General features: G+C 61.4%; 41 protein-coding genes and 3 pseudogenes (1 of these 44 running past the window's edge). 29 read left to right on the forward strand and 15 right to left on the reverse strand.

Going from position 1 to position 57671, the window contains the following annotated elements; genetic code table 11:
• The 8 genes and pseudogenes from KW846_RS19310 to tpx all read right to left on the reverse strand — a co-directional run.
• Positions 1-294, reverse strand: a pseudogene (locus KW846_RS19310) (hypothetical protein); the annotation flags it as partial.
• Positions 295-424: 130 nt separating this feature from the next.
• Positions 425-1171, reverse strand: a complete 747-nt coding sequence (locus KW846_RS19315) for an SDR family oxidoreductase (protein WP_218484362.1) — start codon at positions 1169-1171, stop codon at positions 425-427.
• 204 nt (positions 1172-1375) lie between these two features.
• On the reverse strand, positions 1376-3457 hold the full coding sequence (locus KW846_RS19320; RefSeq protein WP_218484364.1) for a bifunctional diguanylate cyclase/phosphodiesterase: 2082 nt from the start codon (positions 3455-3457) through the stop codon (positions 1376-1378).
• Positions 3458-3807: 350 nt separating this feature from the next.
• Complete coding sequence (locus KW846_RS19325; RefSeq protein WP_218484367.1) at positions 3808-5289, reverse strand: efflux transporter outer membrane subunit; 1482 nt, start codon at positions 5287-5289, stop codon at positions 3808-3810.
• A complete protein-coding gene (locus KW846_RS19330; RefSeq protein ID WP_218484370.1) occupies positions 5286-8393 on the reverse strand; it encodes an efflux RND transporter permease subunit in 3108 nt (1035 codons plus the stop codon). The genes KW846_RS19325 and KW846_RS19330 overlap by 4 nt, the downstream gene beginning before the upstream one ends.
• 148 nt (positions 8394-8541) lie before the next feature.
• Positions 8542-11637 (reverse strand): MdtB/MuxB family multidrug efflux RND transporter permease subunit, encoded by a 3096-nt coding sequence (locus KW846_RS19340; protein ID WP_218484373.1) that lies wholly within the window; start codon positions 11635-11637, stop codon positions 8542-8544.
• Positions 11634-12950, reverse strand: coding sequence for an MdtA/MuxA family multidrug efflux RND transporter periplasmic adaptor subunit (locus KW846_RS19345; protein WP_218484376.1), 1317 nt, complete (start codon positions 12948-12950; stop codon positions 11634-11636). Before KW846_RS19345 ends, KW846_RS19340 begins: the two co-directional genes overlap by 4 nt.
• A 177-nt stretch (positions 12951-13127) precedes the next feature.
• Positions 13128-13628, reverse strand: coding sequence for a thiol peroxidase (gene tpx / locus KW846_RS19350; RefSeq protein WP_007974363.1), 501 nt, complete (start codon positions 13626-13628; stop codon positions 13128-13130).
• Positions 13629-14052: 424 nt separating this feature from the next.
• Between tpx and KW846_RS19355 the strand changes: the two genes are divergently transcribed.
• From KW846_RS19355 to KW846_RS19425, 15 genes are all read left to right on the forward strand, one after another.
• Positions 14053-14478: a YciI family protein gene (locus KW846_RS19355; protein WP_218484378.1), complete on the forward strand. Its 426-nt coding sequence runs from the start codon at positions 14053-14055 to the stop codon at positions 14476-14478.
• A gap of 293 nt (positions 14479-14771) precedes the next feature.
• Positions 14772-15563, forward strand: coding sequence for a hypothetical protein (locus KW846_RS19360; RefSeq protein WP_218484380.1), 792 nt, complete (start codon positions 14772-14774; stop codon positions 15561-15563).
• Positions 15564-15573: 10 nt separating this feature from the next.
• The gene (locus KW846_RS19365; protein WP_218484382.1) at positions 15574-16989 is read left to right on the forward strand and encodes a DUF1254 domain-containing protein; all 1416 of its coding nucleotides are present in this window, start codon (positions 15574-15576) and stop codon (positions 16987-16989) included.
• A 12-nt stretch (positions 16990-17001) separates the two neighbouring features.
• Positions 17002-17949: a transporter gene (locus tag KW846_RS19370; protein WP_218484384.1), complete on the forward strand. Its 948-nt coding sequence runs from the start codon at positions 17002-17004 to the stop codon at positions 17947-17949.
• Between the two features lie 13 nt (positions 17950-17962).
• The gene (locus KW846_RS19375; protein ID WP_218484386.1) at positions 17963-19006 is read left to right on the forward strand and encodes a hypothetical protein; all 1044 of its coding nucleotides are present in this window, start codon (positions 17963-17965) and stop codon (positions 19004-19006) included.
• 14 nt (positions 19007-19020) lie between these two features.
• Positions 19021-20001: a MoxR family ATPase gene (locus tag KW846_RS19380; RefSeq protein ID WP_102673574.1), complete on the forward strand. Its 981-nt coding sequence runs from the start codon at positions 19021-19023 to the stop codon at positions 19999-20001.
• On the forward strand, positions 20001-20945 hold the full coding sequence (locus KW846_RS19385) for a DUF58 domain-containing protein (protein WP_371321763.1): 945 nt from the start codon (positions 20001-20003) through the stop codon (positions 20943-20945). The genes KW846_RS19380 and KW846_RS19385 overlap by 1 nt, the downstream gene beginning before the upstream one ends.
• Positions 20942-21514 (forward strand): DUF4381 domain-containing protein, encoded by a 573-nt coding sequence (locus KW846_RS19390; protein WP_218484392.1) that lies wholly within the window; start codon positions 20942-20944, stop codon positions 21512-21514. Before KW846_RS19385 ends, KW846_RS19390 begins: the two co-directional genes overlap by 4 nt.
• Complete coding sequence (locus KW846_RS19395; RefSeq protein ID WP_218484395.1) at positions 21501-22493, forward strand: VWA domain-containing protein; 993 nt, start codon at positions 21501-21503, stop codon at positions 22491-22493. Before KW846_RS19390 ends, KW846_RS19395 begins: the two co-directional genes overlap by 14 nt.
• Position 22494: 1 nt before the next feature.
• Positions 22495-24075 (forward strand): VWA domain-containing protein, encoded by a 1581-nt coding sequence (locus KW846_RS19400; RefSeq protein WP_218484397.1) that lies wholly within the window; start codon positions 22495-22497, stop codon positions 24073-24075.
• Positions 24072-25499 (forward strand): BatD family protein, encoded by a 1428-nt coding sequence (locus KW846_RS19405; protein ID WP_218484399.1) that lies wholly within the window; start codon positions 24072-24074, stop codon positions 25497-25499. The genes KW846_RS19400 and KW846_RS19405 overlap by 4 nt, the downstream gene beginning before the upstream one ends.
• Positions 25496-26524: an HAD family phosphatase gene (locus tag KW846_RS19410; protein WP_218484401.1), complete on the forward strand. Its 1029-nt coding sequence runs from the start codon at positions 25496-25498 to the stop codon at positions 26522-26524. The genes KW846_RS19405 and KW846_RS19410 overlap by 4 nt, the downstream gene beginning before the upstream one ends.
• A gap of 70 nt (positions 26525-26594) precedes the next feature.
• A complete protein-coding gene (locus KW846_RS19415; RefSeq protein ID WP_218484404.1) occupies positions 26595-28175 on the forward strand; it encodes an arylsulfatase in 1581 nt (526 codons plus the stop codon).
• A gap of 258 nt (positions 28176-28433) precedes the next feature.
• The gene (locus KW846_RS19420; RefSeq protein WP_218484406.1) at positions 28434-30947 is read left to right on the forward strand and encodes a fused MFS/spermidine synthase; all 2514 of its coding nucleotides are present in this window, start codon (positions 28434-28436) and stop codon (positions 30945-30947) included.
• A gap of 130 nt (positions 30948-31077) precedes the next feature.
• Positions 31078-33438, forward strand: a complete 2361-nt coding sequence (locus KW846_RS19425) for a tetratricopeptide repeat protein (RefSeq protein WP_218484408.1) — start codon at positions 31078-31080, stop codon at positions 33436-33438.
• A 288-nt stretch (positions 33439-33726) separates the two neighbouring features.
• Here KW846_RS19425 and KW846_RS19430 read toward each other — a convergent pair.
• Together KW846_RS19430 and KW846_RS19435 are read right to left on the reverse strand one after the other, a co-directional pair.
• Positions 33727-34203: pseudogene (locus KW846_RS19430) on the reverse strand (DUF934 domain-containing protein); the annotation flags it as partial.
• The gene (locus KW846_RS19435) at positions 34200-35873 is read right to left on the reverse strand and encodes a nitrite/sulfite reductase (RefSeq protein ID WP_218484410.1); all 1674 of its coding nucleotides are present in this window, start codon (positions 35871-35873) and stop codon (positions 34200-34202) included. The pseudogene KW846_RS19430 and the gene KW846_RS19435, both read right to left, overlap by 4 nt.
• Before the next feature lie 317 nt (positions 35874-36190).
• Between KW846_RS19435 and ccoN the strand changes: the two genes are divergently transcribed.
• Positions 36191-37618, forward strand: a complete 1428-nt coding sequence (ccoN, locus tag KW846_RS19440; protein WP_218484412.1) for a cytochrome-c oxidase, cbb3-type subunit I — start codon at positions 36191-36193, stop codon at positions 37616-37618.
• On the forward strand, positions 37618-37839 hold the full coding sequence (locus KW846_RS19445; protein ID WP_116579287.1) for a cbb3-type cytochrome c oxidase subunit 3: 222 nt from the start codon (positions 37618-37620) through the stop codon (positions 37837-37839). The genes ccoN and KW846_RS19445 overlap by 1 nt, the downstream gene beginning before the upstream one ends.
• Before the next feature lie 96 nt (positions 37840-37935).
• On the opposite strand, the gene KW846_RS19450 is transcribed toward KW846_RS19445, so the two are convergent.
• The 4 genes from KW846_RS19450 to KW846_RS19465 form a co-directional block, all read right to left on the reverse strand.
• A complete protein-coding gene (locus KW846_RS19450; RefSeq protein WP_007979904.1) occupies positions 37936-38430 on the reverse strand; it encodes a hypothetical protein in 495 nt (164 codons plus the stop codon).
• A gap of 170 nt (positions 38431-38600) precedes the next feature.
• Positions 38601-39122, reverse strand: a complete 522-nt coding sequence (locus KW846_RS19455) for a GNAT family N-acetyltransferase (protein ID WP_218484414.1) — start codon at positions 39120-39122, stop codon at positions 38601-38603.
• Between the two features lie 173 nt (positions 39123-39295).
• Positions 39296-40276, reverse strand: a complete 981-nt coding sequence (locus tag KW846_RS19460; protein ID WP_218484417.1) for a LysR family transcriptional regulator — start codon at positions 40274-40276, stop codon at positions 39296-39298.
• 73 nt (positions 40277-40349) lie between these two features.
• On the reverse strand, positions 40350-40790 hold the full coding sequence (locus KW846_RS19465; RefSeq protein ID WP_218484419.1) for a carboxymuconolactone decarboxylase family protein: 441 nt from the start codon (positions 40788-40790) through the stop codon (positions 40350-40352).
• A 205-nt stretch (positions 40791-40995) separates the two neighbouring features.
• Between KW846_RS19465 and KW846_RS19470 the strand changes: the two genes are divergently transcribed.
• The 5 genes and pseudogenes from KW846_RS19470 (at position 40996) to KW846_RS19490 (ending at position 45119) form a co-directional block, all read left to right on the forward strand.
• The gene (locus tag KW846_RS19470; RefSeq protein WP_218484421.1) at positions 40996-42429 is read left to right on the forward strand and encodes a PLP-dependent aminotransferase family protein; all 1434 of its coding nucleotides are present in this window, start codon (positions 40996-40998) and stop codon (positions 42427-42429) included.
• Positions 42430-42552: 123 nt separating this feature from the next.
• Positions 42553-42846 (forward strand): antibiotic biosynthesis monooxygenase family protein, encoded by a 294-nt coding sequence (locus KW846_RS19475; protein ID WP_007979914.1) that lies wholly within the window; start codon positions 42553-42555, stop codon positions 42844-42846.
• Between the two features lie 153 nt (positions 42847-42999).
• A pseudogene (locus KW846_RS19480) lies at positions 43000-43410 on the forward strand (cupin domain-containing protein).
• Positions 43411-43638: 228 nt separating this feature from the next.
• Positions 43639-44346 carry an ATPase gene (locus KW846_RS19485; protein ID WP_218484423.1) on the forward strand — a complete coding sequence of 236 codons (708 nt, stop codon included), beginning with the start codon at positions 43639-43641 and terminating at the stop codon, positions 44344-44346.
• Positions 44347-44591: 245 nt separating this feature from the next.
• Positions 44592-45119, forward strand: a complete 528-nt coding sequence (locus KW846_RS19490; RefSeq protein ID WP_218484426.1) for a hypothetical protein — start codon at positions 44592-44594, stop codon at positions 45117-45119.
• Positions 45120-45202: 83 nt separating this feature from the next.
• Here the strand turns inward: KW846_RS19490 and KW846_RS19495 are convergent, their stop codons facing one another.
• Positions 45203-50098 carry an NAD-glutamate dehydrogenase gene (locus KW846_RS19495; RefSeq protein ID WP_218484428.1) on the reverse strand — a complete coding sequence of 1632 codons (4896 nt, stop codon included), beginning with the start codon at positions 50096-50098 and terminating at the stop codon, positions 45203-45205.
• Between the two features lie 514 nt (positions 50099-50612).
• Between KW846_RS19495 and KW846_RS19500 the strand changes: the two genes are divergently transcribed.
• The 7 genes from KW846_RS19500 to KW846_RS19530 form a co-directional block, all read left to right on the forward strand.
• Positions 50613-50966: a hypothetical protein gene (locus KW846_RS19500; protein WP_218484430.1), complete on the forward strand. Its 354-nt coding sequence runs from the start codon at positions 50613-50615 to the stop codon at positions 50964-50966.
• A 284-nt stretch (positions 50967-51250) separates the two neighbouring features.
• On the forward strand, positions 51251-52210 hold the full coding sequence (locus tag KW846_RS19505) for a MoxR family ATPase (RefSeq protein WP_007979923.1): 960 nt from the start codon (positions 51251-51253) through the stop codon (positions 52208-52210).
• Positions 52211-52215: 5 nt separating this feature from the next.
• A complete protein-coding gene (locus KW846_RS19510; protein ID WP_007979925.1) occupies positions 52216-53160 on the forward strand; it encodes a DUF58 domain-containing protein in 945 nt (314 codons plus the stop codon).
• On the forward strand, positions 53157-53651 hold the full coding sequence (locus KW846_RS19515) for a DUF4381 domain-containing protein (protein ID WP_007979927.1): 495 nt from the start codon (positions 53157-53159) through the stop codon (positions 53649-53651). The genes KW846_RS19510 and KW846_RS19515 overlap by 4 nt, the downstream gene beginning before the upstream one ends.
• On the forward strand, positions 53644-54726 hold the full coding sequence (locus tag KW846_RS19520; protein WP_218484432.1) for a VWA domain-containing protein: 1083 nt from the start codon (positions 53644-53646) through the stop codon (positions 54724-54726). The genes KW846_RS19515 and KW846_RS19520 overlap by 8 nt, the downstream gene beginning before the upstream one ends.
• On the forward strand, positions 54723-56462 hold the full coding sequence (locus KW846_RS19525; protein WP_218484434.1) for a VWA domain-containing protein: 1740 nt from the start codon (positions 54723-54725) through the stop codon (positions 56460-56462). The genes KW846_RS19520 and KW846_RS19525 overlap by 4 nt, the downstream gene beginning before the upstream one ends.
• Positions 56459-57671, forward strand: the 5' portion of a protein-coding gene (locus KW846_RS19530) for a BatD family protein (RefSeq protein ID WP_218484435.1). The gene runs 440 nt beyond the window's last position; the window shows 1213 of its 1653 coding nt (coding positions 1-1213); its start codon is at positions 56459-56461; its stop codon lies off the right edge, out of view. Before KW846_RS19525 ends, KW846_RS19530 begins: the two co-directional genes overlap by 4 nt.

The following is a 57671-nucleotide window of genomic DNA, read 5'->3' on the forward strand; positions in this document are numbered from 1 at the left end:
CTCGATTACCTGCCCGGCGAGGCCGGGTAAATTCACTTGCCAGCCGGCATCGACACTGTCGCTGCACAGCGGCTGATTCGAAAGGCTGTAAGTGGTGGACAGGTTTGAAGGCGCATCGAGCAACGCAAACAATCGTGGATCGCGTTGCCGAGCAAGACGGCCAGCCCCGTCATACAGCTGATGCGTGATCCGTGACTCGGGCGGATCCCCTGCCACGCGACGGTGATAGGCCACAGCACGTACGGCTAAACCCCGAGGGTCGACGGCGCTCAGCGTTGGTGTGTGAATGTGCATGCACAGGGCGCCCGACTTTGAGAGGTTTCAACACACGCAGTGTTCCGATGCGTGGCTCGTCGCCAATCTAGGCGCCCTTGTCAGCAGCGTCTACTGTCAGAAATAACAGGTGGATGCTTGCGGGCTCAACTCAGCGTCCCCCACCCAGATCAACAAATGTCCCCGTTGCATAAGAAGCCTTGTCCGACAACAACCAGACAATCGCCTCCGCCACTTCATCCGGCCGCCCACCGCGGGCCATGGGAATTGCCGATTCAAGCTTGCTGACCCGGTCCGGATCGCCGCTCAAGGCATGGAAATCGGTGTAGATGTAGCCCGGGCGCACCGCATTGACACGGATTCCCTCTCCCGCCACTTCCTTGGACAGGCCGATGGTGAAGGTGTCGAGCGCACCTTTTGACGCCGCGTAATCAACGTATTCGTTGGGCGCGCCCAAGCGTGCAGCCACCGAGGACACGTTGACGATGCTGCCACCCTGCCCGCCGTGCTTGGGTGACATGCGCAGGATCGCGTGCTTGGCGCAGAGGATCGGCGCCAGGACGTTGGTTTTCATGATCTTGAGGATGCGGAACTCGGACATTTCGTCGACCCGGGACTTTTGCCCCACGGTGCCGGCGTTGTTGACCAGCGCCGTGACCCGGCCCAGTTCATTGTCGACCCGATGGAATAGCGCGATGACTTCGTCTTCGATGCTGACGTCGGCCCGTACCGCAATGGCTTGCGCACCGAGGGCGCGGACTTGCTCCAGCACGACGAGTGCAGCCTTTTCGTCCGCCTGGTAGTTGATGCAGATCCGATAGCCCTGCGCGGCGGCCAACAGTGCGGTGGCGGCACCAATGCCGCGGCTGCCGCCGGTGATGACGATGACTTTGTCCATGCGAGCCTTCCCCCAATCAAAGCTTAAGCGGTCGGGGGCAAGAATAACCGCCATTGATGGTTTTTGCATGGCTTCGGCAGTGCTTTGTGGCGAGGGAGCTTGCTCCCGTTCGGCTGCGAAGCAGTCGGGATTTCAGGTGGCGCTGTAAGCTGAAAAGCTGGGGCCGCTTTGCGACCCAGCGGGAGCAAGCTCCCTCGCCACGGGTCAACTGGCAACCAGTGCCTCGCCGCGATGGATTTCCATCATGAAACCTGCGGCCGGCAGCGGATGCCCCAGCAGGTAACCCTGCAACGAGTCGCAGCCCAGTTGCGTCAGGAAGTCCTGCTGCGAGTCCGTCTCCACACCTTCGGCAACGATGCGCAACCCCAGCGCCTGGCCGAGCGCCACGATGGCCGAAACGATGGCGGCGTCATCGCTGTCGCGCTCCAGGTCGCGGACAAAACCGCGGTCGATCTTCAGCTCGTTGGCCGGCAGGCGCTTGAGGTACATCAAACTCGAATAACCCGTGCCGAAATCGTCGATGGACAGGTCGACACCCATTTCCGAGAGCTCCTGAAGCACCGTCATGCTCGCGTCGGCATCGCTCATGGCGGTGGTTTCAGTGATTTCCAGGGTCAGGCTATTGGCCGGAAGATGGTGAGTCGCCAGTGCCTTGGCGACGCTCTGGACCAGTCCGGCATGGCAAAACTGGATGGCCGACAGGTTCACGGCGATGCGCCAATCGGTGTAGCCCAGCACGTACCACTCGCGCATCTGGCGGCACGCTTCGTTGAGCACCCACTCGCCGATCGGAATGATCAGCCCGGTTTTTTCCGCCAGTTCAATGAATTTGTCCGGCAGCAGCAACCCTTGCGTCGGGTGTTCCCAGCGCAACAGGGCCTCGGCGCCCACCGGCCGGCCATTGGCGGCGTCGAACTTGGGCTGGTAATGCAGGCTGAATTCCTGATGTTCCACGGCATTGCGCAAATCCTGTAGCAATTGCAGTTGCTTGCGCGCGTTGGTGTTCATCGAGGCGTCGAAAAAGCTGTAGCCGTTTTTACCCGCGCCCTTGGCGTGGTACATCGCCGCGTCGGCGTTCATCAGCAATTCGTGGGCGGACTGCCCGTTACCCGGATAGAGCGCAATGCCGACACTGGCGGAAATGTGCAAATCATGCTCGGCAACCCGGAACGCCTGCGCGATCAACCCGACCTGGCGGGCCGCGAGGTTCAGGGCATCGTTCTGTTCGCTCAATTGCACCAGCAACACGAACTCATCGCCGCCGATCCGCGCCAGGGTGTCCTGGCTGCGCAAGTCTTCGCGCAGGCGCAGGGCCACTTCGCGCAACAGCAAGTCACCCATGTGGTGGCCGAAGGCATCGTTGACGGGCTTGAAGCCGTCCAGGTCGATGAACATCAGGGCAAAGCAACCACCCTCTTCACGAACCCGCGACATGGCCTGATCGATGCGGTCGGCGAGCAACGTCCGGTTCGGCAACCCGGTGAGGGTGTCATGCAGGGCCAGTTGGGTCAGTTCACGGTTGGCTTCAGTCAGCGACTGGGCCAGGCTCGCGGTGCGGGCCTCCAGGCGTGCATCGAGGATCGAGGTCAGCAAGGCGATGCTCAGCACCGCCAGCGTGGTGATCAGCACCAGGTTGTCCAGGCCCTTGCCGCTCAACCCATCGACCGCTGCTCCGCAAAAGCTGCCGTCGGCAAAGCGTGCAGCGGCCATCCCGGTGTAGTGCATGCCGACGATGGCGATGCCCATGATCACGGCGGCACCGCCACGGATCAGACGGACATAAGGCGTGTGTTGGCGCAAACGGAAAGCGATCCACAATGCCGCGCCCGAGGCACCGACAGCGATCATCAGCGACGCGCCGAACAGCGTCGGGTCATAGTCGATGCCCGGTTGCATGCGCATGGCGGCCATGCCCGTGTAGTGCATCGCGCTGATGCCGGCGCCCATGACCAGCGCGCCAAAGGCCAGTTGCCAGGCCGGCAGTTTTGGCTGACTGACCAGCCACAGCGCAAAACCGCTGGAGAGCACGCCGATCAACAGCGACAACAGGGTGATTGCGCCGTCATAGCCCAGATCGATCGGCAGCTTGAATGCGAGCATGCCGATAAAGTGCATCGACCAGATGCCGATGCCCATGGCAATGGCCCCGCCCGCGGTCCACAAATGCACGGCACGGCCTTTGGCAGTGGCAATGCGTCCGGTCAGGTCGAGTGCGGTATATGAGGCGAGAATCGCTACACAGAGCGAAATGATAACCAGGGTGGGGGAATAGCTACCGATGAGCATGGGGACTTCTCGCGAATGCCCCCGTTAATGGTATTGATTCTCGCCGGGGGAAAATGCGGCGATTGTACTGATTCCGAATGAGAACGCACTCACAAAATTAGCAAAGGGCCATCAGTCCGATGAAACGCTTGTTTTAAGGTTTTACATTAACGGGTTCAGCGCTCGAAAATACCGAGCCAAAGCCTTTGTGGCAGACATTGTGGCGAGGGGGCTTGCCCCCGTTGGGTCGCGAAGCGACCCTGAATTCAGCCGCCCACACTCCACCAGAACGGTCATGGTCTCGCTCTTTTGCGAGCGCTTCGCACTCGAACGGGGGCAAGCCCCCTCGCCACAGGTTGCTCTGATCCGGGTTATTGGCTTTCGCTCACCTCAAGCTGCCCGTCCCAGCCACCGCCCAGCGCGGCAATCAACTGCACGCTGGCGATCAGGCGGCTTTGCAACAGGTCCAGGTTGCTGCGCTCATTGTTCAGCGCCGCCGCCTGGGTCACCACCACATCGATGTACGCGATCAAGCCGGCCTTGTACTGATTCTGGGTCAGGCGCAACGATTCACGGGCGGCGTCCAGCGCCTGTTGGCGCACGACGGCTTCGTCCTGCAGCACCTTGAGCTGCACCAGGAAGTTTTCCACTTCGCGGAACCCGTCCAGCACGGTCTGGCGGTACTTGGCCACTGTTTCGTCATAGGCCGCTTCACTGCGGTCGACTTCCGCCGAGCGCTGGCCGCCGTCGAACAGGGTCATGGCCAATTGCGGCCCGACCGACCAGAAGCGGTTCGGCAGGCTGAACAAGTCTTTCGAGGTACTGCTGCTGTAACCACCGTTCAAGCTCAGGGTCAGGTCCGGGTAATAGGCCGCCTTGGCCACACCGATGTTGGCGTTGGCAGCCATCACCGAGCGTTCGGCGGATGCGATGTCCGGGCGACGCTCCAGCAACTGCGAAGGCAGGGCCGGCGGCACTTGCGGCAACTGCGGAATGTCCTGGCTTTCCGCCAGGCTGAACTCCGCCGGCGGCAGGCCGATCAGCACGGCGATGGCGTTCTCGAACTGCGCGCGTTGCCAGATCAGGTCGATCATGTCCGCTTCGGTGCTCTTGAGCTGGGTCTGGGCCTGGGCCACGGCGTCCTTGCCCGATACGCCGGCGCGGTACTGGTTCTCGGTCATCTTCAGGGAGCGCTGATAAGCCTCGACCGTGTCCTGGAGCAGGCGCTTCTGACCATCGATCACGCGCAATTGCAGGTAATTCTGTACCAGCTCCGACTGTTGACTCAGGCGCATGGCCGCCAGATCGGCAAAGCTTGCCTGGGCATTCGCGGTGTCGGCTTCCAGGCCTCGGCGCAGCTTGCCCCACACATCCGCTTCCCAACTGACGCCCGCCTGGGCCGAATAGGTGTCGCGAATACCGCTGGACGAACTGCTCAGGCTGGAGTTGCTGCTGCCGGTGCCCTGGCTTGAACGGTTCTTGCTGACGTTCAGGTCGACCGTGGGGAAAAACGCCCCGCGTGCGCTGCGCACCAAGGCCTGGGCCTGGCGGTACTGGGCTTCGGACTGGGCGACGGTCTGGTTGGCGCTGTTGAGCTTCTCGATCAGGCCATTGAGCTGTTGATCGCCATACAGCTCCCACCATGCGCCGCGCGCCAGGGCATCGCTCGGGTTGGCCTGGCGCCAGCCTTCTGCGGCCTTGTACTGCGCAGGTTCCGCGGTTTGCGGGCGCTGGTAATCCGGGCCGACGGCGCAGGCACTGAGCATCGCCACGCACAGTGACAGGCTCAGCAGACGCGAGCCTCGAGCCGTGATCAGCGGTGCAGCCAGGTTGAAAAGCGAACGTTCAGTCATAGCGGAGTTTCCAGAGCAGCATCGGTACGCACCCCACGCCATTTGTTGAAGCGATGGCGCAGTTTGTCGAGATAGAGGTAAACCACCGGGGTGGTGTAAAGCGTCAGCACCTGGCTGAAGATCAGCCCGCCGATGATGGTCAGGCCCAGCGGCTGGCGCATTTCCGCCCCTTCGGCGCGGCTCAGCAGCAACGGCAAGGCACCCAGGATCGCCGCCAGGGTGGTCATCAGGATCGGTCGCAAACGTTGCAGGCAGGCACTGCGAATCGATTCCAGCGGTGCCATGCCCTGATGCCGCTCCAGCTGCAACGCCAGGTCGATCATCAGAATGGCGTTTTTCTTCACCACGCCGATCAGCAGAAACAGCCCCAGCAACGAAATCAGGCTGAACTCGCCGCCCAGAGCATAGATCGACAGCAACGCGCCGACCCCGGCGGACGGCAGGGTGGACAGGATGGTCAGCGGATGAATGTAGCTTTCGTACAGCACACCCAAGACCAGATACACCGCCACCAGCGCCCCCAGAATCATCCACGGCTGACTTTTTTGGGTCGCCGCGAAAGCGTCGGCTGTGCCGGCCATTTTCGCGATCACCTCTTCCGGCAGCCCGACCTTGGCAATCGCCCGCTCGATGGCAGCACCGCCCTGCTCCACGGTCACGCCTTCAGCCATGTCGAAGGCAATGCTTTCCGAGGCGAACTGGCCTTCATGGCTGACCCGGTCGTTTTCCAGGCTGTTTTCGTAATGGGCGATGGTCGACAGCGGGATCCGCGCGCCATCGGCAGTGATCACCTGGACCTGCTTGAGGGTGACCGGGTCCTGGGCGTATTTCGGGTTGACCTCCATCACCACCTGATACTGGTTGAGGCTGTCGTAGATGGTCGAAATCTGCCGCTGGCTGTAGGCGTTGTTCAGCACCGCCGTGACCATGTCCATGTCGACACCCAGGCGCTTGGCCTGGTCGCGGTCGACGATCAGGGTCACTTGCCGGGCGCCCCGGCCTTCCCGCGCATCGATGGCCGTCAGTTCCGGCAAGGCCTTGAGCGCGCTGACAACTTTCGGATACCACTCGCGCAATGCCCCGAGATCCCCGCTTTGCAGGATGTACGAGTATTGCGAGGTGGTCTGCTCACGGCCGCCACCGAACTGCAGGTCCTGGTCCGCCATGAGCATCAGCTGTGCGCCGGGTACCTTGGGCATTTCCTTGCGCAGGCGTTCGATGACTTTCTGCGCGGAAATGTTGCGCTCCTTGATCGGCTTCAGGCGTACCAGCATGAAGGCGTTGTTGGTGCCGTTACTGCCGCCTATGAAGCCGGCGACGCTTTCTACCGCCTCATCCTTCAATACAGCCCGACGGAAAATCTCCATCTTCGGCTGCATCACGCTGAACGACAGGCCGTCGTCGCCGCGCACGAAACCGATCAGTTGGCCGGTATCCTGCTGAGGTAAAAATGTTTTAGGAACAACGATATACAGCGCAATATTAACGCCGATTGTCACGAACAGACTGAGCAACGTCAGGCGTTTGTGGCGCAGCACCCAGTCGAGGCTGATGGCGTATTTGCCAACCATCCAGTCGTTGGCCCGCCGGCTCCAGCGTTGCAGGCGGTTCTCCTGCCCCGGCGTGTGCGGCTTGAGCCAGCGGGCGCAGAGCATCGGGGTCAGGGTCAACGACACCAGCAGCGAAACCACGATGGCCGCCGCCAGGGTGATGGAGAATTCGCGGAACAGGCTTTCAATGATCCCGCCCATGAACAGGATCGACAGGAACACCGCCACCAGCGACACGTTCATCGACAGCAGGGTAAAGCCGACTTCCTGGGCGCCGAGGTAGGCCGCCTTCATCGGCCGCACGCCTGCGTCGATGTGCCGGGAAATGTTCTCCAGCACTACGATGGCATCGTCCACCACCAGCCCGGTGGCCAGGATCAGAGCCATCAGCGACAGGTTGTTCAGCGAAAAGCCGTAGAGGTACATCACGGCAAAGGTACCGACCAGCGACACCGGCACCGCCAGGGTCGGGATCAGCGAGGCGCGGAAGTTACCGAGGAACAGGAACACCACCAGGATCACCAACGCCACGGCAATCAGCAAGGTCATTTCCGCTTCATGCAGCGTGGCCTTGATCACCGGAGAACGGTCCATGGCCAGGTTCAGCTTGACGCTGGCCGGCAACACCGCCTGCAACGCCGGCAACTGCGCCTTGATCTCGTTGACCGTCTCGATGATGTTGGCCCCGGCCTGCCGGTTGATCACCAGCAGCACCGCCGCGTCGTCGTTGAAGAAACCGCTGTTGTAGCGGTCTTCGACGCCGTCGCTGACCTTGGCCACGTCCTTGAGGCGCAGGGCCGCGCCGCCGTTGTAGTGGATGATCAGCGACTCGTAGTCCTTGGCTTTTTCCAGCTGGTCGTTGGCCTGGACCTGCCACAGCCGCTGATCGTCTTCCACCGAACCCTTGGGCCGGCGCACGTTGGCATTGGCGATGGTATTGCGCACATCGTCCAGGGCCACGCCGTACTGGTTAAGCGCCTGCGGTTCGAGCTCGATACGCACCGCCGGCAGCGAACTGCCGCCGATCTGCACCTCGCCGACGCCCTGCACCTGGGACAGGCTCTGGGACAGGATCGTCGAAGCCAGGTCATAGAGCTGACCTTTTTCCAGCACATCCGAGGTCAGCGACAGCACCATGATCGGCGCCTGGGACGGGTTGACCTTCTTGTAGGTCGGCATGCTGCGCATCCCGCTGGGCAGCAGGTTGCGCGAGGCGTTGATGGCCGCCTGCACTTCCCGCGCCGCGCCGTTGATGTCGCGGTCGAGGTCGAATTGCAGGATCACACGGGTCGATCCCTGGCTGGACCTGCTGCTCATGGTGTTGACCCCGGCGATGGCGCCGAAGGAGCGCTCCAGCGGCGTGGCCACGGTCGACGCCATGACTTCGGGGCTGGCGCCGGGCAGGCTGGCCTGGACCACGATCACCGGAAAGTCCATTTGCGGCAGCGGCGACACGGGCAGCAAACCGAAGCTCACGCCACCCAGCAGCATGATCGCCAGGCTCAGCAACATGGTCGCGACCGGGCGCTTGATGAAAGGTCCCGAGAGATTCATCGATGACTGCTCCCGGCACCAACCCGCGAGCCCTGCAGCCCCTCGGTGGGAGCGGGCTTGCTCGCGAAGAGGACCTTGCATTCAACATCCCTGTCGACTGACCGGACGCCTTCGCGGGCAAGCCCGCTCCCACAGGTTATGCAGGCATTCATACCGCCGTCTCCTGAGCGCCGGTCTTGCCAAAGCGCCGACCGAGACGATCGAAATACAGGTAGATCACCGGCGTAGTGAACAGGGTCAACACCTGGCTCAGCAATAGGCCGCCGACCATCACCAACCCCAGCGGCTGGCGCAGTTCCGCGCCGGAACCGGTGGCCAGCATCAACGGCACGGCACCAAAGAGCGCGGCCAGGGTCGTCATCAGGATCGGCCGGAAACGCAGCAAGGCGGCCTGATAGATCGCCGTTTGCGGGTCCATGCCCTGGTTGCGCTCGGCGTCGAGGGCAAAGTCGATCATCATGATCGCGTTCTTCTTGACGATGCCGATCAGCAGGATGATGCCGATGATCGCGATCATGCCCAGGTCGTTGCCGCTGAGGATCAACGCCAGCAAGGCACCCACCGCCGCCGACGGCAAGGTCGAGAGAATGGTGATCGGGTGGATGTAGCTCTCATAGAGCACGCCCAGCACGATGTACATGGTCACCACCGCCGCCAGGATCAGCAGCAAAGTGCTCGACAACGAAGCCTGGAACGCCTCTGCCGCGCCCTGGAACTGTGTCTGCACGCCAATCGGCATGCCGATGTCCTTCTGCACCTGCTCGATGATCTCGACCGCATGCCCCAGCGCCACGCCGGGCGCCAGGTTGAAGGACATCATCACCGCCGGGAACTGGCCGATGTGGGTGATCGCCAGTTGCGCCTGACGTTCCTCGATATGCGCCAGGCTGGACAGGCGTACCTGACCGCCATCGGTGGTCTTGACGTGAATCTGGTTTAACGCATCCGGGCCGATCTTCTCGCCGGACTGCGATTGCAGGACCACGCGGTACTGGCTCGCCTGGGTGTAGATCGTGGAAATCTGCCGCTGGCCGAAGGCGTCGTACAGCGCGTCGGTAATGTTCGACACCGACACCCCGATCCGCGACGCCGCATCGCGGTCGATCACCAGATAGACCTGCAAGCCCTTGTCCTGCAGATCGCTGGCCACGTCGGTCAGCTCCGGGCGGGCGGCCAAGGCTTCCACCAGGCGCCCGCTCCACAGGCTCAGCAGCTCCGAGTCCGGTGACGACATGCTGAACTGGTACTGCGTGCGGCTGACCCGGTCCTCGATGGTCAGGTCCTGCACCGGCTGCATGAACAGACGGATGCCGACCAGCTTGTCCAGCTCCGGTTGCAGGCGGGCAATCACTTGCGTTGCACTCAGGTCACGGTCGTGGTGCGACTTGAGGTTGATCAGTAAACGGCCGCTGTTGAGGGTCGAGTTGTCGCCGTCCACGCCAATGTAGGAAGACAGGCTCTCGACAGCCGGGTCGGCCAGAATCACCTTGGCCAGCTCCTGCTGACGCTCGCTCATGGCGGCGAAGGAAATCGATTGCGGCGCTTCGGAGATACCCTGGATAACCCCGGTGTCCTGCACCGGAAAGAAGCCCTTGGGCACCACCATGTACAAGAATACCGTCAGCGCCAGAGTGCCAATGGCCACCATCAAGGTCAGGGGCTGGTGCTTGAGCACCCACTGCAATTTGCGTCCGTAAGCAGCGATCATCCAGTCGATGAACGCACCGCTGGCGCGATAGAAACGCCCCTGCTCGGCTTCCTTGGGTTCGCGCTTGAGCAACCGCGCGCACATCATCGGCGTCAGCGTCAGAGAAACCACCAGGGAAATCAGGATCGCCACCGCGAGTGTAATGGCGAACTCGCGGAACAAGCGCCCGACCACGTCCGCCATGAACAGCAGCGGGATCAGCACGGCGATCAGCGACAACGTCAGGGAAATCAGGGTGAAACCGATCTGTTTGGCGCCCTTGAGCGCCGCGTTCAGCGGGCTGTCGCCCTCCTCGATGAAGCGCGCAATGTTCTCCAGCATGACGATCGCATCGTCCACCACGAAACCGGTGGCGATGGTCAGGGCCATCAGGGTCAGGTTATTGACCGAGAACCCGGCCAGGTACATCACGCCGAACGTGCCGATCAACGACAGCGGCACGGCCACCGAAGGAATGATCGTGGCGCTGGCGCGACGCAGGAACAGGAAGGTGACCATGACCACCAGGGCGATGGCGATCAGCAATTCGTGCTGCACGTCCTTGACCGAGGCGCGGATGGTCTGGGTGCGGTCGGTCAGCACCACCACGTCGAGGCCGGCCGGCAGGTTGTCGGTGATGCTCGGCAGCAAGGCCTTTATTCGGTCCACCACCTCGATCACGTTGGCACCCGGCTGACGCTGGATGTTGAGCAGCACGGCCTGGTTCTCGTTGGCCCATGCGGCGAGCCGTTCGTTCTCGGCGCCGTCGACAATTTCAGCCACGTCCTTGAGCCGCAACGGCGCGCCGTTGGCATAGGCCAGGATCAGGTTGGCGTAGTCCTTGGGCGAGGTCAGTTGATCGTTGGCATCGAGCATCGAAACCCGGGTCGGGCCGTCGAAGTTACCCTTGGGCTGGTTGACGTTGGAGGCACCGATCAGGGTGCGCACGTCCGACAGGTTCAAGCCGTTGGCCGCCAGGGCCTCCGGGTTGACCTTGATCCGCACGGCCTGGCGTTGACCACCGGCGATGCTGACCATGCCGACGCCGCTGATCTGGGCGATTTTCTGCGCCATGCGCGTATCGACCAGATCGTTGAGCTTGGGCAGCAACATGGTTTTGGAGGTGATGGCCAGGGTCAGCACCGGCGTATCGGCCGGGTTGACCTTGTTGTACACCGGCGGTGCCGGCAGGTCCTTGGGCAGCAGGTTGGTGGCCGCGTTGATCGCCGCCTGCACCTGTTGCTCGGCCACGTCCATGTTGATGTCGAGGCTGAACCGCAACGTCAGTACCGACGCGCCGCCGGAACTGGTGGAAGCCATTTGCGTCAGGCCGGGCATCTGCCCGAACTGCCGTTCAAGCGGCGCGGTCACCGCGCTGGTCATGACATCCGGGCTGGCGCCGGGGTACAGGGTCATGACGCGAATGGTCGGGTAGTCGACCTGGGGCAGCGCCGACACCGGCAGCAGCCGATAGGCAATCACGCCTGCCAGGATAATCGCCAGCATGCTCAGCGTGGTGGCTACCGGGCGAAGGATGAACAGCCGCGAGATGTTCATGCGCCACCCTTTTTCGCCTTGTCGGTGGTCGCGGGCTCAGCCGCGTTGACCGCCGACTTGCCTTGCAGGTGTTCGGTTGGCGTGGTCGGCACGTCCTGGCTGTCGTTGACCACCTCCACGTCGCTGCCGTCTTTCAGGCGGTCGGTGCCTTCCAGTACGACCCGCTCGCCCGCGGACAGGCCTTCGGTGACCACGGTGTTCAGGCCGTCACTGGCGCCGACTTTCAACTGACGGATCCTGACCTTCTTGTCACCGTCCAGGACATAGGCGAATGTGCCGTTGGTGCCGAACTGGATCGCGGCGGACGGTGCGAGCACCACGTTTTTGAGGGTGTCGGCCAGCAGGCGCACATTGACGAACTGGTTCGGGAACAGCGACTGATCGCGGTTCTCGTAACGGGCCTTGAATTTCAGGGTGCCGGTGGAGACGTCGATCTGGTTGTCCAGGCTCTGCAGCACGCCAGTGGCCTGCAATTTGGTATCGCCGCGATCCCAGGCTTCAGCCGGCAATTGGGCACCGCTGCGATAACGGGCGAGCACGGTGTCGAGGCTGTTTTCCGGAAGGGTGAAGGCCACGCTGATCGGTTGGGTCTGGGTGATGATCGCCAGGGCGGTGGTGTCGTTGGCCGCCACCAGGTTGCCGACGTCCAGCTGACGCAGGCCCACGCGACCGGTGATGGGTGCGCGGATCCGGGTGAATTCAAGGTTGAGTTTGGCATCGTTGACCGCTGCCTGATTGGTCTTGACCGTGCCCTGGAACTGACCGACCAGCGCTTCGGCGGTGTCCAGGGTCTGCTTGGCAATACTGTCTTCGCGGTACAGGCCGCGATAGCGCTCGACATCGACCTGGGCGTTTTTCAGTTGCGCCTGATTCTGCAGCAAGGTGCCTTCGGCTTGCAGCAAGGCGTTCTGGTAGGGGCGCGGGTCGATTTCGGCCAGCAGGTCGCCGGCCTTGACCATCTGCCCTTCTTCGAAAGAGATCTTGACCAGCTCACCGCCGACGCGGCTGCGCACGTTGATGGTGTTCAGCGCCGTGACCGTGCCCAGCGCCTTGAAATACAGCGGGAAGTCACCGGTAACGGCCGGAGCCACCCGCACCGGTACCGGCCCTGACGCACCGCCGAATCCCGGACGCATGCCACCCGATCGACCAGTATGCCCGGCAACGGCTTTCTGCCCCGCCGCCTCTTTGGGTGCAGCGCTGCCCGGCCAGAATTTCCAGCACAGGGCGGCGATGACCAACAGGACAAGCAGGCCGAACAGCCAGCGACGGGGACTACGGGAAGCGGAGGATTGCATTGAGTGATCAACCATTGGGCGCGTGGGCTTTTTTACATGAGGCTGAACGATAAGCACTGGCGGGTTTTAAGCAAAGCGCCTTTACCGGCAATTTACTTTCGGCTTACGTAACAGGAGTTTTGTGTAAGACACTGAAGCACAAATGAAAACGGCCTGGACAGGGCCAGGCCGTTAATAAGTGTAAAGGTACGCTTATTTCAGAACAGCAAGTGCCGCTTCGTAGTTCGGCTCGTCAGCGATTTCGCCAACCAGTTCGCTGTGCAGCACGTTGTCGTTCTCGTCCAGAACTACCACGGCACGAGCGGTCAGGCCCTTGAGCGGACCGTCGGCGATGGCCACGCCGTAGTTCTGGATGAACTCGGCGCCGCGCAGGGTCGACAGGTTCTGTACGTTTTCCAGGCCTTCGGCGCCGCAGAAGCGGGCCTGGGCGAACGGCAGGTCAGCGGAGATGCACAGCACAACGGTGTTGGCCACGTCGCTGGCCTGGGCGTTGAACTTGCGTACCGAGGTGGCGCAGGTCGGGGTGTCAACGCTTGGGAAGATGTTCAGCACTTTGCGCTTGCCGGCAAAGTCTTTAAGGGTGACGTCGGACAGATTGCCGGCAACCAGGGAAAAGGCTGGCGCCTTGGAACCGGCTTGTGGCAGTTGGCCGTTGACTTGAACCGGGTTGCCTTTAAGAGTGACTTGAGCCATGAACGGAGTCCTTCTGAACGTTGTGGTGGAGAATTTTGACGAGGCCGAAGTTAACCACGAAATTGTCCTGCGACCTACGGTCAAACATAAATTGTCATGTAACAGGGCACAAAACTGGATACAACCCGTAACCCTGTGGGAGCAGGCTTGCTCCAGGCGGCGATCCGACGAAAGCGCAATGTCATGCAACATCGCTGGCGACTGATCTGACGTCATCGCGAGCAGGCTCGCTCCCACAGGGTTCGCTTGTTAGCCGAACAAGTCGGCAAAAGTACAGAGTACGCCCTCACCCGCCGCTTCCCGATGTACATGACGAAAGGTACGCGACAGCTCATCGACGAAAACTTTTGTTAACACTCTGTCGAATTGCTCCACCGTCGTTCGACTATAAATCGAACCACTCAACTGCAACGGAGACGAGACCATGCGATTCATGATCATCATCAAGGCCAGCCAGGAATCCGAAGCCGGCGTCATGCCCAGCCAGGAACTGCTGACCGCCATGGGCAACTACAACGAAGAACTGGTCAAGGCCGGCATCATGCTCGCGGGCGAAGGCCTGCATCCGAGCAGCAAGGGCGCTCGAGTAAAGTTTTCAGGTGACAAACGCACGGTGATCGACGGCCCCTTCATCGAAACCAAGGAACTGATTGCCGGTTTCTGGTTGTGGAAAGTGAAATCCAGGGAAGAAGCCATCGAATGGGTCAAGCGCTGCCCCAACCCGATGCCGGGCACCGAGGCCGAGATCGAGATTCGCCAGGTGTTTGAAGCCGAAGACTTTGGCGCCGAGTTCACGCCGGAACTGCGCGAGCAGGAACAGCGGGTTTGGGAGCAGGCGAAGAAGAACTGACGGATTCGACCTTTTCCTCTGTTTCCTGTGGGAGCACGCCCGCTCCCACATTGAACTAGATAGCCACTCAACTTGCTTGGGCAAGCCCTTGATCCATATTAACTTTTTAGTACATAAAAATAACGAGAATCCACACACAAAACGAAAGAATTAATCCACAGGACTGGCCAACCCATGGTTAACTGCTAACTTCATCCGATAAGTCCTACAGGCTTGATCGGAAAGGGATTACGCAGTTACGGCCAAACTTAAGGGCCGTCTGCCCAATCAGCCACCAGGGAGCCGGGGGATTAATGTCAAAGCAATTGTGGAAGTACGCCTTCGTCTGGGTGACTTCGCTCGCGCCTGCTTTTTGTGCTCACGCCGATAACGCCGAGACGGCCAACAAAAGCAACAACCCGCTGAACTTGGCGCCCGGCGTCAACCTTCAGGACTACTACACCCCGAAGTTGTTCGACACCAACGCTCATACCAATGACGCACTGCTGCGTGGCGCGTTGCCCATGGCGCCGAATGATTTCATTGGTGTCCCGCAACTGTTGCGCGTCACCCTTCCCGTCAGCACCCGCCCGGATCCCCACAACGGCTACAGCACCGGCATCGGTGACCTGAACCTGTTCGATATTTTCCTGCTCAAGACCGAAGGCGTGCAGTTGGGCGTCGGCCCACAAATCACTGCACCGACCGCTGAGCAGGATGAGTTGGGAACCGGCAAATGGCAGGCCGGACTGTCCGCCATCGCCATCGACTCCTCGCCGCGTGGGCTCCTCGGCGCACTGGTGCAGTACCAGAGCTCGTTCGCCGGTGATCACGACCGCCCCCATGTCGAGTCCGCCACTTTCCAGCCGTTCATCATCCACAACCTGGAAAAAGGCTGGTACCTGCGCTCCACCGGCATCTGGACGTTCGACCTGAAGAACAACACTCACTACATCCCACTCGGTTTGGGTGGCGGCAAAGCCTGGAAGTCCGGGTCCAATATCCTCAATGCCTTTATCGAGCCACAGTGGACCGTTGACCGAAAAGGCGATGGCTTGCCGCAATTCACACTGTTCGCCGGGATCAATGTCACCTTCGGTAAATAAGGACTTTTGTATGCACGGTGCACTTCGCGCAGCCGGTTTCAGCCTGATGACAATGTTCGTCAGTTGTGGTGCAGGGGCCAGTGTCGACTTCACCGCCACCCCGGACGAAGCCCGGGCCATTGCCAAGGAAGCCTATCTGTACGGTTTCCCGGTGGTGGAGATGTACAAGACCCTCTACACCCAGGCCGTGGACAGGAAGAGCCCGAATTTCAAGGCACCGTTCAATCAGATCGGCAATACCGCCAAGGCGTTTACCGCGAAGGACACGGCGTTCGTCACCCCGAATTCCGATACGCCCTACTCCTTTGTCTGGATGGATTTGCGCGCCGAGCCGTTGGTGCTGACCCTGCCGCCCATCGAAGAACACCGTTACTACTCGGTGCAACTGATCGACGCCTACACCCAGAACTTTGGCTATCTGGGCACTCGCAGCACGGGCAACAACGGGGGTCACTACATGATTGCCGGTCCAAACTGGCAGGGTCAGCAACCGGTCGACATCGACCGCATGGTCCGCAGTGAAAGCAACATCGCTTACGCGCTGTACCGCACGCAATTGTTCGATGAAAAAGACCTGGCCAAGGTCAAGCAGATCCAGAAAGGCTACAAGGTCGAACCCCTGAGTCACTACGTCAAACAGAAAGCTCCGGCTGCCGCGCCGAAAATCGACTGGCCGAAACCGACGCCGACCATGAGCGAGACCCCGGACCTGTTTCGCTACCTGAATTTCATGCTGGCATTCACCCCGGCCCAGGACGTCGAAAAAGACCTGCTGGCGCGCTTCGCAAAAATCGGCGTCGGGGCCGAAAAACCCTTCAAGCTCACTGATCTCAGCGCCGAACAACGCAAGGCACTGGAAGACGGCATCAGTGACGCGAGGGCCGAGTTCGCCGAATTCAAGAAAACCAAAGTCGACACCCATGAGATCAGCAGCGGTGACCTGTTCGGCAGTCGCGACCACCTCAAGGGCAACTACCTGTACCGCTATGCAGGCGCCAACATGGGGATTTTCGGCAACTCTGCCGAAGAGGCGAACTACTTCGGCTATTTCATCGACAAGGACGAAAGTCCGGTCGATGCGTCGAAAACCGACTACACCCTGCATTTTGACAAGGACGCCCTGCCCCCGGTCGATGCGTTCTGGTCCCTGACCATGTACGACGGCAAAAACAAATTGCTGGTGGCCAACCCGCTCAATCGCTACTTGATCAATTCGCGGATGTTGCCCGACCTCAAGCTCGATGCCGATGGCGGCCTGACCCTTTACGTGCAGCACAAGGCACCGGCCAAAGCATTGCAAAGCAACTGGCTGCCGGCACCGAATGGTCCGTTCTACGGCGTTCTGCGCCTGTACCTGCCAAAACCGGAAGTCAACAACGGCCAGTGGAAACTGCCGCTGTTGACGCCGGCCACCCCACAACAATAAGCGGAGTCGTTCATGATCAGGCCTTTCGTAGTGCGCCCCTTGTTGGCGCTGTGCATGGTCAGCGTCAGTCCATGGGGCCTGGCGGCCGAAGGCGGTGTCGGTCGCCCGATCACCGGCCAACAAGTATTTTCCGATGCCGGGATCGTGCCCCCGGAGCCGGGTTGGGTCATGTCCCTGACCAGCATCTGGTACGACGGCGACCTCAAGGGCAACGCTCAGGTGCCGATCGTGGGCGCCCTGGGTACCGGGCTGGACATGAAAGTGTCTTACACCATGGCCAACTTCACTCGCGTCTGGGACACGGGCAAGGGTCCCTGGAACTACGCCTCGGCCATCGGTGTACCGGTGCAGTACACCGACATTACCGCAAGCATCACCGGCCCTCGCGGCAGGACCCTGGGCTCCGAGGATACCGGCACCCAGTTCGCCGACATGCTGGTGACGCCGATTGCCGCCGGTTATCACTTCGACGAGCTCAACCACATCGCGTTCTCGCTGCCGATCTACGTGCCGACCGGCGCCTACAACGACGATCGCCTGGCCAACCCCGGGCAGAACACTTACACCTTCATGCCGACCGTGGCGTTCACTCACCTGGACGGCAAGGGCGGCGAGTTCACCCTGTCGAGCGGCCTGGAGTTCTACACCGAGAACGACGCCACCGATTATCGCAACGGCAACATTTTCACCCTCGACGCCCTGTGGACCCACGGCTTCGGCAACGGCTGGAACGCCGGCTTGGTGGCAGGCTATATCCAGCAGGTCACCGATGACTCCGGATCCGGCGCAACCAGCGGTTTTCGCGGGCGCTCGGTGGGTGCGGGCCCGACGGTAGGCTGGAGCGGCAAGTTTGCCGACGCCCAGGCCAACATCAGTGCCCGTTGGGTGCCGGAGTTCGACACCAAGAACCGGCCCGAAGGCAATGGCATCAGCGTCAACCTGACCCTGGCATTTTTCTAAGAGGTAGCCCGGGATGGCCATCAGTACTCGTTTGACCTTTTGCAGTGTCCTGTTCAGCGGCTTCGCCTGCGCCAGCGGTGAATTGCCCACGCTTACTGACGCGCCGGCGCAGGCCGCCGCCAAAGGTGACCCCGAGACTTGTCACCGGCTGCAACAGGACTTCGACATCGACCTGAAAAAAGTCGTGGCGGCCGGCTGCGACCCGTCGACCGAGCAAATCGCCAAGTTGATGGATAACCCGGTGGGCAATCTGGTGTTGCTGTTCAATCAGTTCGACTACACCGCACTCAAGGGTCCGCACAGCAACGGCACACGCATGTTGGGCAAGTACAGCTTCATGCCGACCTTCCCGATTTCCATCAGCGAAGACTGGAACCTGATCAACCGCCTGCCCGTCAGCTACGTCAGTGCGCCAGTCAATCACAAGGCGGGCAATCTGATCGGCATGGGTCCCAGCGATATCCTCAGCGACCGTGGCGACTTTGCCTCGGTCGTGCAAGACCCATTCGACCGCACCAGCGGTTTTGGCGATCTGGCCTATGTCGGTGTGTTCTCGCCCAAGGAGCCGGTGCGCTTCGCCGGGGGCGGCAAGATGGTCTGGGGGTTCGGCCCGACCGCGATGTTTCCCACTGCGGAAAAAGACGTCCTGGGCACCGGCAAATATTCCCTGGGCCCGGCGTTCGTCGCCGCGTATCTGGGCGAAGACTGGACCCTGGGCCTGTTCCCGCAACACTGGTGGTCGGTCGGTGGCGACAGCCAGCGCAAGGATGTGAGCCTGACCAACATTCAGTATTTCATCCAGCGCGCCATTCCTGGCCCCGAGCAATGGCGGATCGGCATGACGCCCAACGTCACTGTGAACTGGAAAGCCGAAGGCGGCAACAAAGTGACCTTCCCTGTCGGCCTCGGCGCCGGGCGGATATTCAACTTCGGCAAGCTGCCGGTGCGTATTTCCGGGGAGATCCAGTATTCGGCGATTCACCCCGACGACCTCATCAGCAGTCGCTGGAATTTCCGACTGTCATTCATTCCGGTCATTCCGACCTTCATGCTTTGAGCGAGGAAACTTTCATGACCGCTCTCAACGACCTCAACGCCCTGCAAGCCAGCATCGCCGAAGCGGTGCTCGGCCAGGACCAGGTCATTCGACAAATCCTTGTGGGCCTGCTGGCCAACGGTCATCTGCTGCTGGAAAGCCTGCCCGGCCTGGCCAAGACCCGCACGGTGAAAGCACTGGCCAAACACCTGGACGCGAAGATGAGTCGCATCCAGTTCACCCCGGACTTGCTGCCGTCGGACATCACCGGCGCCGAGGTACTGCATCAGGTCGAAGGCAAGAACGAAATCCGCTTCCAGCCCGGCCCGCTGTTCGGCAACCTGATCCTGGCCGACGAAATCAACCGTGCGCCGGCCAAGGTCCAGGCGGCGTTGCTCGAAGCCATGGAAGAACGGCAGATCACCGTGGCCGGCAACAGCCATGCCCTGCCGGAACTGTTCATCGTGGTGGCGACCCAGAACCCGATCGAACAGGAAGGCACGTACCCGCTGCCGGAAGCGCAGATGGACCGCTTCCTGATGAAAGTGCTGCTCGATTACCCGAGCGCGGAAAACGAAAGCCAGGTCCTGCGCCTGCTGCGCGAAGAAGAGCAGGCACTCGGCGCCAAAACGGCTGCGGTGCAGGGGTTCGCCCTGGCCCAGGACGTGATCTTTGCCGCGCGCCGGGAAGTCAGTGCGGTGCACGTGTCCCCGGCCATCGATCGCTACCTGATCGACCTGATCAACGCCACGCGCCATCCGGCCGACTACGACGCCGATCTCGGGCGCTGGATCAGCATCGGCGCCAGCCCTCGCGGCGGTATCGGCCTGGACCGGTGTGCCCGGGCCGACGCCTGGTTGCAGGGCCAGGATTTCGTGTCTCCGGACAACGTCCGCGCCGTGGTGCACCCGGTGCTGCGCCATCGTCTGCAACTGAGCTACGACGCGGTGGCCGATGGCGTGAGCGCAGACCAGGTGCTCGACCGTCTGCTCGATAAAGTCGCGATCCCGGCCTGATGCCCATGAACAGCGTCGACGGCCTGGTGTATGTCTCTCTGGCGCAGTTGATGGCCCTGGAGTTCAAGGCCCGTGACCTGAGTTTTGTCGCTCGCCAACCTCAAGGCAGCATCCTCGCGGGCAATCACGCTTCACGCTTGCGTGGCCGCGGCCTGAACTTCGATGAACTGCGCCGTTATCAGCCGGGGGACGATTTGCGTCATCTCGACTGGCGCGCCTCCCTGCGCACCGGCAAACCGGTGGTACGCACATTCACCGAAGAGCGCGACCGCCCGGCGCTGATCCTCGTCGACCAGCGCATGTCGATGTTCTTTGGTTCGCAACGCAGCTTCAAATCCGCCGTCGCCGCCCAACTCGGCGCCCTGGCGGCATGGATGGTGTTCAACGCCGGCGACCGCGTTGGTGGGCTGGTATTCAACGATCAACGCATCGACAGCATCGCCCCACTGCGCAGCCGCAAACGCGTCGAGGCGCTGTGCAGTCGCATAGCCCAACAAAACCAGGCACTCAATGCGGGCAACCCGGATGCTGAAGGCGCAGACCAACTCGACAAGGTCCTGCAGCATTGCCTGGCCGTGGCCGGTCACGATCACCTGATCTGCATCGTCAGTGATTTTGCCGGGGCCGGCGAACGCACCTTGCAGCTCATGCGGCAACTGGCGGCCCATAACGACGTGATCGCCATGCAGGTCTATGACCCGCTGGCGCTGAACCTGCCGAAAAACGGCCGCGTGCTGATCACCCAGGGGCAATTACAGGTGGAATTGGCGGTGGATCGGCAACAGGTGCATCAGCCCTTGGGGGATTTTCTCAGCGGTCGGCTCAAGGACGTCGCCACTTTGCTGCGCCGCAGCCAGGTGCCGTTAATGATGTTCAGCACCGCCACCGAAGCCCACGAACAACTGCGCGCCGAACTGGGCAAGCTCGCCGGGAGACGCCGATGAACGCCGCTATCCCGAGCATCGACCAACTCAAGGAAATGGCCCTGCCGGCTCCGGTCAGCTATGCGCCGCAGACCTGGGGTTGGTGGGCATTGCTGACATTGTTGGTGCTCAGCCTGTTGCTGGTCTGTGCCCGACGTTACTGGCAATGGCGGCGCGATCGCTATCGGCGCGAGGCGCTGGCACGGCTGGCGGAGTTGCAGCAACGCAGCAACGACCTGAATGCATTGCGCGAACTTCCGGAGTTGCTCAAACGCGTGGCCCTTTCCATGCCCGCCCCCCATGCCCCCTGTAGGAGCTGCCGAAGGCTGCGATCTTTTACCGCTGAAGATCAAAAGATCGCAGCCTTCGGCAGCTCCTACAGGGGGACGGTTGCGGCGTTGGGGAAAGAGGAATGGCAGGCGTTTTTGCAGCGGCACAGTAAACAGCCCTTACCGGCCGATTTCAGCCAACAACTGGCGCGGCTTGCCTATGCGCCGGACGCTGCCTTGCGGGACATGCCCAGCGAACAGCGACAGCAACTGTTCAGTACCTGCAAAACCTGGGTGGAGCGTCATCATGTGGCAGCTTGATTACCCCTGGTTGCTGATCCTGCTGCCATTGCCATGGTTGGGTTATCGCTACCTGCCCGATTACCGCGAGGCGCGCAGTGCCGTGCGCGTACCGTTTTTCGGCGCCATGAGCCGTGCTGTCGGCCAGGCACCCAGCCAGGCCGGTACCCGCAGCAACGGCTGGCAGTTGCTGCTGAACCTGCTGGTCTGGACACTGTTGCTGCTGGCGGCGAGCCGGCCGGTGTGGGTGGAACAGCCCATCGAGCGCCAGCAGCCGGTGCGTGACCTGATGCTGGCCATCGACATTTCCCAGTCGATGGAAACCACCGACTTCACCGACGCCAACGGCCAGAAAATCAACCGCCTGGCCGCCGTCAAGGACGTAGTGCACGGGTTCATCGACAAGCGCAAGGACGATCGAATCGGACTGATCGTGTTTGGCACCGGCGCCTATCCGCAGGCACCCTTGACCCTCGATCACGCCAGCCTGTCACTGCTGCTGGACGACACCGGCATCGGCATGGCCGGCCCCAACACCGCCATCGGCGACGCCATCGGCCTGAGCCTGAAACTGCTGGAGCAGGCCCACGAGCAGGAAAAAGTGCTGATCCTGCTCACCGACGGCAACGACACCAGCAGCGCCATCACCCCGGATCATGCGGCCGCCATGGCTGCCGCCAAGGGGGTGGTGATTCACACCATCGGCATCGGCGACCCGAACGCCGAAGGCGAAGCCAAGGTCAACCTGCAAGGTTTGCAGGACATTGCCCAGGCCACGGGCGGACGCTTCTTCCGTGCCGAAGACCGCAACGCCCTGGATCAGGTCTACAGCACCCTCGACAAACTCACCCCGCATCAGGTGAAAACCCTCAGCCACCAGCCCAAACGCGATCTGTTCTGGTGGCCACTGGGCGCGGCCCTCGCGCTGCTGGCGATGTATCACCTGGGCGCCCTGCTGCTTCCACGGCTGATGCTCGCCCGTCAACGGCAGGAGGACTGAGATGGACATCAACCTCGGCGACTTCCACTTCCTGCGTCCTGTGTGGCTGTTGCTCGCCGTGTTCGGCGCGCTGCTGCCAGTGCTGTGGCGACATAGCCAGGATTTGCAACGGCGCTGGCGCAGCAACATCGCGGCGCACCTGCTGCCGCATCTGCTCATCACCCCGCAAGACCGGCACCGCCTGCGCCCGGTGCATCTGCTGTGTGCGCTGTTGGTACTGGGCGCCCTCGCCGCCGCCGGGCCGACCTGGGAACAGGATCGTCCGGACTTTCTGGAAAACCGCGCGCCGCTGATCATCGCCGTCGACCTGTCGCCGTCCATGGACGCCAGCGACGTTCCACCCAGTCGCCTGGAAGCGGTCAAGCACAAGCTTCACGACCTGGTCCAGCGCCGCGCCGGTTCGCGCAACGCCTTGATTGCCTACGCCGGCAGCGCGCATCTGGTGTTGCCCGCCACCGATGACCCGGCCCTGCTCGATACCTTCATTCAGGCCCTGAGCACCGACCTGATCAACAAACCGGGGAAAGATGTCGGTGCGGTCATCGATCAGGCCAAGCGCCTGCTCGCCGCCGAGAAAACACCCGGTACCCTGCTGCTGATCACCGATGGCGCCGACACCTCGACACTGGCCGGGCTGGACAAACGACTGGCGGACAGTGCCTTGCAAGTGCTGATTCTGGCGGCCGGCAGCAGCGACGGCGGGATCATCCGCGATGCCAGCGGCCAGCCACGCATCGACAGCAATGGTCGCCCGCAACTCGGCAGTTTCGACCCGGACGCCCTCAAGCAGCTTGCCTCAACGCTGGATGCCCCGCTGGGCAGCCTGACCCTCAACGATGACGATCTGGACTGGATCGAACTGCACGCCGAGCAGCACTACCAGTCAGCCAGCGACGAACAGCGTGAATTGCACTGGAAAGACGCCGGCTACTGGTTGTGCTGGCCGCTGCTGCTGTTCGCTTTCTTCAGCGTACGCAGGGGCTGGAGCGTGAACTGGATGGCGGGATTGCTGCTGGCGGTGGGCCTGGGCCTGCCACCGGCGCCGGCACAGGCCAACGCCCTGACCGACGCCTTTTTCACCCGCGACCAGCAAGGCCGCTGGGCCTTCGAACACCAGCACTACCCCCAGGCGGCGGCGCTGTTCGTCGATCCGTACTGGAAAGGCGTGGCCGCCTACAACGCGGCCGATTTCGACCTGGCACTGGCCAGCTTCGCGCGGCTCGATACACCACAGGCGTATTTCTACCTGGGCAATATCTACGTGCGCCGGTTCAAGTTCGATCAGGCCATCGCGGCCTATCAGCAAGCACTGAAGCTGCAACCGCAGTTCCCGGAAGCCGCGGCCAACCAGGCCTTGGCCATCGCCTTGCAGAAAGACACCGAAAGCGCCGAGAAAAACACGCCTGAGGTCAAACCCGACGAAATCAAGATGGATAAAGCGCCGGGCAAGGGCCAGAGCAAACAGGTGCAGACCCAACAGGCCGCCTCGGATGAGCAATGGTTGCAGAACCTGACCACATCGCCGGCGAAGTTTCTCAAGCAGAAGTTCAGCCTGCAGGATCAGGCGGGGGCCAAGCCATGATCAGCCTTAAAAACCGCGTCGCGGTGATCGCGAGCAGGCTCGCTCCCACATTTGATCCAGGCGCACCACAAATCCCCTGTGGGAGCGAGCCTGCTCGCGAAAGGGCCCGACCACTCACCACAAATCTCGGAGCCCTGCTCATCGGCCTGATCAGCCTCAACACATTCGCCGCCGACCCTCAACTGAAAGTCCAGGCCACCCTGCAACCCACCGACCCCGTCATGGTCGGCAGCCTGGTCGAACTGCAACTCGATGTCTTCACCGACACCTGGTTCACCAGCGCTCCCACCCTGCCCGGCCTGAAGTTGCCCGGCGCACTGGTGATGCCACCGGACGGCCATGCCGAGCACATCAATCAGACCTTCGACGGCCAATCTTTCAGCGGCATGCGCTACAGCTACCTGATCACCCCGAGCCTGGCCCAGGGCTTCGACATTCCGGCGCTGACGGTACAAGCCACACCGGCTCAGGCCAGCCACGAACTCAGCGCCCAAAGTCAGCCATTGCACTTCAACGCCGCACAGCCGCCGGGATTCCAGCCCGGGGAGGCGGTGCTGGTGGCTCAAGGGCTGCGCTTCACCCAGAAGACCATCAATTCAGCGACACCGCTGAAGGTTGGCGACAGCATCACCCGGGAACTGACGCTTCAGGCCGACGGTGCCCTGGCCATGTCACTGCCGACACCGACGCTGGACGCGATCAAGGGCCTGAGCCGTTACCCGAAAGCAGGGCAAATCCGCAATCTGGATGACGGTCGCGGCAACTTCATTGGCGGCCAGCGCATCGACAGCGTGACGTATCGAATCGACACCGAAGGCCACTACAGCCTGCCAGCCGTCGAACTGAAATGGTGGGACGCCAGCAGCCGGCAAACCCGCACGGCCACGGTGCCTGGCGTGACCTTCGACGCCGCGTCCAACAGCGCCTACAAGCCGGTGTTTTCAATCACCGAAGACCTGAAAAAACTCGGCCAGCACAATCGTTTGCACCTTTCCGGGCACTGGTTCGGACTATTGGCACTGGCGTTGGCGGTGGTGGCCCTGGGCTGGTTCAGTCGCCCGCTCGTACGCCGCGCGCACCTCAACTGTCAGGCCCGACGCCGCGCCCGACACGCCGCCTGGCTCGAGTCCGCCGACTACGCATGGCAGCAGATTCCGGCACAACTGGAGGGCAAACCGACGCAATTGAGCGCCCTGTACCTGTTGACCCGACGCAGCCGCCGGGGCCTGAAATTGACCGGTCTCGGCCCGCGCCTGCAAAGCTTCCTGCGGGCCTGTTACGGCCGCGAAACGGACAAAGAGCAGGCCCTGCGCCAAATCAGGGAATCCTTGTCTACGCTGCATAGTCAGGCCGAGCGCAACAGAGAATCAGTCTCTTCTGCTCTTCATCCGCTCAACCCCGTTCACGAGAAGGGTTTCCCATGACCAATTCGAAATCGTTACACCATCAACGCCTATTCAGCTTCCTGCTGACTCTGGCCTTGAGCCTGCCGCTGCTGGTCCAGGCAGCCGAACCGCTGCCCTCGTGGAACGATGGTCCGTCGAAAAAGCAGATCATCGAGTTCGTGCAGGCGGTGACCGATCAAAGCAACAAGGACTTCGTCAAACCCGAAGACCGCATTGCCGTGTTCGATAACGACGGCACCTTGTGGAGCGAGCAGCCGATGTACTTCGAATTGCTGTTCGCCCTCGAAGAAGTCAAGCGCACCGCGGCGCAGCACCCGGAATGGAAAACCACCCAGCCGTTCCAGGCCGTGCTGGAAAACGACCACAAGGCACTGGCCGCCAGCGGCATGGAAGGCATGATGAAGATCTTCGGGGCGACCCACACCGGCATGACCAGCGAAGCATTCGATGACTACGCCAAGACCTGGCTGAGTCAGGCCAGACACCCGAAAACCGGCAAGCCGTACACCGAAATGGTCTTCCAGCCGATGCTGGAGATGCTCGACTACCTGCGCGGTAACGCCTTCAAGACCTACATCGTCTCCGGTGGCGACACCGGGTTCATGCGTGCCTTTGCCGAGAAGGTCTACGGCATTCCTCCGGAACAAGTCATCGGCACCACCTTCGTCACCGCGTTCCAGTACAAGGACGGCCAGGCGTCGATCCTGCGCACGCCGAAACTGGCCCACAACGACGATGGCCCGGGCAAACCGGAAAGCATCAATGCCGTGATCGGCAAACGACCGATCCTGGCGTTCGGCAACTCCGACGGTGACCTTCAAATGCTCCAGTGGACCGCCGCCGGTCCCGGCAAACGATTCATGGGGCTGGTGCATCACACCGACGCCAAACGCGAATGGGCTTACGACCGACAGTCGCAGATCGGTCGCCTGGACAAAGCCCTGGACGAAGCGAACAAGCGTGGCTGGACAGTCGTCGACATGGCGGCCGAATGGCGCCGGATCTATCCGTACGACGCCGCCACACCCGAGCAAGCGCAGTAAAAAAGACGTAACGCAGGACAGCAGTAAACGTTTGTCGCATTCGGCGACGCAGTGAAAAGGAGCCAGTCAGATGACTCGCATAGGTAAGTGGCTACCGAAACTCGCCCTGGTGGCAGCCTCGGTGATGGCGATTTCGGCAACAGCCGGAGCCGCTGATAAACCCAACATTCTGGTGATCTTCGGCGACGATATCGGCCAGACCAACATCAGCGCCTATTCCATGGGCGTAGTCGGCTACAAGACGCCGAACATCGATCGCATTGCCAAAGAAGGCATGATGTTCACCGACTATTACGCGGAGAACAGCTGCACCGCCGGGCGTTCGTCGTTCATCACCGGCCAGACGCCTTTGCGTACCGGTCTGTCGAAAGTCGGCATCCCGGGCGCACCGGTGGGCCTGCAAAAGCGTGACATCACCATCGCCCAGGCCCTCAAGTCCCAGGGCTACGCCACCGGCCAGTTCGGCAAGAACCACTTGGGCGACAAGGATGAATACCTGCCGACCAACCACGGTTTCGACGAGTTCTTCGGCAACCTGTACCACCTCAACGCCGAAGAAGAGCCTGAACGTCCGTACTGGCCAAAAGACGATGCCGAGTTCGTCAAGGCCAACACCCCACGTGGCGTGATCCACAGCTTCGCCGACGGCAAGATCGAAGACACCGGCGCGCTGACCACCAAGCGCATGGAAACCATCGACGATGAAACCACGGCGGCGGCGCAGGCTTTCATCGAGAAACAGGCGAAGGCCGACAAGCCGTTCTTCGTCTGGATGAACACCACGCGCATGCATCTGTTCACCCACGTACGCGACTCGATGAAGGGCCAGAGCGGCATGCCCGGCAACGATTACGCCGATGGCATGCTGGAGCACGACGGCGATGTCGGCAAACTGCTGAAGACCCTCGACGACCTGAAGATCGCCGACAACACCATTGTCGTCTACACCACCGACAACGGCCCGAACCAGTTCTCCTGGCCGGACGCGGCGACCACGCCGTTCCGTAACGAGAAGAACTCCAACTGGGAAGGCGCCTACCGCGTGCCGGCGATCATTCGTTGGCCGGGCAAGATCAAGGCCGGTGAAGTCTCCAACGAGTTGTTCTCGGGCATGGACTGGTTCCCGACCCTGCTCGCCGCAGCGGGTGAAACCGACGTGAAGAACAAGTTGCTCAAAGGCTGGGCACCGACCTCGGGTGGCAATAACTTCAAAGTGCACCTGGACGGTTTCAACCAACTGCCCTACCTGACTGGCCAACAGCCTAAAGGCGAGCGCAAGGAGTTCTACTACTTCAACGACGACGGCGTGCTGGTATCGATGCGCTTCGATAACTGGAAAGTGGTGTTCTGCGAGCAGCGCGAGCCGGGTGGCTTTAAAGTCTGGAGCGAACCGTTCGTGTGCCTGCGCGTACCGAAAATCTTCAACCTGAGGATGGACCCGTATGAACGGGCCGACGTGGTTTCCGATCAGTATTACGATTGGCAGACCAAAAACGTCTACCTGGCCGCTCAAGCCGTACAAAAAGCGGCCGGGTTCCTGCAAACGTTCATCGAATACCCGCCAAGCCAGAAACCGGCGAGCTTCAGCATCGACCAGATCCGTGCTGCGGTAGATGCCAAGATCGCTGAAAAAATGAAAGCTGCACAGTAAGACCGCCGCTCGCCCTCACCGGCGAGCGGACTTTTTTGTAGCAAACACTATTCTGTGGCGAGGGGGCTTGCCCCCGTTCGGCTGCGAAGCAGTCGCAAACCAGGCGATTTGATTTGCCTGAAACAACGCATGGGGCTGCTTCGTAACCCAACGGGGGCAAGCCCCCTCGCCACATTGGTTTTTGTAAGGTTTGAAATTATCTGACTGACTCAGATCCAGCAGTCACTGTTTTAACGTACCAGTACAAGGCAATCTGCAATGACCTCACGTGTCGCCAGCAAGTCGTCGGCCATACCTGCCCCGCAAGTCGCCTCCCCGGCGCTGTTGATCCCCGCCCTGCTGCTGTTTGTCTCCGGCGCTGCGGCGCTGGTGTATCAGGTGCTGTGGATCAAGCAGCTGTCGTTGGTCGTAGGCGTCGAGGTCTATGCCATCACCACCGGGATCAGCGCATTCTTTGCCGGGCTGGCCTTGGGCGGCTTGCTGTTCGGCCGTTGGGCGGACCGGATGCAGCACCCGGTTGTGCTCTACGCCATTCTGGAAGTGCTGGTGGCGCTGCTGGGTGTCGCTGCGACCTTCGCCATGAGCCTCGCGGCCAGCCCGTTTGCCTGGCTGGAAGCGCACGTGGGTTTGCTGGCCTGGGTGCTGCCGTTCGCGCTGGTGGGCATTCCCGCGCTGTTGATGGGCGGCACCCTGCCGGTGCTGGTTCGCTCCCTGGCCACCGACCCGCAACACCTGGGCAAGGCCGGCGGGCAACTGTATGCGGCGAACACCGCCGGGGCCATCGCCGGCACCCTGCTCGCCGCGTTCATGCTGATTGCCACCCTCGGCGTGCGCGGCAGCGCGCTGGCCGCCGCCATGCTGAACCTGCTGGCCGCCGCAGGCGCCCTGTGGTTCCAGCGCCGGCGCGTGGCCCCCGTCGATGCGGCGGCAAAACATCACGTTGAAAAAGCCCCCGACCGCCTGGCCCTGTGGCTGTACGCCATTGCCGGTGGCGTAGCGCTGGGCTACGAAGTGGTGTGGTCGCAATCGATCGTGCAGTTCATGAGCACCCGTACCTACGCCTTTGCCGTGGTGCTGGCGACCTACCTCACCGGGTTGTTCCTGGGCAGCATGCTGCTGGCCCGTCGGGTCGATCGCCTGCGCGATCCCTGGGGAGTGTTCGGTTTGCTGATTGCCGCAGCCGGGGCGATTGCCTTGCTGGAAGTGGCGTTGCTCGGACGCTGGCTGGTGCTCGCCCAGACCCTGGCCGAATCCTGGGTATTGTCATGGGGCGGCAGTGAACTGGCGGGCATGAGCACGCGCTTTGCGGTAGCAGCCTTGAGCATTGTATTTGTACCGACCCTGCTGCTGGGCGCGGCGTTCCCGTTGGCCCTGCGCTTGAGCGTCGGCGGCGCGCAGGTGGGGCGTAACGTTGGCGAAGTCGTCGCGTTCAATACCCTTGGCGGGATCATCGGCGTGATGCTCTGCGGCTTCGTCCTGATCCCGATGCTGGGTCTGGTACGGACCCTGGGCCTGCTGGCAATCATCGCCGCCGGTATCGGGTACCTCGCCGTACGCAAAGGCCATAGCGTGAAGAAAGGCCGGCGCCAGGCGGTGATTGCCATTGGCCTGGTGTCCCTGGCACTGGCCGTGTTCACGCCGGTCAACAAGCTCGCCAGCCTGCTGCCGGGCGCGCGCAATGGCACGCTGGCGTTTTACGAAGAAGGCCGTGGCGGGACCGTCGCCGTGGTCACCCAGGGCAAGGGCGAACGGGCGTTCCAGCGTTTGTATATCCAGGGCGTGTCCAATACCGGCGACGCCATGCCGTCCCTGCGCTACATGCGGGTTCAGGCGCTGCTGCCGTTGTTGATCCACAACGGTGAACCGCGTTCGGCGCTGGTGATCGGCTTCGGCACCGGCATCACCGCCGGCGCCCTGACCCGCTACCCCGCCCTGGATCATCGTGTGGTCGCCGAACTGCTGCCCTCGGTGGTCAAGGCGGCACCCTTGTTCAAGGGCAATTTCAATGCTGCGGCCGATCCGGGTGTCGATGTGCGCTTGCGCGACGGTCGCCAGGAACTCTTGCGCAATCCACAGCGCTACGACCTGATCACCCTTGAACCGCCACCGCCCTCCGCTGCCGGCGTGGTCAACCTGTATTCCCGGGACTTCTACCAACTGGCCGCCAGCCGTTTGCAGAAACAGGGCCTGGTCGCCCAATGGCTGCCGCTGCCGACGCAGAACATCGACGACTCGCGCTCACTGGTGCGCAGCTTCCTCGACGTGTTCCCCTACGCGACCCTGTGGACCAGCGAGTTCCACGAGATGCTGCTGGTGGGTTCGATGGAGCCGATTGAGCTGGATGCGGCGAAGATCAACGCACGCTTCCAGCAGGACAGCGTCCGCAGCACCTTGCAGGATGTCGGCATCGGCTCAGCCGCAGCATTGCTCGCCACCTGGGTGACTGATCGTACGGGGCTGGAACGCTTCGCTGGGCAAGCGCAACCGGTGACGGACGATCAACCGCGAATCGAATACGCGCCGTGGGTGCGGGCCAAGGAGATCACACGGGTACTGCCGGCCCTGCTCGACTTGCACCAGCCGCCCGCACTGCTGAACGCCGATGCCGGGTTCATCGAGCGCATGAACACCCAGCAACAACGCCTGATGCAGTTCTACCGGGCGAGCCTGCATGCCTATGAGGGTGACCGTGAGGGCTGGGCCAGGGATATGCGCGAGGTGATGCGTGGGGATGCCGGGAATCCGTATTACCGGTGGTTTGTCGGGGATTGATTGGCCTGCTCGCGAAGGGGCCATCAGCTTCACAACATCAGTTATTTGACAGACGCCGACCATCCGGCAAAGCTGCATCAAGCTTCAACGCGCGCCTGACGGCAATCGCACCTGGACCATGGAAGTCGTAATGCCCAAATATAAAAACAAAGCTGCACAGCCAAACCCTGATTCGCAACCGACCCTGATCAACCGTTATCTGTTCCCCGTCACCATCGGCATCCTGTTGCTGACGGTGGCGGGTATTGGCTGGTTTTTGCTGAGCAGCACACCCACGCCGCCCAAGCCGGTCACCGTCAGCCCCCCTGCTGTTCAACCGGCCAAATCGCAACCTGTGGCCATCGCGCCTGCAAAAATGGTCGACGAGCAGCAATGCCAGGGCTGCCACGGCGAGCAGGTCAAGGACTGGCAAGGCTCCCACCACCAGTTGGCGATGCAGCACGCCAACGCCGACACGATGCTCGGCGACTTCAACAACGTCACCTTCAAGGCCGAAAAGGAGACCACGGTGTTCTCGCGCAAAGGCGACGAATTCTGGGTCAACACGCCGGGTACCGACGGCAAGAATGCCGATTTCAAGGTGGCCTATGCCTTTGGCATCGCCCCCTTGCAGCAGTACCTGATTGAGGTCGGTGAAGGCCGGTTACAGGCCCTTGGCATTGCCTGGGATACCGAAAAGCACCGCTGGTTTCACCTCTACCCGGGCCAGGGCGTGAACTTCAAGAACCCGCTGCACTGGAGCAAACCGAGCCAGAACGCCAACTTCATGTGCGTCGAATGCCATACCACCGGCTTCAAGCGCAATTTCGACGCGGCAAAAAACACCTTCGACAGCCACTGGAACAGCCTGGGTGTCGGCTGTCAGGCCTGTCATGGCCCCGCATCCAATCACCTGGAGTGGACGGCGAAGAAGACCGACCTGATCCATGCCGGCTTCGCCGTCGACCTCAAGGACAAGAACGCCACCGTCGAAATCGAAACCTGCGCCCGCTGCCACTCGCGCCGCGCACCTCTGGATGACGGTTATACGGTCGGCAAGCGGCTGATGGACGACTACCTGCCGAGCGTCCTGACCCGCGAACTGTACGCACTGGACGGCAAGATCAAGGACGAAGTGTTCGAACACGGCTCCTTTGCCCAGAGCAAAATGTTCGACAAGGGCGTGCGCTGCAGCAACTGCCACAACCCGCACAGCACGCAATTGAAAGCGCCAGGCAACGGTGTCTGCCTGCAATGCCACAACACCGCCGGCAAAACCACCGTGGAAGGCGTCGACGGCAAGGGCCTGCAAGCAAAAAACTACGACTCCGTCGAACACACCCGCCACACCCTGGGCCAACCGGGTTCGCAGTGCGTGGATTGCCACATGCCCGGCAAGTTCTATATGGGCAATGATTTCCGGCATGACCACAGCTTCAGCATCCCCAACCCTGAGCGGGCAAAGAAACTCGGTACGCCTGATGCCTGCCTGACCTGCCACCAGGGCAAGGCCGGCGACAAAGTCACCGAGCAGTTCAAGCTGTGGAACACGGCCAACGCCAGCGCAGTACAAGCCCCTCGCTACGACGAAAGCCTGTGGTTGATCCGCAACGGTCAGCCCGGTGCCGCACAGGCCTTGATCGAGCAACTGCAACGCAGCAACCTGCCGGCGATCCAGCGCGCGACGCTGCTTGGCGACTTGGCGCAGTATCCGAGCGAGCAAGCGTTGAAACTGGCCACCAGGGACCTCAACAACCCGGCGCCGCAAGTCCGTGAGAGCGCCATCCGCGCACTCAGCGCATTCCTGCCGCCAGCGGAACGTGCGCCACTGCTGACACCCTTGTTGAGTGACCCTGTGAGAGCCGTGCGCATCGCCGCCGCCCGTGATCTGCTCAGTGTCGCGCACAACGGCCTGGGCACGGCCCAGAACAGCTGGAATGCCGCCATCGCCGAATACGAGGCGGTGCAGAAAAACCTGCTCGAACGCGCCGAAGCGAACCTCAACCTGGCGATGCTGTATCAGGCCAGCGGTCGCAACGCAGAAGTCGAAGGATTCCTGCGCACGGCCCTGCAGCGCGATCCGGACTTCTACCCGGCGCTGGTTACCCTGGTGCAGTGGCTGGAGGCCAACGGTCGCAGCCAGGAAGGTCATGCCCTGCTGGCGCAAAGCCTCAAGGACCATCCTGACTCGGGCCTGCTGCAATACACCCAGGGCCTGGCGCTGATTCGTGCCGGCCAGGCGGCTCAAGCCATGCCGTACCTGCGCCAGGCCGCGAAACTGGAACCGCAGAGCGGGCAATTTGGCTACGTACTGGCGGTGGCTCTGCATGACAGCGGCAAAATTGACGAGGCCTGCGCAGAACTGGAACGGCTGTTGAAAGAGCAACCAGCCAACCGCAATGCCCGCTTGTCGCTGATCCAGTATTACCTGGCCAATGGCCAGGAGCCCAAGGCCCAGGTGCTGTTGCAGGGCTGGAAGAAGATGAACATGGGGGACCCGGCGTTGAAGTGACGGGAGACTCCTGTAGGAGCGAGCTTGCTCGCCATGGCGTTACAGACGACGCGTTTATCCAGAATGTTCGTGTTTTCGTTAACGTCCATCGCGAGCAGGCTCGCTCCTACAGGGGAGGTATTGGCTCTATCACCACCGCATATTCAGCGGATTTGTCTTAACGCACGGCAAAGCTGTCGAAACCGCATTTGTAGGAGCGAGCCTGCTCGCGATGGCGTTACAGACGACGCGTTTATCCAGAATGTTCGCGTTTTCGTTGACGTCCATCGCGAGCAGGCTCGCTCCTACACGGCGTCTGAACAACGGCCGCGGCTCAATCACTGAGCGCCCGTACAACACGCTCATCCCCGCCAATCCCTTCAATGCATCTTCCGCGGATTTGTCTTCACGCACGGCAAAGCTGTCGAAACCGCATTGGCGCATGTGGCTGAGTTGATCGCGCAAGACATCGCCGATGGCACGCAACTCGCCGGCCCAGCCCAATCGCGTGCGCAGCAGATACGCCTGGCTGTACCCGCGGCCATCGCGAAAGCTCGGAAAATCCAGGGCGATCAAGGGTAGTTGGGCAAACCATGGCTGCAGGCTTTCCACTTCATCGTCCGGCCCCAGCCACACGCCGTTTTGCGACGGGTCTTCCCGCCAGCGGCTCAGCGGCAGAATCGCGGCCCCCATGGGCAGCGGTGCTTGTGGGTCGCGCACGAGCTGCCACGGATCATCCGCGACAATCCGCGCCACGCCCTCTTCCAGCCGCAACAGATTGTTCATGCCGACACCTGCGGCACTTTCCCGTAGACCGCCTCCTTGAACGGCTCCAGCCCGATCCGCTGGAAGGCGTCGACGAACAGTTCTTCGCTCTCGCGATAGCGCACGAAGGTGTCGACGATGCGCTCGATCACCCCGGGTACTTGCGCGGCGCTGAAGGACGGGCCCATGACCTTGCCTAGCGCACTGTTCTTGCCCTGGGCACCACCCAGGGTGATCTGGTACCACTCGGCGCCGTTCTTATCGACGCCCAGAATACCGATGTTGCCGATGTGGTGATGACCGCAGGCATTCATGCAGCCGGAGATATTGAGGCTGATGTCGCCCAGGTCGTGCAGGTAGTCGAGGTCTTCGAAGCGTGCGGCAATGGCCTTGGCGATGGGGATCGACTTGGCGTTGGCCAGCGCGCAGAAGTCGCCACCGGGGCAGGCGATGATGTCGGTGAGCAATCCGGCGTTGGCGCTGCCCAGATTGTGTTCGCAGGCCAGGTGCCACAGGGTGAACAGATCGGCCTTGGACACGTCCGGAAGGACGATATTCTGCTCATGGGCAATGCGGATTTCACTGAAGCCGAAGCGTTCGGACCACTCGGCCACCGCCTCCATCTGTTCGGCAGTGACATCCCCCGGTGGCGCAGCGCTGCCGGGCTTGGTCGACAACACCACGCTGGCATAGCCCGATACTTTGTGCGGCTGCACGTTACGCTGCACCCAACGAGCGAACGTCGGGTTTTCGGCCAGGTGCGTGCCGAAATCGAGATGGGTGTCGGACAGATGACGATAAGGCGGTGCGACGAACGCACTGGCCACACGCTCGAACTCGTCGAGGGTCAGTTGCGCCGGGCCGTCCTTGAGGTACAGCCACTCTTGCTCCACTTCCCGGGCGAAGGCCTCGATGCCCAGGGCCTTGACCAGAATCTTGATTCGCGCCTTGTACTTGTTGTCCCGCCGGCCATGGCGGTTATACACCCGCAGCACCGCCTCTACGTAAGACAGCAGGTGCTGCCACGGCAAGCCTTCGCGGATCTGCAAGCCGAGGATCGGCGTGCGCCCCAGGCCGCCGCCGACCATGACTCGCAGGAGCATGTCCCCATCGGACCCCGGGTAAAGATAAAGGCCGATGTCATGCATCATGATCGCCGCGCGGTCCTGCTCGGCCGAGCAGATGGCGATCTTGAACTTGCGCGGCAGGAACAGGAATTCCGGGTTGATGGTCGACCACTGCCGCAGAATTTCCGCCAACGGTCGCGGGTCGATCATTTCGTCGGCCGCCACCCCGGCAAAGGCTTCGGTGGTGATGTTGCGCACGCAGTTGCCGGAGGTCTGGATCGCATGCATTTCCACCTCGGCCAGGCGTTCGAGGATGTCCGGCACCTGGGCCAGTTCGATCCAGTTGAACTGCATGTTCTGCCGGGTGGTGAAATGGCCGTAGCCGCGATCGTAATCCCGGGCGATGCTCGCCAACGTACGCATCTGCCGGGCGCTCAGCGTGCCGTAGGGAATCGCCACCCGCAGCATGTAGGCGTGCTTTTGCAGGTACAGGCCGTTCTGCAGGCGCAATGGCAGGAACTCTTCTTCGCTCAGCTCGCCGGCCATGAAGCGCTCGACCTGATCGCGAAACTGCGCAACCCGTTCGAACACCAGTGCCCGGTCGTAATCATCGTACTGATACATATGGCAACCTCATCAGGATTCACCGCATTCCCCTGTGTAGGAGCTGCCGAAGGCTGCGATCTTTTCAAGAGCAAAAGATCGCAGCCTTCGGCAGCTCCTACAGGTCGGTGGGTGCAGTTGTTGTGTGAGGTCGACTATGGACTTGCGGCTCAGCGCATTACAGATTCACCTGACTGCATAAAAACCGTATCAGAGCGCGGCAGATGGCCGCAGGCGGCACTCTAATCTGATCCGCCTAAATGAAATATTCCTGAGCCTGTTTTGTTTCCATCGGGGTTTCTACAGTGCACGGCATTGCAACCGTGGAAGCATTGAGCATGAGCACAACTACTATCAGTCAGGCCTATAACTACAAGGTCGTGCGCCAGTTCGTGGTAGCGACCGTCTTCTGGGGCGTCGTGGGGATGGCGATGGGCGTGTGGATCGCCTCGCAGCTGGTGTGGCCGCAGATGAATCTGGATCTGCCGTGGACCACCTTCGGCCGCTTGCGTCCGTTGCACACCAGCCTGGTGATTTTCGGTTTTGCCGGCAGCGCGCAATTTGCCGCCAGTTACTACGCGGTACAGCGCACCTGTCAGGTGCGGCTGTTCTCCGACAAGCTTGCCGCGTTCACCTTCTGGGGCTGGCAATCGGTGATCGTGGTGATGCTGATCACCCTGCCGCTGGGCTACACCACCACCAAGGAATACGCCGAGATCGAATTCACCGGCGCGGTGTGGATGACCGTGGTCTGGGTGGCATACGCCGTGGTGTTCTTCACCACCCTGGTGCAACGCAAGACCAGGCACATCTACGTCGGCAACTGGTTCTTCGGTGCATTCATCGTGGTCATCGCCATGCTGCACGTGGTCAATCACTTGTCGATTCCGGTGGACTGGTTCAAGTCCTACCCGGTGTATTCCGGGGCCACCGACGCCATGGTCCAGTGGTGGTACGGCCACAACGCCGTGGGTTTTTTCCTGACCACCGGCTTCCTGGGGATGATGTATTACTTCGTGCCGAAACAGGTGGGCCGCCCGGTGTATTCCTATCGCCTGTCGATCGTGCACTTCTGGGCGCTGATCACCCTGTACATCTGGGCCGGTCCTCACCACTTGCACTACACCGCACTGCCGGACTGGGCGCAGTCCCTGGGCATGGCCATGTCGCTGATCCTGCTGGCGCCGAGCTGGGGCGGGATGATCAACGGCATGATGACGCTCTCGGGCGCCTGGCATAAGCTGCGCACCGACCCGATCCTGCGCTTTCTCGTGCTGTCCCTGGCGTTCTACGGCATGTCGACCTTCGAAGGGCCGATGATGGCGATCAAGACGGTCAACGCCCTCTCCCACTACACCGACTGGACCATCGGCCACGTACACGCCGGCGCACTCGGCTGGGTGGCGATGATCACCTTCGGCGCGACCTATCACATGGTGCCGAAGGTATTCGGACGTGATCGGATGCACAGCACGCCGCTGATCAACCTGCACTTCTGGCTGGCGACCATTGGCACCGTGCTGTACATCGCCTCGATGTGGGTCAACGGCATCACCCAGGGCCTGATGTGGCGCGCGATCAACGATGACGGCACGCTGACCTACTCCTTTGTCGAAGCCTTGCAGGCCAGCCATCCGGGATTCGTCGTGCGCTTTGCCGGCGGGGTGTTCTTCCTCAGCGGCATGCTGCTGATGGCCTACAACGTGTGGCGCACGGTGCGGGTAGCGGACGTGGCGATGGCCGAACGCGAGGCGCAGTTGGCCTGATGATTGAAGTCATGTTGAACATGGCGGGGGTGGCATTTTTGTGGTTCGCCATCGAGTATTGTCTGCGCCACCAGACCGCCGAGAGCCTGGACGACGCGAGCCTGATCCCGTTTGCCGACGACCCTGAGGTGGCTCGGCGAGTAGAGGCGGCTACCGGGAAGACCATCAACGCAGTGGCGCCCGAAGAGGCGAAGCCAGGCTGGGGAAACACCGATTTCTGATACTGTGGGAGCGGGCTTGCTCGCGAAGGGGGCGTGTCAGTCGACATTGATGTTGAATGTAGATCCGCCTTCGCGAGCAAGCCCGCTCCCACCCCCTCAGCCACGATCCCGGGGGATCAAAACCTGTAGCTGCTGCGCCAGAAAATCCGCATTGAATGCAAAGGTATCCGGGTCTTTCAAGCCATTGGTCTTGCGCCACTGCCAGCCAGTGGATGGCGGCAGGCACACCAGTGACACGCTGCCATAACGTGCTGCGGTAAAGCCCATCACCGCCACGGAAATCTGCCCGCCGACACCCATCACCTCCGGCACGAATTCCACCGGTTTGCCCGCGATCAGGATGCTCAGCTTTTCAGTCTTGAAGGGCGAGGTCTCCACCGGAACACTGGGCCCCGACGCGACATACACTTCACGGTTCACTTCAAGCAGGTCAGGTGCCTTGACCGGTTCCAGCCACTGCTGGATCTCATCGAACAGCGCACCAATGCGCTTCGCCCACTCGGCCGACTGCGACTCGAACACTTGCTTTTTGTGCGCTTCGCTTTCGGCGTAGTGGCGAAGCATTTCGCCCAGTTGCTGTACATCGTCCATAGCGGTGTTCCCTGAATAGACCGGTGTTGCGGACCTGGAGCATGGCAGATGCCCGCACGCTGCGTACGACTAAAACCTGACGACAGTTTGCACCGTCGCGTAAACGCGGGCACTGCAGGTGCACACTTCACCTGACAAACGGAGTACGGCATGGGCCCTGGACGAGTGATTCAGCAGACCCTGGGCGTGCGACGCAGGCGCGCCATGCTCAAGGTGTCCACCAGTACGCCGTCGCGAACGGCGTAATCACGAAACAGGCCCTCGGTTTCGAAACCGAACTTGCGGTACAGGGCAATGGCCGCTTCGTTATCGGCATACACCGAAAGCTCGACGCGCTGCAGGTTCATCCAGTTGTCGGCGATATCCAGCGCCGTCGCGAGCAGCTTGGAACCCACGCCCTTGCCCTGCCACTCGACCGCAACGCCCATGCCGAAACTGCCGGCATGGCTGCGACGAATGCGCGAGAACTGCTCCAGGCCAATGTTGCCGATGACCGTGCCTTGATGCAGGGCCACTACCTTCACCAGGCGTTCGTTATCCGGCGCCAGGCGACTGCGCCAGAGCTCGGTGGACTGAAACGGCATTTGCAGGGTCTGCCGGGCGATGGCGGGATCGTTGTACAGCGCCGTAATGCCTTCGATATGGGATTCGTTGAAGCGCTCGAACGTGATAACGGGTTCGGTGGTCGGCATGGGTGAATCATCCTTGAAGCAGACATGGCTGCTCACTCTATAACGCTACCGCCCAGTGTGGCGAGAACCAATGTGGGAGCGGGCTTGCTCGCGAAAGCGGTTGACCAGTCACCTTCAATGTTGAATGTGATGACGCCTTCGCGAGCAAGCCCGCTCCCACATTTTGATCGCGCTCAGCTTTCGAACCACTCCCGACGCTCGCTGAAGGTGTTTTCAATCAACTCGACGACCGTCCGCACCTGTGCTTCACCCTGTGACGCGGCGTTGACCGCCATCCACACCTGACGCCGCATCGGCCGCTCGAACAGGCCCGGCAAGGCAACCAGGCCGCGGTCGAAGTGGCTCATGTAGTGCGGCAGCAGGCCGACGCAGGCGCTGCAACGGATCATCTCCAGCATCAGTTCGTAGGATTGCAACTGCACCGCTCCGGCCAGGCGCTGGTACACCAGTGCATTCCATGGCCGCAAGCTTTCAACTTGGCAGTCCTGCTGCCATTGCACAAGGAGGAAATCGGCCAGTTCCTCCAGGCATTCCGGCCTGGAAGCCACCCGTGAGTAACGCTTGGCAATGTGCGGCAGGTACTCCAGTTGCGCCAGAGACCGGGGTTCGGTGGTGGCAAAGCTCGGACCCGGCAACGGCGATCCGGTTTCGCCCAGCCACACCACCACGTCGGCGCTGACCGCTTGCAGGGACAATTCGCTGTCGAGCGTCTTGATGTCCAGGCGCACGCTGGCATTGCGCCGCAGCAGCGCCACCAGGTCACGCCCGAGAATGTCATGCAGGATCGAATCGGCCACGGCCAGGCGAATCAACGGCTGCTCGATCACCGGCAAATCGCGCTCATGGGCCAGGGCGATCAACTGTGCGTGCAGGCGCAAGCCATCGCGGCTGAGGCTCAAACCATTGTCTGACGGGTTGAACAGCGAGCAGCGCAACTGTGTTTCCAGCAGCGCCAGTTGCCTGCGCAGGCGGGTGGCCTTGATGTTCAGGCTGCGCGCGGCCTGCATGAAACAACCGCAACGGGCACTGACGGTGAAGCACAGCGCCAGTTCGGGGTCGATACCCGCGGCCAACTGGCGCCAGGACGCATTTTTATCGATGACTACACGATACTCGGTAGCGCCCCGGTGGGCACTGGTTTCCATGACTGACATCGAGGACTCCCTGTCGACATGACACTGACAGCGCCATCCTGCGGATCATTGATGAACCTGCTGTGACAATGATTCAGGCGCTGGGTGTCTGGCGAAAGCTCACGGCCAGGCGATTCCAGCTGTTGATGGTGGTGACGGCGATGGTCAGGTCGACCATTTCGCTTTCACTGAACTGCTCCCTGGCCAGCGCGTAAACATCGTCCGGTACGTGGCTTTGCGAGAGCAAAGTGACGGCTTCGGTCCAGGCCAGCGCGGCTCTTTCCCGCGGGTTGAAAAAGTTGCTGTCGCGCCAGACCACGATGGAGTAAAGGCGGCGGTCGCTTTCGCCGAGGCGCCTTGCATCCACCGAGTGCATGTCGGTGCAGAAGGCACAGCCATTAAGTTGCGAGGCGCGAATCTTGATCAGGTGCAGCAGGCCCTGCTCGATGCTCAGGCTGCTGGTCAGGGCCTCCATGGCGATCATGGCCTTCATCGCTTTGGGGGACGCGCTGTAGTAATCCAGGCGGGGCTTCATGGAGCGTTCTCGTGCGGCCTTGAGTTGATTTTCACGGTAATCGCTGGCGCGGGAGCGTGACAGATCCAATTTCGCGATTTCCCCGTGGACCAAGGCCTGCAGACCAATTAACGGTTTTTCCACTGCGCAACTTCTGCCGAGCGAGCGGATAAGGGTAATCTTGCGCGACGCACACGCGCCTCAACAGCCCCGGAGTCTCGCCGGCATGGAACTACATGTTGTCATCAACGGCCGCAAGGACCTGGCCGGCCAGTTGTATAACCAACTGCGCAGCGCCATCGAGTCCGGACGCCTGGCCGCCGGGACGCAACTGCCGCCCAGCCGCTTGCTGGCCGAACAATTGGGCATTTCACGCAAGACCATTTCCGATACCTACGCCCAGTTGACCTACGAAAACTTCCTCACCGGGGTGGTCGGCAAAGGCACTTACGTCAATGCGCGCTCGTCGAAGGTGCAGCGTAAACAGAACTACACGGAGCTTGGTGGCTTCGAGGTGATCGAGTCCTGGCGCAACCTGCCAGTGTTTCTGCGTCATCCGACCCTGGAAGGCTCGCTACGCTACGACTTCATTGGTGGCGCCACCAGCAAGGGCCAGTTTCCCCAGGATGACTGGCGACGCTGCACCTCCCACGCGCTGCGACAGATTGCCGGCTCCAAGGGCCTGTACAGCTTGCCTGAGGGTTTGCCCGCCCTGCGCAACGCCATTGCGCGGCACATCGCGTTCTCCCGCGGGGTCAATTGCCAGGATGAGGATGTGGTGGTGTGCAACGGCGCGCAGCAGGCCCTGGACCTGATTGCGCGGGTGCTGATCAGCCCGGGCAGCCTGGTCGCCATGGAGGACCCCGGCTACCCGCCGGCCCGGCTGCTGTTCGGCACCCATGGCGCCACGGTGATCGGCGTGCCGGTGGACGCCGAAGGCATTGTGGTGGAGCAGATTCCTCGTGGCACGCGCCTGATCTACGTCACCCCGTCGCACCAGTTCCCGCTGGGCATGCCGATGAGCCAGGCGCGCCGGCAAGCACTGCTGGCCAAGGCCCATGAGCTGGGCGCGATCATCATCGAGGACGACTACGACAGCGAATTCCGCTACGAAGGCCGCCCCACCGACTCCCTGCAAAGCATGGACGAACGGGGGATCGTCGCTTACGTCGGGACCTTTTCCAAAACCCTGTTGCCGGAATTGCGGCTTGGCTATGGGATCCTGCCGCCAGCGATCCTGGAGGCCGTGGTGCGCGCCAAACAGCTCACCGACCTGCACACATCGACCCTGCCGCAGTGGGCGCTGGCCAAGTTCATCGCCGAAGGCTGCCTGCTCAAGCACATCCGCCGCTGCCATACCATCTATGCCGGGCGCCGCGAGCGGATCCTGACGCGCGTGGCCGGCGACCTCTCACCCTGGCTGGAGGCGGTGCCCTCCACCGCCGGCTTTCACATGGTGGTGATGTGCAAAGTGCCCATGGATATTCCATTGGTGATCGAACTGGCGAAAAAAGTCGAAGTCGGGCTCTATGCCATCGACAGCTTTTTCTATCAGCAAGCGCCCAAGGCCGGGTTTTTCCTCGGTTTTGGCGCCATCGAGACCCTGGACATCGACACCGCCCTGGACCGTGTGCGCGACATTTTGCAGCAGGTGGCCTGACGGATTGGCCTGCGGCTTTATCTGGCGATTGGCTATTGGCGGTCCTCAGGGTCAGGCCTATCCTGCATAGGCGTTAACCCTCAATGAGCAGGATTCGTCCGGCCTGATTCAGGAGTGTGAGCAATGTCCCATGAAGTGATCAATACCGTACAGGTACGTGCCGTCGCCGGCCGCTCGGATGAACTGGGTAAGCAACTGCAAAAGATTGTCGAAACCCTGCGTGAACTACCGGGCTGCGAATCCTATATGGTCGACCGCTGCCCAGAGGACAGCAATCGCTGGACGGTCAGTGCCCGCTGGCAATCGGAAGCGGCCATGAAATCGCATTTCAACTGCCCCGAAGTCCAGGGTTTCATCGGCCTGATCGACAGCCAACTGGCCAATGCCGTGGACTTCAACAGTTTTCCGATCGTCTGAAAACAAGATCAAGAGATCGCAGCCTGCGGCAGCTCCTACATGGGCTGCGATCTTTGCTTTGGTCTCCTCGCCTTCCGGAGTATTGGCTGTTTAACCTATACCGCTTGCGCACTACTGTGGTTTGCAACAACTAACCACCGCAGGTAAAGAACCATGAACATGTTGCGTTTGCAGGCTGCCTTCCTCGCCGCCCTGGCCATGATTGTGTCCGCGTCGGTCTTTGCCCATGACACTTCGGAAAAGGTCACCGTTTTGCAGGACCAGATGCTGCAAAATGCCCCGGGCAAAAAGGCTTTGATGATCGAGGTCGACTACCAGCCAGGCCAATAGTCCATTGCCCACAAGCACGACGGCACGGCCATGGCCTATGTGCTTTCGGGGGCGATCACGTCTCAGGTGAAAGGCGAAAAAGCGGTCACCTACAAGGCTGGTGAGTACTGGTACGAACCCGCGGGTTCGGAACATCTGGTCTCGAAAAACGCCAGTACAACCAAGCCGGCGAAGCTGTTGGTGTTCATGGTATTGGCCCCCGACGAGAAAGTGTTGATCCCATTGGAAAACTGATGGCTGAACGTACAGCCATAAATAAAAAGGCTCGAATGGCGAATTCGGGCCTTTTTATTTCCCGAGGCAATTAACCGAAGACTGTTAAGCCAAACAAAACTATTGGCCAACGGATAAGTTCGGACATTGGCTATTTAAATAAAACAGTCAGGGTTTAGTCTTGAGTCACCGCCGGCACAACACCGGCAATTTAAACTTCCGACCAAGCTGTTTCACTGGAGAAACACCATGAAACTTGCACTTGCCAGTACATTGACCTTAACGTTTGTTTTAACCGGTTGCTCGATCCCTACTGCGCCCACGGCGGTCTCTTCACTCAATGGCATTTTCACCGAACCGGTAGGCCGCAGCGGTGCCACCCTGATTAACAACGGCAGCCAGGTCTCGTTGGGCATCGTCTACAGCCAGAATACCCAGACGAACCGTGCCTATCTGCGGGACTACCAGGCCAACGCAGGCACTGGTTTCGGCCAGAGCCTGCTGGTGCAGCCAATTCATGAAGCCTATGTAGCCACTTCCAAGCCAGACCTGGCCGTGGATTGGGTCAAGGCCTCCCTGCAGCGGCAATTCGGTTCGGTGACCGTGTACCCGGACATGCAGAGCCTCAGGGCGGCGAAGCCGGACGTGATGGCGGTGGTCGACACCCGCAGCCAACTGATTACATCGCGCAGTTCAGATATCCAGTCAGATGTCAGTGCGGATTTCTACGACAAGAACTTTAACTATATCGGCACTGCACAAGGGCATGAGGCCAAAGCACTCAGCCCCGTGTGGGCTGACTACAAACGTAGCGAAGAGATCGTTGCCGACATCAATGAACAACAGAATGTGCAAGTCAGGGCGCTGCAGAAGTTTGACCAGTCGCTCAATAGTTTGCTTAGCAAACCGACTAGCCTCTCGATGATTGACAACACGCCAGAGCAAAACCGCTACTGATGTTATCGCCCCCCAGACTTTCTGACGCCTAAAGGCACGCTCAAGCTCGCTCCCACAGTAGATCAGGAAATGGGAGCGGGCCGTGTAGCACTGCGAAACAAATAATCAAGGTAAAACAAACCAATTAAAGTTATTTTAAGTTCGGCACGGAACAGCCACCTTTTTAACTTTAAATAATGGATTGATATATGAGCAAAGATCAGGAAAGATCCTTCATAGCGTGCTTGACCTGCGAAGGGAGCCCCATGACTTTTTTCGAAAGGGTATTAAGCGACAGGCATTTTCAGCACGACGATGAAGATGGCCCGCACAAACACTTGATTACGACTGCGGAAGTCTACTTCGCTGATTTAAAGAAAATGGTACCCTTGGCCGTCACCTCTAAAAATAAAAACAGCATAGGGATAGTGGTGCATTTCAGGTGCTATGACGACTATTACAATCTGCAGATTTTAAGCGAGTCCTACTACAACAAGTACTTCAGCAAGAGCACCCAGGGTTTCCTCGGAGCGCTTCCGGCGGCGGGAGGTGATACGACTTCTTTTAACTTGCTGAATGACAGCTTCAAGATTGTCACGCTCGATGATTTCGACAGCGATAACCTGACAGTTTACTTGCAAGCACGCAATGCAGGCGTTATCAAAAAAACCCTATGGGGTGGAGAGGTGAACCGTTATTGCTTCCACGACCAAATCGGTCACCAGGTTTTATTCAAACTGCAAATTCTTGAAAGAAATGTGGCCACCCCTCAAAGCACTACGCCCTACACTTGAAAAACAGTGTCTGGTGATTTGACCCAATAAAACAAAAAAAGCCCCGCATCTCTCGATGCGGGGCTTTTTCATTCAACGCCTGATCAGGCCGCCGGTTCCAGCTCGGCGGCGACAGTGGCAGGCACTACCGCTTGACCGCTCAACGCCAGGTCCAGCAGTTCGCGGTTGGCCACCGCGTACATGGCGTAGTCGGTGCCGCTGGCGGCACGGATTTCCACCAGCATGGCGCGCCAGCGTTCGATCATGCCTTCGTGCTGCGCCATCCACAGGGAAAGTCGTGTTTCCACTTCCTGGGTGCCGTCGCCCTGTTGCAGGACCGAGATGGTGATCGCGCGTTGCTGCCAGTCGACGTCATCGCGGAACGCTTCACGGGCCAGGGCCTGCCAGTTGTTTTCAACCGGCAGAGCGCTGATCTGTTGCATGTACCAGGTGATGTCCAGCGCGCTGCCCACGGCGAAGTACGCCTTGGCCACCTCGGCCGGATCCTGGCCGGTCACGTCGGAAGCCTCGATGATCGGCAGCAGGGTGTACAGGTGCGAGGTGCCCGCCACCATACGCGCCAGCAACTCCGGCACACCGGCTTCGACGTAGGCCTGATAACGGCGCTGCCAGGTTTCACGGATCTCGCCACTGAGCAGCTCGTCGAGCTTCAGGCCCAACTCTTTCAAGTGCGGACCAAAGTGCGCGACGTCACGGGCAGCATTCTGCTCGTTGCGACGGGCACGCAGGAACCAGCGCGTAGCGCGACGGCCCAGGCGCATCAGCTCGTCCATCAGCTCCAGTTGAACGTCGGCCGAAACCTGGTAATCCAGGTTTTCGATCTGACGGAACCAGTGCGGGAGATGGAAAATGTCACGCACGATCACGTAGGCGCCGGCCACGTTCGCCGGGCTCATGCCGGTCGACTCTTTGAGTCGCTGAACGAAGGTGATGCCCATGTGGTTGACCAGATCGTTGGCGATCTGGGTGCTGACGATCTCACGCTTCAAGCGGTGACGGCGCATGGCCACGGAGAACTTGCTCACCAGGGTTGGCGGGAAAGCGGTTTCCATGTCGCGGGTCAGGTAGTCGTCGTCCGGCACCAGGGAGCCCAGCAACTGCTCCTTGAGGTCGATCTTGCTGTAGGAGATCAACACCGACAGCTCGGCACGGGTCAGGCCATGGCCTTCCGCTACACGCTCGTTGATCGCTTCTTCCGACGGCAGGAACTCGATGGCACGATCCAGCTTGCCACGGCCTTCCAGGTCGTTCATCAGGCGCTTGTATTCGGCAATCCGCGGCAATGCGCGACGGGCTGCCAGGGACAGGGCCTGGGTCTGCTTGTAGTTGTTGCCCAGCACCAGACCACCGACTTCGTCGGTCATGCTCGCCAGCAACTGGTTGCGTTGCTTGTCGGTCATGTCGCCGGCCTGAACCACTTCGTTCAGCAGGATCTTGATGTTCACTTCGTGGTCGGAGCAGTCCACGCCACCGGCGTTGTCGATGAAGTCGGTGTTGGAGCCGCCGCCATTGAGGCCGAATTCCACACGACCCAGTTGGGTCATGCCCAGGTTACCGCCCTCGCCCACGACTTTGCAGCGCAGTTCGTTGCCGTTCACGCGCAGTGCATCGTTGGCCTTGTCGCCGACATCGGCGTGGCTTTCGCTGCTGGCCTTGACGTAGGTACCGATACCGCCGTTCCACAGCAGATCCACCGGCGCCTTGAGCAAGGCGTTCAGCAGTTCGGTCGGGGTCAGCTTGTCGGCCTCGATGTCGAAGCGCTCTTTCATCTGCGGCGAAATCGCGATGCTCTTCGCGCTACGCGAGAAGATACCGCCGCCTTCGGACATGATGCTGGTGTCGTAGTCCGACCAGGCCGAACGCGGCAGGTCGAACAGGCGCTGACGCTCGGCGAAGCTCGACGCCGGCTCTGGATTCGGATCGATGAAGATGTGCAGGTGGTTGAACGCCGCGACCAGCTTCAGCTTGTCGGACATCAGCAAGCCGTTGCCGAACACGTCACCGGCCATGTCGCCGACACCGACCACGGTAATGCTGTCTTCCTGGACATTGATGCCGCGCTCGCGGAAGTGGCGCTGTACGCCGACCCACGCGCCCTTGGCGGTGATGCCCATCTTCTTGTGGTCGTAACCGGCCGAACCACCGGACGCAAACGCGTCACCCAGCCAGAAGCCGTACTCGATGGCAATGCCGTTGGCGATGTCGGAGAAGGTCGCGGTGCCTTTGTCCGCCGCCACGACCAGGTACGGGTCATCGTCGTCATGACGCACGACGTTGGCTGGCGGTACCAGCGCGCCGTCCTTCAGGTTGTCGGTGATGTCCAGCAGACCCGAAATGAAGATGCGGTAGCAGGCGATGCCCTCGGCCGCGATCTCGTCACGGCTGCCGCCCAGTGGCAGGCGACGCGGCAGGAAGCCGCCCTTCGCACCCACCGGCACGATCACCGAGTTCTTCACTTGCTGGGCTTTTACCAGGCCCAGGACTTCGGTACGGAAGTCTTCTTCACGGTCGGACCAGCGCAGGCCGCCACGGGCAACGTTGCCAAAGCGCAGGTGCACGCCTTCAACGCGTGGCGAGTACACGAAGATTTCGAACTTCGGTACCGGCTTGGGCAGCTCGGGAATCAAGTGCGGGTTGAACTTGAAGCTGAAGTACGACTTGTTATGGCCGTTGGCATCGGTCTGGTAGAAGTTGGTGCGCAGGGTGGCCTTGATCAGGTCCAGGTAGCGACGCAGGATGCGGTCTTCGTTCAGTACCTGAACGTCGTCCAGGGCGCTGAGAATCGCGTGTTCCAGACGCTGTTGCTTGTCGTCCAGGTCATCGCTGGTCAGCTTGCGCGCCAGGTAGAAGCGGGTCTTGAACAACCGGGTCAGCTCGCGGGCGATGTCGGTGTGGTTGTTCAGGGTGCTGGCGATGTAACCCAGGTCGAAGCCCAGGCGGATCTGCTTCAGGTAACGGGCGTAGGCACGCAGCAGCGCCACGTCACGCCATGGCAGGCCGGCGGTCAGTACCAGACGGTTGAACGCGTCGTTCTCGGCATCGCCACGCACGATGTGGACGAACGCGTCCTGCAGCGTGTCGTTGAGCTGCTGGATGTCCAGTTCCAGGCCTTCGGCGGCGGTGAACGCGAAGTCGTGAATCCAGAATTCGCGGCCATTGCTGTGACGCAAGTGATACGGGAACTCGCCCAGTACGCGCAGGCCGAGATTTTCCAGGATCGGCAAGACGTCGGACAGTGCCAGCGGCGTATCGGCGTGGTATAGCTTGCAATGCAGCTGGCGCTGACCGGCGACCTGGCCCAGCGGCTGATAGAAACTCATCACCAGCGGGTTTTTGTCGCTCAGGCTCAACAGGTGCTGCATGTCGACCACAGCGGAATGTGCGGCGAAACGCTCGCGGTAACCGGCCGGGAAGCCTTTCGGGAAGTCGGCCAGCACGTTGGTGCCTTGGGCTTCACCGAAGCTCTCGACGGTCAGTGCCGCGTAGTCGTCCTGCCAGCTGCGGCAGGCCTGCACCACTTCTTTTTCCAGCAGCAGCGGGTCGATGTCGAGGCGGTTTTTCGGGTCGACGCGCAGGATCAACTGCACGCGTGCCAGCACGGACTCGGAGAAGAAGGTCCAGAATTCGCAGTCGGTGGCTTTCAGGCGATCCATCAGCACTTGCTGGATCTTCTGGCGCACTTCGGTGGAGTAGATGTCGCGCGGCACGTAGGCCAGGCAGTAGCAGAATCGGCCGTACGGGTCTTTACGCAGGAACACGCGAATCTTGTTGCGTTCCTGGATCTGCACGATCGACATCACGGTGCTGAACAGCTCGTCCACCGGGGTCTGGAACAGATCGTCGCGCGGCAGCACTTCGAGCACCTGCGCCAGTTCCTTGCCCAGGTGGGCCTTGGCCTGGAAGCCGGAGCGGTGTTCGATTTCCTCGACCTTGCGACGAATGTACGGGATCACCCGCACGCTCTCGCCATACACCGACGAGGTGTACAGGCCCATGAAACGGCATTCCTTGATGACCTTGCCGTTGGCGTCGATTTCGCGGATCGACACGTAGTCCGGGTAAGCCGGGCGGTGTACACGGCTTGGGTGCGCGGCCTTGGCGAACGACAGCAGGGTCGGTTCGCGCAGGTAGTTCACGGCGTAGTCTTCGATGCGCAGGTCATCGTAGGTCAGGCCGGCACGCAACAGCTTGGTCAGGCCGAGGAAGGAGTCCTTGTCGTAGACGATATGGCCGCCATCGGCTTCGTCGCTGACCACGAACTCTTCATAACCGAGGAAGGTGAAGTGGTTGCCCACCAGCCACTCCAGGAAGCTCTTGATTTCGTTCTTCTCGTCGCCATCGACGGCGAACTGGCTGTTGTCCAGCTTGGTCAGGATCTCCTGGACCTTGGCCTTCATCGGCTCGAAATCGCCGACGGCCACGCGGACTTCACCGAGCACCTGCTCCAGCTCTTTGCTCAGCACATTGAGCTCGGCGGTGTTGGCGCAGCGGTCGATTTCCAGGTACATCAGCGATTCTTGCTGAATGTCCTCGCCCTGGGTGCCCTTGGGCAGGATTTCCAGCAACTCGCCCTTGCTGCCACGACGCACGCTCAGCACGGTGGTTTGCAGGGTATGGATGCTGTAGCCGCGGCGGTTCAGCTCGGTACGCACCGAGTCCACCAGGAATGGCAGGTCGTGGTGCAGCACTTCGACCGCCGTGTGGGTCGACTGCCAGCCATGGCGTTCGTAATCGGGGTTGAAGACGCGCACTTGCGGTTGCGCGTGATCGAAGCGCTCAAGCAGGCGCCATGCAGAAAGGGTGCAGCCAGCAAGGTCGGACAACCGACGCTGGGTCAGCTCGTCAAGGGAAATGATGCCGAAGAATTGTTCAGCGAACAGCGCCACTTGTGGCAGTGCCTGTTCACTGATGTGCTGCGCCAGTGCCGCTTGCAGTTGGTGCTGGAAGTCGGCTTTGCTGGCTGCGGTGAAGAACGCCATCTGTGGTACTCCGCTTGGGCTTGTTATTGATGAAAGCGTCGCGCGAAACCCCTTTCGGGGCTACGTTTCAAAGCTAGCCGTCACCCGGTTCCTGATTCTCGGGCAGAGGAAACAGGGTGACAGGTGGGTGAAGCTGGACGAGACACTCAGGTCACATTCACCTTCCGTGAATGGGCATCTGCAAAAACGACTGGCCCCGGGTTGCTCCAATGTCTTTACAGGTATCCATTGGTTGCGCAGCTTAACCAGTGCGGCAAGGCCCATGCTTGCGGCGCTGCGACATATTCGGTCATCGGCACGCTGCTCAAGGCATGCGCATCGAACAACACTAGCATCCACACAGAAAAATGACGGTTATCCATCCGGTTTTACGGGACATCCGTACCAGAAATGACCAGTAACACTCTGCCCGTTCACGACCCGGTCACTGCTACGCGAACGAGCAGAAATGTGCGCGGGCTGGCAGAATCGCCCCTTGTTGCGTTTACCACGCCCGTCGAGCCAGGAATTTCCCATGAAAATGAAAACCGCCCTCTTGATCGTCAACCCTTGCGATGACGAAGAAGACGACATGGCCATGCTTTGCTGCCACAGCGAACAGGGCGAAATGTTCCTCATGAGCCGCTACCCGGACGAGGACGAACTGGAAATCACCCTCGACGGCGAGCCTTCGACCCTGGATGGCGTGAAAGTCACCCTCAGCCCTTCCCTGCTGAAGATCGAAATTGCGGCGGCAGATGCCGATGCGCTCAATGGGGACGATGTGCTGGAAATCACCTTTGATGCCGACATGACGGATCTGGCCGAAGTGGAAGAAACCCTGCAGAACATTCTCAAGGGCACCGGCACCTATATCAGCCAGATTTGATGGCGTCTGGGCGGGCGCCTTCGCGAGCAAGCCCGCTCCCACAGTCGACCGCGTTATTCCGGCAAGAATGCGATCAAATGTGGGAGCGGGCTTGCCCGCGAAGAGGCCCGAGAGAACACCCCAACCTGCAACCTGTAGAAAGCTCCTACAACGATTGCCAACCATTTCCTGCACTTTGCGCAAAATGCCGTTAGTCGCCGCCCCCCGCGATGGATTAAAGTAACGCCCCCAGCCCTGGCGTATGTCGAACGTCCTCGGCCACCCTTTTGCAGGAACAGTCATCGATGGAACATCGTGAAGCGCTGCTCGCGCTGCGAACCTTTCTTTCAACGCAGATTCTCGGCCAGGAAAAACTCATCGAGCGCTTGCTCATCGCCCTGCTCGCCGACGGCCACATGCTGGTCGAAGGCGCCCCTGGCCTGGCCAAGACCAAGGCCATCAAAGAACTCGCCGAAGGCATCGAAGCCCAGTTCCACCGCATCCAGTTCACCCCCGACCTGTTGCCGGCCGACATTACCGGTACGGAAATCTACCGCCCGGAAACCGGCAGCTTCGTGTTCCAGCAAGGCCCGATCTTCCACAACCTGGTTCTGGCGGACGAAATCAACCGCGCCCCGGCCAAGGTCCAGTCGGCGCTGCTCGAAGCCATGGCCGAGCGCCAGGTCAGTGTGGGGCGCAGCACCTACGAGCTGTCGCCCCTGTTTCTGGTGATGGCCACGCAGAACCCGATCGAGCAGGAAGGCACCTACCCGCTGCCTGAAGCCCAGCTCGACCGCTTCCTGATGCACGTGAAAATCGGCTTCCCGGACGCAACCGTTGAACGCAAGATCCTGCAACAGGCCCGTGGCGAAGCCCTCAATGGCGAAACCAAGCCCGAACGCCGGGTCAGCCAGCAGGCCATTTTTGCCGCGCGCAAGGAAATCCTCGGTTTGTACATGGCCGACGCCGTGGAGGAATACCTGGTGCAGCTGGTCATGGCCACCCGCATCCCGGCCAAGTTCGACCCGGAAATGGCCGAGTGGATCGCCTATGGCGCCAGCCCTCGCGGTTCGATTGCCCTGGACCGCTGCGCCCGCGCCCACGCCTGGCTGGCCGGCCGCGACTTCGTCAGCCCGGAAGACATCCAGGCCGTGCTGTTCGACGTGTTGCGCCATCGCATCATTCTTTCCTTTGAAGCCGAAGCCGCTGGCATCGATCAGGACCGGGTGGTCCAGCGGATTCTCGACGTCGTAGCCGTCGCTTGACCCCGATGAACGCCAGCCTGCCGCCCGAGCCGGGCATCCGTGTCAGCCTCGCCGACCTGATCGAGATGCGCCATCGCGTGCGTGAAGTGCAATTGTTTTCCACGCCGAGCCAGCGCAGCCCGCTGATCGGCCTGCACCACTCCAAACTGCGCGGACGTGGCGTCGACTTCGATCAGGTGCGGGTCTATCAGGCCGGCGACGATGTGCGCACCATTGACTGGCGCGTGACTGCCCGTACCCAGGAACCCCACACCAAGCTGTTCCACGAAGAACGTGAGCGACCGATCTTCATCATGGTCGAACAAAGCCGCCGGCTGTTTTTCGGCTCGGGCCTGATGTTCAAGTCGGTGCTCGCCGCCCAGGCCGCGAGCCTGATCGGCTGGGCCGCCCTGGGGCACAACGACCGGGTCGGCGGGCTGGTGTATGGCGACAACGAGCACTACGAAATCAAGCCTCGGCGCAGCAAGCAAAGCTTGCTGCAGTTGCTCAACCGGCTGGTGCGGGTCAATCAGTCGCTCAACAGCGAAAGCGAGCCGGACCGCGACGCCTTTGGCATTGCCCTGCGCCGCGCCCGGGAAGTGTCGCGCCCTGGCAGCCTGGTGATCGTGATCTGCGACGAACGCGCCCTTTCGGACAGCGCCGAGCAGCAACTGAGCCTGTTATCGCGCCACTGCGACCTGTTGTTGCTGCCGTTGTCCGATCCGCTGGACCATGCCCTGCCCGCCGCCGGCCTGTTACGTTTCGCCGAACGCGGCGCGCAACTGGAACTCGACACGCTGAATTTCGACCTGCGCCAGACTTACCGGGCCCAGGCCGAAGCACGAATCGCCCGCTGGGAACTGCTCGCGCAGAAACTGCGGGTGCTGATGATGCCGTTGAGCACTCAGAGCGAGATGGTCGAGCAACTGCGCGAGTACCTGAACCCACAGAAACCGGGGAAAGGCCGATGAGCAGCCTTGATCAACTGCAACCGCTGATATCCCCGCCACCGGTGGAGTTCTGGCCTCCGGCACCGGGTTGGTGGCTGCTGCTGCTCGTGGTGCCGCTGATCGGCCTGGGTCTGTGGAAGCTGCGTCGCTTCATTCCGCAAAAACGCCCCGTGGTACGTGCCGAACAGCCGCTCGACCCGGTACGCCTTGCGGCCCTGGCCGAGCTGGCACTGATGCCCAAGCCTTACGACGGTGCGCCGGCGGGTGCCTGGCTGCAGCAACTCAACGGCCTGCTCAAGCGTCTATGCCGCAACCACTATCCCTACAGCCAGAGCCACACCCTCAACGGCCGCAAATGGCTGGCGTTCCTCGACAATCGCTGCCCGGCGGCCGGCCTGACCCGCTGGATGGTGCTCGTGGAAGGCGCCTACAAACCCGAATGCAAACTCGACGACAAGGCCATTGCCGGCCTGACCCAAGCCGTCGATACGTGGATTCGCAAACATGTTTGAATTCGCCTGGCCGTGGGTTTTTGCCCTTGCGCCGCTACCGTGGCTGATGCGCATCCTATTGCCAGTGGCCGACAGTGGTGAACCGGCGCTCAAGGTCAGCTTCCTCAGCGACCTGGAAGGCCTCGCCGGGCGACGCGCCCGGGCCAACCTGCCAGCCTGGCGCCAGCAGGCACCGTTCATCCTGCTGTGGCTGTTGCTGCTGGTCGCGGCGGCTCGTCCGCAGTGGCTCGGCGAGCCCCTGCCGATTGCCGCCAGCGGCCGTGACCTGCTCGTGGCAGTGGACGTTTCCGGGTCCATGGATTTCCCTGACATGCAATGGCAGGACGAAGACATCAGTCGCCTGTCACTGGTCCAGCATCTGCTCGGCGACTTTCTCGAAGGCCGCGAAGGTGACCGGGTCGGGTTGATCCTGTTCGGCAGCCAGGCCTACTTGCAGGCACCGCTGACCTTCGACCGCCACACCGTGCGCGTCTGGCTCGATGAGGCGCGCATCGGCATCGCCGGTAAAAACACCGCCATCGGCGATGCCATCGGTCTGGCCCTCAAGCGCCTGCGTTTGCGTCCGGCCACCAGCCGCGTGCTGATCCTGGTGACCGATGGCGCCAACAATGGCGGTGAAATCGACCCGCTCACCGCTGCGCGACTCGCCGCCAAAGAAGGCGTGAAAATCTACCCGATCGGCATCGGCGCCGATCCGGAACAAAGTGGCACGGTCGGCTTTCTCGGCGTCAATCCGAGCCTGGACCTGGACGAGCCGTCCCTCAAGGCCATCGCCGAAGTCACGGGCGGCCAGTATTTCCGTGCTCGCGACGGCAAAGAGCTGCAGGCGATCAAGGACACCCTGGATCAACTGGAGCCCGTGGCCCAGCAACCCACCCAGGCCCGCCCGACTCAAGCGTTGTACCACTGGCCACTGGCCCTGGCGCTGTGGTTGAGCATGCTGCTGGTGGCCCCCGTGCTCTGGCCGGACAACCCCTTGCAACGTTTGTTCACCAAGGATCTGTTCTTGCAAACCCAACTGCTGCCTGACTGGCGCCAGCGTCTCAAACGCCTGCGCCTGCGGAGGCGTCGATGAGTGCGCTGTGGCCGTACTGGTTCCGCCCCTGGTGGCTGCTGTTGCTGCCGGTGCTTGGCTGGTTGCTCTGGCAACTGTGGCACCGCAAGAAGCGCGCCGGGCGCTGGCAAATGATTCTGCCACCGGCCTTTCACGCCGCACTGCTCAGTGGCGGCAGTGGCCGTGACAGTAAACTGCCCTGGATCGCCCTCGGTCTCGCGTGGCTGTTGACCCTGCTCGCCCTGCTCGGTCCGGGCTGGCAGCGTGTAGAGCAGACCAGTCAAAAGCCCGCCGACCCGCTGGTGGTGGTGCTTGAGTTGACCCCGGAAATGCTCGCCACCGACGTCATGCCCAACCGCCTCGAACAGGCGCGACGCAAGTTGTTCGATCTGTTGCAGATTCGCAGCGACGCGCAAACCGCCATCGTCGTCTACGCCGGCAGCGCCCACACGCTGGTACCGCTGTCGGATGATCTGTCCACCAGCCGCAATCTGCTGGACGCACTGAAACCGTCGTTGATGCCAGAGGCCGGGCATCGCGCCGATCTAGCGGTGATCAAGGCCCTGGCACTGCTCGAACAAGCGGCGCTGGGCGACGGCCGGATCCTGCTGATCGGTTCGTCCTTGACCGAACAGGAACGGCTGGGCATCCGTCATGCGCTCAACGGCAAATCGACTCAATTTCTAATGCTTGGCATCGGCACCGCCGAAGGCTCGCCCATCACCCAGGAGGACGGCAGTTTCCTCAAGGATGAACAAGGGGCCATTCTCGTGCCGCGCCTGGACGAGCCAGGCTTGAAAGCTTTTGCCAACGACCTGGATGGACGCTTTCGCCAGGCACGCCTGGACGACAGTGACCTGCATGCCCTTGGCCTGTTCGACGGCCCACGCAACCTGCGCAACGACGGTCAGACCCTGCGCCTGGACACCTGGGCCGATCAAGGTTACTGGCTGTTGCTACCGCTGCTGTTGCTGGCGGCCTGCGCGGGGCGTCGCGGCTGGCTGCTGTGCCTGCCGCTGTTATTGGCGTTGCCTCAACCGAGCTACGCGTTCGATCTCGTCGACCTGTGGTTGCGTCCCGACCAACAAGGCGTGCACCTGCTCAAGCAAAAGCGCCCGGCCGAAGCCGCCCGGCGCTTCGAAGACCACCAGTGGCAAGGCGTGGCGCTCTATGAAGCCGCAGACTATGCCCGCGCCGCCGAGCGGTTCGCAGAAGGCAACGATGCCCACGCCCACTACAATCGAGGCAATGCCCTGGCCAAAAGCGGTGAGCTGGAGGCGGCCCTGGACGCGTACGAACAGGCACTTGAACGCCAACCGGACTTGCGCCCGGCGCTGACCAACAAAGCGCTGGTGGAAGAGCTGCTCAAGCAGAAAAACAGCCCGCCTGCCCCGGAACCGGACCCTTCCGCCGGCAATGAACCCCAGGCCATGCAACAACAGACTCCACCGGGCGTCTCATCGCAATCTTCGGACAGCGGCGAGCCGCAGGCGCAAGAACCGCCGGCCGACTCCAACACCGCGCAACCGCCGGTGTCGCCGCCCAGACCGGGTGCCAATGAAGTGCCCGGCAGCGAGTTGGGTGACGAACAGCACACCACGCCGCCCTTGCGCCCTGCCACCGACAGTATCGAAGGTGAACAGCGTCAGGCACTGGAGCAGTGGTTGCGGCAGATCCCGGATGACCCCGGCGAGCTGCTACGGCGAAAATTCTGGTACGAACAGCAACAACATCAGGATCAGGAAAAAACTCGATGACCCGCTTCACCGTTTTATTGCTCGCGCTGTTGCACGGCCTGTTGTTCTGCACTGTCCAGGTGCAGGCTGCAGAGCTGGCCGCCAGTGTGGACCGCAGTCGCCTCAGCTCAGGCGAGACGGTCGAGCTGACCCTGGAATCCACCGACGTGACCCAGTTCGGCAAACCCGACCTGACACCGCTGGAGCCCTTGTTCGAAGTGCGCGGCACCCGCCAGGTCAACCAGTTGAACACCCTCAGCGGTGAAAACCAGGCCGCCACGCGCTGGATCATCACCCTCCTGCCGCGGCAAAACGGCAGCGTCGTGATTCCACCCCTGCAACTGGGCGAACTGCAGAGCCAGCCGATCACCCTGCAAGTGGTCGAGAGTGAAACACCGGACAACCCGAACAAACGCGCCCCGGTGTTCATCGATGCCAGCCTCGATCAAACCAGCGTCTACGTTCAGGCCCAGGCAGTCCTGACGCTGCGCATCTACCACTCGGTGTCGCTGTACGACGACAGCAGCCTGCCACCCTTGCAGATACCTGACGCACGCATCGAACAATTGGGCGAATCACGCACCTACGAAAAAGACATCGATGGCCTGCGCCACGGTGTGATCGAAATGCGCTACGCGATCTACCCGCAACACAGTGGCGAACTGATCATTCCGGCACAGGTCTTCAACGCGGCGCTGGTCGACGCTCAGCCGGTACAGGACAGCACTGCCCAGGGGCCGAAATCCGGCAAGCTGATGCGCGTCACCTCGGCCGAACTGCTTTTGACGGTCAAGGCCAAACCCATCACCTGGCCGGCCGAAGCCCCCTGGCTGCCTGCGCGTAGCCTGACCCTGAGCGAAAGCTGGAGCCCGGAACCGGACCACGCCCAGGTCGGCGATTCACTGACCCGCAGCCTGACGGTGACGGCCGAAGGCTTGTCCAGCACCCAACTGCCACCGCTGCCCGGCACCGATGTCGGCGGCCTGCGCCGCTACCCGGATCAACCGGTGCTCGGCAACCAGAACAGCGAACGCGGCCTGGTTGGCAGCCGTGAAGACCGCGAGGCCCTGGTGCCGACACGGACCGGCGCCATCGAACTGCCCACCGTCGACGTGGTGTGGTGGAACACCTTCGAAGACCACCTGGAACACAGCAGCCTGCCCGCGCGCGCGCTGCACGTGGCGGCCAACCCGAGCCTGGTGGTCGACACCCCGGCCGGCGCGTCTGCGG

Origin of the sequence: Pseudomonas sp. PDM32 (assembly GCF_019219225.1) — a bacterium.
Classification (GTDB): domain Bacteria; phylum Pseudomonadota; class Gammaproteobacteria; order Pseudomonadales; family Pseudomonadaceae; genus Aquipseudomonas; species Aquipseudomonas laurylsulfatiphila.

Excerpts from the sequence above, each read along its gene's own strand:
- KW846_RS19495 (WP_218484428.1), bottom strand. The coding sequence starts at position 50,098 with ATGGCGTTCTTCACCGCAGCCAGCAAAGCCGACTTCCAGCACCAACTG.
- KW846_RS19500 (WP_218484430.1), top strand. The coding sequence starts at position 50,613 with ATGAAAATGAAAACCGCCCTCTTGATCGTCAACCCTTGCGATGACGAA.
- KW846_RS19520 (WP_218484432.1), top strand. The coding sequence starts at position 53,644 with ATGTTTGAATTCGCCTGGCCGTGGGTTTTTGCCCTTGCGCCGCTACCG.
- KW846_RS19475 (WP_007979914.1), top strand. The coding sequence starts at position 42,553 with ATGTCCCATGAAGTGATCAATACCGTACAGGTACGTGCCGTCGCCGGC.
- KW846_RS19465 (WP_218484419.1), bottom strand. The coding sequence starts at position 40,790 with ATGAAGCCCCGCCTGGATTACTACAGCGCGTCCCCCAAAGCGATGAAG.
- KW846_RS19435 (WP_218484410.1), bottom strand. The coding sequence starts at position 35,873 with ATGTATCAGTACGATGATTACGACCGGGCACTGGTGTTCGAACGGGTT.
- KW846_RS19345 (WP_218484376.1), bottom strand. The coding sequence starts at position 12,950 with ATGGTTGATCACTCAATGCAATCCTCCGCTTCCCGTAGTCCCCGTCGC.
- KW846_RS19355 (WP_218484378.1), top strand. The coding sequence starts at position 14,053 with ATGCGATTCATGATCATCATCAAGGCCAGCCAGGAATCCGAAGCCGGC.
- tpx (WP_007974363.1), bottom strand. The coding sequence starts at position 13,628 with ATGGCTCAAGTCACTCTTAAAGGCAACCCGGTTCAAGTCAACGGCCAA.
- KW846_RS19390 (WP_218484392.1), top strand. The coding sequence starts at position 20,942 with ATGAACGCCGCTATCCCGAGCATCGACCAACTCAAGGAAATGGCCCTG.
- KW846_RS19360 (WP_218484380.1), top strand. The coding sequence starts at position 14,772 with ATGTCAAAGCAATTGTGGAAGTACGCCTTCGTCTGGGTGACTTCGCTC.
- KW846_RS19485 (WP_218484423.1), top strand. The coding sequence starts at position 43,639 with ATGAAACTTGCACTTGCCAGTACATTGACCTTAACGTTTGTTTTAACC.
- KW846_RS19410 (WP_218484401.1), top strand. The coding sequence starts at position 25,496 with ATGACCAATTCGAAATCGTTACACCATCAACGCCTATTCAGCTTCCTG.
- ccoN (WP_218484412.1), top strand. The coding sequence starts at position 36,191 with ATGAGCACAACTACTATCAGTCAGGCCTATAACTACAAGGTCGTGCGC.
- KW846_RS19405 (WP_218484399.1), top strand. The coding sequence starts at position 24,072 with ATGATCAGCCTTAAAAACCGCGTCGCGGTGATCGCGAGCAGGCTCGCT.
- KW846_RS19400 (WP_218484397.1), top strand. The coding sequence starts at position 22,495 with ATGGACATCAACCTCGGCGACTTCCACTTCCTGCGTCCTGTGTGGCTG.
- KW846_RS19395 (WP_218484395.1), top strand. The coding sequence starts at position 21,501 with ATGTGGCAGCTTGATTACCCCTGGTTGCTGATCCTGCTGCCATTGCCA.
- KW846_RS19415 (WP_218484404.1), top strand. The coding sequence starts at position 26,595 with ATGACTCGCATAGGTAAGTGGCTACCGAAACTCGCCCTGGTGGCAGCC.
- KW846_RS19460 (WP_218484417.1), bottom strand. The coding sequence starts at position 40,276 with ATGTCAGTCATGGAAACCAGTGCCCACCGGGGCGCTACCGAGTATCGT.
- KW846_RS19315 (WP_218484362.1), bottom strand. The coding sequence starts at position 1,171 with ATGGACAAAGTCATCGTCATCACCGGCGGCAGCCGCGGCATTGGTGCC.
- KW846_RS19370 (WP_218484384.1), top strand. The coding sequence starts at position 17,002 with ATGATCAGGCCTTTCGTAGTGCGCCCCTTGTTGGCGCTGTGCATGGTC.
- KW846_RS19510 (WP_007979925.1), top strand. The coding sequence starts at position 52,216 with ATGAACGCCAGCCTGCCGCCCGAGCCGGGCATCCGTGTCAGCCTCGCC.
- KW846_RS19515 (WP_007979927.1), top strand. The coding sequence starts at position 53,157 with ATGAGCAGCCTTGATCAACTGCAACCGCTGATATCCCCGCCACCGGTG.
- KW846_RS19425 (WP_218484408.1), top strand. The coding sequence starts at position 31,078 with ATGCCCAAATATAAAAACAAAGCTGCACAGCCAAACCCTGATTCGCAA.
- KW846_RS19365 (WP_218484382.1), top strand. The coding sequence starts at position 15,574 with ATGCACGGTGCACTTCGCGCAGCCGGTTTCAGCCTGATGACAATGTTC.
- KW846_RS19470 (WP_218484421.1), top strand. The coding sequence starts at position 40,996 with ATGGAACTACATGTTGTCATCAACGGCCGCAAGGACCTGGCCGGCCAG.
- KW846_RS19490 (WP_218484426.1), top strand. The coding sequence starts at position 44,592 with ATGACTTTTTTCGAAAGGGTATTAAGCGACAGGCATTTTCAGCACGAC.
- KW846_RS19450 (WP_007979904.1), bottom strand. The coding sequence starts at position 38,430 with ATGGACGATGTACAGCAACTGGGCGAAATGCTTCGCCACTACGCCGAA.
- KW846_RS19525 (WP_218484434.1), top strand. The coding sequence starts at position 54,723 with ATGAGTGCGCTGTGGCCGTACTGGTTCCGCCCCTGGTGGCTGCTGTTG.
- KW846_RS19325 (WP_218484367.1), bottom strand. The coding sequence starts at position 5,289 with ATGACTGAACGTTCGCTTTTCAACCTGGCTGCACCGCTGATCACGGCT.
- KW846_RS19420 (WP_218484406.1), top strand. The coding sequence starts at position 28,434 with ATGACCTCACGTGTCGCCAGCAAGTCGTCGGCCATACCTGCCCCGCAA.
- KW846_RS19385 (WP_371321763.1), top strand. The coding sequence starts at position 20,001 with ATGCCCATGAACAGCGTCGACGGCCTGGTGTATGTCTCTCTGGCGCAG.
- KW846_RS19380 (WP_102673574.1), top strand. The coding sequence starts at position 19,021 with ATGACCGCTCTCAACGACCTCAACGCCCTGCAAGCCAGCATCGCCGAA.
- KW846_RS19330 (WP_218484370.1), bottom strand. The coding sequence starts at position 8,393 with ATGAATCTCTCGGGACCTTTCATCAAGCGCCCGGTCGCGACCATGTTG.
- KW846_RS19455 (WP_218484414.1), bottom strand. The coding sequence starts at position 39,122 with ATGCCGACCACCGAACCCGTTATCACGTTCGAGCGCTTCAACGAATCC.
- KW846_RS19340 (WP_218484373.1), bottom strand. The coding sequence starts at position 11,637 with ATGAACATCTCGCGGCTGTTCATCCTTCGCCCGGTAGCCACCACGCTG.
- KW846_RS19375 (WP_218484386.1), top strand. The coding sequence starts at position 17,963 with ATGGCCATCAGTACTCGTTTGACCTTTTGCAGTGTCCTGTTCAGCGGC.
- KW846_RS19505 (WP_007979923.1), top strand. The coding sequence starts at position 51,251 with ATGGAACATCGTGAAGCGCTGCTCGCGCTGCGAACCTTTCTTTCAACG.
- KW846_RS19320 (WP_218484364.1), bottom strand. The coding sequence starts at position 3,457 with ATGCTCATCGGTAGCTATTCCCCCACCCTGGTTATCATTTCGCTCTGT.
- KW846_RS19445 (WP_116579287.1), top strand. The coding sequence starts at position 37,618 with ATGATTGAAGTCATGTTGAACATGGCGGGGGTGGCATTTTTGTGGTTC.